Below are 57,671 nucleotides of genomic sequence, written 5' to 3'. Positions count from 1 at the left end.
CCTAAATAAGAAGCGATTTTTTCTACTACTTCAGCTGCTAATTCATCACCTTGTCCTAATGCTTCAAATACATCTTTTGATGTAATACGGCCTTCTTCAGCCAACATCGAACGCAGTATACTTTCCTTCTCTGTTTCTTGCATTTTTTGCATAGCAACACGAACAATCCCTGTTGCGGATGCCACTGTCTCTAAGCAACCAGATTTCCCGCAATTACAAGGAAATGCATTTTCTGTAACGACTGTAATATGGCCAATTTCACCAGCTGCACCGCTTGCACCATGAACGATTTCACCATTGGTAATAACACCGCCACCAACACCAGTTCCAAGCGTCATACAAACAAGATCTTTCGCACCTTCTCCAGCACCCTTCCACATTTCCCCAAATGCTGCTAAGTTGGCATCGTTATCAATAACAACAGGTAAACCTGTTTCAACTTCTAATAAATCTTTTAATGGATAGTTTTTCCACCCTAAGTTAACCGCTTCATAAATCATGCCTGTAGCTACATGGACAGGACCCGGAGCACCCATACCAATACCAATTAATTTACTCTTTAATTCGCCTAATTCTTCTAATTTTTTATCGATTGCTTTGGCTACATCTAGTGTAATATGTTTTCCTTGTTCACTAGTATCTGTTGGGATTTCCCACTTGTGTAAAATTTCACCGTACACATTAATAAATGCTAATTTAATTGTCGTCCCACCCAGGTCAACACCAACTAACCATTTCTCTTCCATTTTTGCTAACCTACCTTTTTCTATTTCTTGCTCATCTCTTTTTGAATTTCTTGCTTTATTAAAAATAAAGCTGTTTGATAATCGTTTCGTTCAATCAGCTGTGATTGATTCAATTCATGTAGCTCTTCCTGCATTAATTGTAAATCAGCCACCCGATCACCTGTATAAATAACCGTTCCAAATTTTTTTAGTAATTGCTGAATATCATAAATGGATCTCATGTTATCACCCTCTATGTCTACTTATTATACAAATATAATAAGAAAACGTTCACATATTTCATTATAATCAACGAGAAAAAGCCTCGTCAATTCTTATTCATCTCTATCAGAGTATTTTACACAATTGTTTCTTTTTCTGTAATAATTTTTTCGACATTCTGATCAAATGGTTCTATCGGAATATCATCTACAATTTGAAAGTCAAAAGCTAAAGACACTCTTGCCCCCTCATATGTAGCAAGGTAACGATCATAATAGCCGCCACCATATCCAATACGTTCTCCTCGTCTCGTATAAGCAATTCCAGGGACAAAGAGAAGATCTATCTCATTCACCTTTACTTCTTTCGTTACAGTAGGAATAGGCTCTCGCAAATTCATATATACCGTTTCTAATTGATCCCAGTTCATGATTTCACGAAAAGTCATTGTTCTTGTCTTTCGATTACATTTTGGTACAACTACTTTTTTTCCTTCTTGCCATGCTTTTTCTATAATAACATATGTATTCACTTCATGGTCCATAGAAAGAGTAATCCCAATTGTTTCTGCCTCTTTCCACTCTCTTTGTTCATATAAAGAATCTGCAATTTGTTCTGATAAAGCCTTACGCTGCTCTTGTGTCATCGAATACATGTGTTTTAACATTCGTTTACGTAGCTGTATCTTCTCCTCATTCATGACTATTTCCCCCTTCTAATCTTAAACCATGCATTACATCCCTATGGGATAGTTTATCATTTTAAATACACACTGCACAGCGAAATAGTGGCACAAAATAAAAAGAAACAGTAGGAAATATTCCTACTGCTTACTTTGTTTCACGGTGTAACGTAGACTTCTTGTCACGCTTGCAATACTTTTTAAGCTCAAGGCGCTCCGCGTTGTTACGTTTATTTTTCTTTGAGATATAGTTACGATCTCCGCATTCTGTACATGCTAGAGTAATATTCACACGCATTCTTATTTCCCTCCAGTCACTAATAACTTAAATCAGACTATACCATAATACCACTTTTAAAACAAAAATTCTACACCTTTTGATATTGTCTAATCTTTTCTATAAGATTTTTCATATTTTCTCTTGCTACTAGTGGGTTTTTCGCATGTGAGTATACAAGAAATTTCGGTTGTTTCACATCAGAAACAATGTACGACCATTCTTTCTCTGCATATTTAAACTGAACTCCTTCTAATATTTCTATTTCCCTTTCTCCCATATCTTGCAGTAACATCCCCATTATTTTCCCTTTTTCATTCCACGAACAAACAACCTCATCACATAACAAATAAAGCGGTGCTGTCTGTTCTACCATCATGGATAATGTACTCCCTTGTTTTGCAATTAACTCGAGTAACTTCCCAATCCGATATAACATATCCCTTTGCCACACTTGTCGCAATTCTTTTTCCATGTGCATATAAAAGAGAAGATAACAATTTCCTAGCTTTAACGATATTGGATACATATCCTCGACTGTTTTCAATAATAAGTCTGACACATCGATTTCGCTAACATTCTCACTCTGATACACCCTACCATGCCCATCATATAATTCGAATACATTTCCTTCTTCACCGCATATAAAGGCCATATTAGAATGACTGGATTTCATTAAAGATTTCACATGTTCTTTCCGCTCCTGCGCATACACCCATGTAATAGAACAACCAAGCCTTTGAAAAAAAGAAAGAAGTAACGGTTGTAACAAACAATCCATTTTATTAATAAGAAGGTGGAACTGTTGCGCCTGTATGTTCTCAACATCTATATATTCTAAAACGGCCGTTACATAATCCTCTAAACAAATTTGTATTATTTGATTTTCTCCTATCTCTTTTTCAGATACATAGCGAAAGTTTTCAGCCATATATAAATTTTCTATTTCCTTCTGCTGCTTATAAGTTAACTGCCTTCCTTCTTTCCCATAGAACCGTATCCTCATATCTTGATCTTTCGTAAAACAAATGAACGCACCACCTATGCATTCTAATTTCCGAATCGTATATTGAAATGGGGATTCATTCATTTCTTGACATTCCACCGTATTCATTCCTACGCTGTGAAGCGCATGCAGAAATAATTTTTTAAAAACTTGTACTTCTGCATTCTTATAGCTTCCTATTAATATAGTCTCACCCTTCCGAAACAATGAACCGTAAGCCATTGCTATTTTCACAATGATTTGCGGTGTTATTTCGATATTTCCTCTACCTACAATTTGACTTCTTTGCAACCACCTTGATGCATGTTCTTCTTTTGTAACACCACCAGATGCAATAATAGAATGATGATCAATTATTTTATGAGGCCATAACTTCCCACCTTGCTTAATTACAGTGCTTTTCCCGATTTGACAACAATCCGCTACAACACTTTTCTGATATAGCGTGACATCGTCTTCGAGTCTCGTTTTTTCACCAACTGTCGTCTCTAATAATTCACAATGTTTCCCAATATACGTATTGGCGAAAATAATACTTTTTTGAAGACGTGTGTAGCTTGATACAGTACTATGTTTCCCAATAATAGAATACGGTTCAACGATCGCTCCCGCTCCGATTGTTACTCCGTCACCGATGAAAGATGGCCCGTGAATCTTTGTACCTTTTTCAATCGTTACTGCTTCTCCCATCCAAACCATCGGTAATACTTCTGTATAAGGAATCGTTACATTCACTTTTTTCGTCAATAAATCAAATTGAGCTTGCCGATACTGCTCAAATGTTCCAATATCCATCCAGTATCCTTCTGCTTTGTATCCAAATAACGCATTTGTATTCTCCAATAACGGAAAGATATGGCGACTAAAATCAGCATATGTTTTGGGAGGTATATAAGAAAAAATACTAGGATCCATAATATAAATCCCTGTGTTTACAACGTTTGAAATGACTTCATTCCAACTCGGTTTCTCCATATAACGTATAATTTCTTGTTCTTTATTCATCACCACTAACCCAAAAGACAGTGGATTTTCTACTTCTTTTACAAACATCGTTAGCATTCTCTTCTTCTGTTGGTGAAATACAATCCCTTCTGTTAATGGAAAATCTGTTAATGCATCACCGCTAATTACTACAAACGGTTCATCTAAAAATGCTTCAGCCTGTTTAATACTTCCTGCTGTACCAAGGGGGGGTGAATCCTCAAAGTAATGTAATTTGACGCCCCATTTACTCCCATCCCCAAAGTACTCTCTAATCGTATTGCTCAAATATTGAACAGTAATTGCGATTTCCCGAATACCATGTCGCCGTAACAATTCAATGTTATATTCTAAAACCGGTTTCTCTAGTAATGGTAACATCGGTTTTGGAACATTACATGTTAACGGTCTTAGGCGCCTTCCTTTTCCACCAGCTAAAATAACCCCCTTCATGCACATTCATCCTCCACTTTTGTAATATGAAATCATCTTTATTTACCATATGTATGTGACTTCTATGTCCGTTAATCTTTCCAATGTCTAAACCACCTTAGAAAACGCTTACTTTTGTTATACAATCGCTATTTTCTTTATTTTTCCATATTTATTACGATACATCTTATCATCATAATTTGAACGAGGCAACGAGCTTTTTTTGTCATGTTTTGACTAAAAAAGCAGATGATTCTTATCATCTGCCCTCATTGATTTCTAGTCATTTAATAAATAATGTTTGCCTTTCACCAAATAGAAAACATTTTCTGCGATATTTGTAATATGATCTGCTATACGCTCAATATATCTAGCAATAAAAGATAATTGTGTAATTTGTGTGATAGCTTCTGGTTGCTCTGGAATTGTAGATATAAATTCACGAATTGCTTTTCCGTATATTTCATCAACGGAATCGTCCATTTCAGCAATTTGTTTCGCGTACGTTAAATTTTCCTTTTGGTAGGCCTCCAAAGAAAGACGTAACATCTCATGAGCAATTGAAAACATTTCTTCTATATGATGTAACTGAACAGATACCTCTTTTTCCCCCAGACGAATTGTTGCTTTCGCAATATTTACCGCATGATCTGCTATACGCTCTAAGTCTGTTGCCGTTTTAATTGAAATAAAAACTTTTCGCAAATCACTTGCTACAGGCTGTTGCTTTGTAATTAACATAAGCGCAAAATCGTTAATTTCCTCTTCTAAATAATCCATTCGGTAATCACTATCAATCACTTCTAACGCCTTTTCTACGTCTCTCTTTTGAAGACTTTCCATAGAAAGTAAAAGAGCACCTCCTGCTAGTTCTCCTAATTTCATTACTTTTTGCTGCAATGTTTTTAAATCATAATGAAATTGCTCGCGTACCATCATTCTTCCCCCTCTATTTATTTCACTATTTGCAAATAGTAAGACTCTCCCCTCAAAATTTGATGAAAGCAAAAAATTAGGCAAGAGGGGAGCTGTCTACGAAAGCTCTCTACTTACTAACATTTCACTTTACATAAGCCAAATCTTTCCTCTTACAGATTAACTTGACACAACAAATGCCCCAACGTAAGAGGGGCATTTTACTCTTATTATCCAAAGCGTCCTGTAATATAGTCTTCTGTTCGTTTATCTGAAGGTGTTGTAAATAATTGATTCGTATCCGTATACTCTACGACTTCTCCACTTAAGAAAAATGCCGTTTTATCCGAGATACGTGCTGCTTGTTGCATATTATGTGTCACAATTACAATACTAAAATTTTTCTTTAACTCTTGTATTAACTCTTCTACTTTCAATGTAGAAATTGGATCTAGAGCAGATGTTGGTTCATCCATTAAAATAACATCCGGCTCAATCGCTAAACAGCGGGCAATACATAAACGCTGTTGTTGGCCGCCAGATAAGCCATATGCATTGTCATGTAATCGATCTTTTAATTCATCCCAAATTGCTGCACCACGTAAACTTTTTTCTACAATAGCATCAAGCGTCTTTTTATCGTGAATACCATGAATTTTCGGACCGTATGCTACATTTTCATAGATGGATTTCGGAAATGGATTTGGCTTTTGGAACACCATTCCAACATGTGTACGTAACTCTTCGACAGGATATGATTTATCAAAAATATTACGCTCTCGATATTCAATCACGCCTGTTGTTCGAACGATTGGGACTAGCTCAACCATACGGTTCAATGTTTTTAAGTACGTGGATTTCCCACAACCACTAGGCCCAATAATTGCAGTTACTTCATTCTCATGAATGCTTAAATTCACATCTTTTAAAGCATGATCCTCTCCATACCATAGATTTAAATTTTTCGTATCGAACACAACTTTTTTTGGGACTGTTTCCACTTTTTCCTCTTTTTTCACCTGTACATTTACTACTGTTGCTACCATTTTGAATTCCCCTTTCATCCATTTCCTACTTTATTTACGATTTCGCAGCCATAAAACAACCATATTCATAATTAGCAACAATCCTAGTAAAACGATCATCCCCGCTGCTGCTACATGTTGAAACTCTTCTTGTGGCCTACTCATCCAATTAAAAATTTGAATTGGTAAAACTGTAAATCTATCAAATATTCCAAGTGGAATATAATTTGCAAAAGCAAGAGCTCCAATTACTAATAACGGCGCTGCTTCTCCAATTGCCCTAGACAAAGCTAAAATACATCCAGTTAAAATTCCTGGGAGAGCAGTTGGTAATACAACTTGATACATCGTTTGCCATTTCGTTGCTCCTACTCCATACGAAGCTTCCAATAAACCATCCGGTACCATACGAATTGCTTCTTGACTGGACACAACAACTGTCGGCAATGAAAGAAGACTCATTGTAAGCGCAGCAGCTACTATGCTTTCTCCCAGTTGAAAAGCATAAACAAAAATTGTTAAACCTAACAATCCAAATACAACAGATGGAACACCCGCTAATGTTTGAATATTTAATGCTATCATTCTTGTAAAAATAGATTGTTTGGCATAATGCTCTAAATATAGTGCTGTACCGACTCCTAAAATAAATGAGACTGGTACAACAATACTCATAAACAATATTGTTCCTGATAATGCGGCAGCAATCCCCGTTTGATTTGGATGGCGCGAAGCAAAATGTATCAAAAAATCGATTGAAAGATAGCCGATACCTTTTTCAAAAATTTGATATAGCAATACAATCAGAATCAGAATAGAAAACAGCATTGCAATAGAAAAAATCCATTTATATACTCGATCTTTCCAAAAGCGAAACGACATGTTTTCTTTTATCCGCTTATGATTTAACATCCGCATTTTATATCGCCTCTTTAAATCGACGCATAATTTGCTGTGAAATGATATTCATCATAAACGTAAATACAAGGAGCGTAGCCCCTACAGCATACATACTGTAGTAAGTAATCGTACCATGCGGTGCATCTCCTAAACTCACTTGAACAATATATGCTGTTAATGTTTGAATCGAATGTGTTGGATCCAAAGATAAATTTGGCGTTGAACCGCCCGCAATGACAACAATCATCGTTTCACCAATCGCACGAGAAGCTGCCAATAAAACCGCAGCTATAATTCCGCTAAACGCGGCAGGTAAGATGACTTGCTTGACTGTTTCAAATCGAGTTGCTCCAAGCGCCAACGAGGCTTCCTTGGCTCCCTTTGCTACAGCCCCCATTGCATCCTCAGCAAGAGAAGCAACCGTCGGAATCATCATAAAACCAATTACAATTCCTGGACTAATCGCATTGAAAAATTGTAAATTTGGAATCATTTTTTGTAAAAGTGGTGTAACAATCGTTAATGCAAAAAAGCCGTATACAATTGTCGGGATACCTGCCAATAGTTCTAACAACGGCTTTAATAACTTTCTAGCAGCCTTTGGAGCATACTCACTTAAGAAAATGGCACACCCTAATCCAACTGGAATCGCCACAACCATAGCAATGATTGTAACAAGAAATGTTCCACATATAAGCGGAAGTATTCCAAATTTCGGTTCTTCAAAAAAAGGTAACCACTCTTTATCAAGAAAAAAATCATGCAATGATACTTTTCGAAAAAACATCATCGTTTCATTTGCAAGCGTCATCACGATTCCTACTGTCGTTATAATAGAAACGCTAGCAATTGCCTTTAGAAATACTGGAACCATTCGATTGATTCGCTGCGTTTTCTTTCTTTTAAGCCGATTCCTTTCAATCAAATGCTGCACAGAAAATGTAATTTGACTTTTGTTATGATGAGCCAAAGATGAAAACCCCTTTCCACCCTGACATTATCTCTCTATTTCTGTTAACATTCGCAGCTGATCATTATATTTTTCTTCTGGTAACCTTACATATCCGACTTCCTCGGCTAACTCTCCTACATGCTTCATCATGAATGCAACATAATCTGCTACACTCTCTTTATTGTGGAGAGACGCATGATTTACATATGCGAACAGAGGTCTTGATAACGGCTTATACATTCCGAATTGAATGGTTTCTTTTGTCGGAAATACACCGTTTACTTTAATGGCCTTTACCTTATCACGATTTGCCATGTAGTAGGCATACCCTACAAATGCAATCGCATTTCTATCATTCATAACACCTTGCATAATAACTTGATCATCTTCTGACAATGAAACTGTTTTTACAAGGCGATTCTTTTGTAAGACTACATTTTGAAAATAATCATACGTACCAGAATCCACGCCTGGTGCATAAAATTGAACGTTTTCCTTCGGCCATTCTGGATGGATATGCGACCACCGTTTTATACTTCCATCTTCACTCCATAATCTCCGTAATTCTTCTACTGTCATATTATCCACCCACTTATTTTGACGATTTACAATCATAGTCAAACCGTCATAAGCAATTTCAAGTGGTGTAAATTGGATGGAGTTCTCTCTCATCATTTTCTCTTCCACTCGTTTCATGGAACGTGAAGCGTTATTCATATCCACTTCTCCTGCTCCAAAACGTTGGAATCCTCCTCCTGTCCCAGAAATACTAATAGAAACTTTCACATGCGGTTCTTTCTTTGTATATTCTTCTGCTACTGCTTCCATAATAGGAAAAACCGTTGAGGATCCATCAACTCTCACTTCTCCTATTTTATTTGCAGCAAATGCAGGAGACATGTACAAAAATATAGAACATATCGATACGATGAAAACCTTGCTCAATCTGTGTATCCCCTTCACACGTGTTCCTCCTAGAAGTAACCTACATAACAGGATTACAGGTATAAGAATAATGCCAAACTATTAATGAGGTTTTAATTGTTTGTAAAAATTTTGTAAAGTTCAACTTTTTGAATGATCATGAAAGCCCCTCCCCTTTTCTGTCCATTCTCTACAATTGACTTCAAACTTTCATATAGATAATTGCATTTTCTGGACTTGTCCATCATTACTAAAATATATGTATCACTTACAAAAAAAGCACACTATCTTTTGAGATAGTGTGCCAAACTGATATCAATTTATTCATCATCTTGTTTCTTTGATTTTTCCCCTTTTTCATCTTGCGGCTCTTCACCTGTTAATGCTTGCTTTTTCAAATCAAAGTAAGCATCCAGAATTTCACGACCAATGTATCCGTTAATTCCTGTTTTATCATCATATACCCACGGAACAACAACGGAGAAGGCAACTTCTGGATTATCAAATGGTGCATACCCTACTAACGTTAAGTTATAAATTATTTTACGCTGACCATTTGCATCTTTTCCAATTTCTTTGTCACCACCGTATGGTATTTGAGCAGTTCCTGTTTTTCCGGCAGCTTGATACTTTGCAGTCGCAAAGTATCTCTTGCCAGTACCACTCGCATCATTAAACACTTGCCTAAACCCTTCTTGAATTCGTTTAATCTGACTCTCAGGCATATCAATACGGTTCAATACTTTCGGTTCCATTGATTGAATGACTTTTCCAACTTCATCAGGTTTCGCTGCTGGTTGACGAATTTCTTTTACAATTTGCGGTTGCATACGATAGCCACCATTTGCAATTGTAGATACATATTGTGCAAGCTGAAGTGGTGTATAGTTATCATACTGGCCAATCGCTAAGTCTAACAAGAAACCAGGTGTATACTGCGAACCTTGAAGTCCAGCTGATTCATTCGGTAAGTCGATACCTGTTTTCACTCCTAGACCAAACTGACTAAAGTAATAACGCATATCATCAAACGCTTGTTTTTTAATATCTAATGTACCTCCACGAATGTAAGGTACTTTTGCAATATTCATCGCTGTTTTAAACATATATACGTTAGAAGACATCTTTAAAGCAGTTAAATCATTAATATAACCCATCGTTTTCCAAGAAGATTTCGTCGGTGTCCCTTTTAATTTGATCGGTTCATCCAATAAAGTTGTTCCAGGTGTAATGGCACCTGTTTGATATCCAGTTAACAAAGTTGCACCTTTGACAGTCGACCCCATTGGATAAGAACTTGTCATTGTACCTAAAGCAAAGTCCTTCACTTCTGTTTTCCCATCTTCATTGACAAGCTGTTTCCCAGCCATTGACAGAATTTCACCGTTTTTCGGATTCATCATTACAACAAACGCTCGATCAAGCAGAGGCTCTGAACCTTTAAATTTCATTAAATATTTTCCAATAATTTCTTCGACACGTTTTTGCAGTTCCATGTCAATTGTTAAATTTAGATCATTTCCTCGTTGCCCTTTCAAGACATTTACTGTTTCTAAAATATTACCATTTTTATCTGTAATATTCTTCACTTCTGCCTTTGAACCGTGAAGTGCATCTTCATATTGTTGTTCAATATAACTTTTTCCAACTCGATCATTACGGTTATAATCCCGAACAAGGAAATAATCTAAGCGTTCTTTTGGTAACCCTTCATCCGAGCTTGTTACACCACCAAGTACACTGCGGAACATATCATCATACGTATATTTACGATCCCAATCCACATTTGTATCGACACCTGGTAATAACGCTAAACGCTCGCTGACTACAGCGTATTCTTTCGGGGTTACTTGCTTTTTAATAATTTGCGGCGTCATAGCATATCCGCCGTCCATCTTACTCTTAATCGCCAGCACTTCTAAATCTTTTTCTGTTAATTGATTTAATTCTTCTTCCGTCACACGATTTCGTTGACGCTCTGCGACTTCTTTATCATCAATTTTTTTTTCTTTTAATTCTTCGCGATCTTTTTTTGTAATTTTTGCTTTCGCTTCTTCTTTATGAAGGAACAGCCAATAATCTTTTTTATCACGTTCTGTTAATTTATCCGGTGATACTTCAATTAAATCTGCAAGCTTTTTCGCTGTTTCTAAACGTTCCTCTGAAGTCGACCCTTTCATTCGCGTAAATGTAATGGTTCGAACTGGATCATTATCTACAACGGAACGGCCATATCGGTCAAATATTTTTCCACGTGGAACCGGATTACTAATTGTTGAGTTTTCTTTTTTCTCAACTTCGTTTTTGTACTCCTCCCCATGAACAATTTGTACATAACCAAGCCTTACAATAACCGCAGAGAACATTAAAAATACACAAAGAAATAACACGTTCAGCCGAAACGGAACGTGGGTCTTTTTCTTTTTTTTCTTACTCATACGAACCCCCTCTACCACCTTTAGCTATATAATATGAAAGGGACACCTGTTACAGGTGCCCTTACAGCTATTTTACGTGTCTTTTTATTCTAGCATAAAACAAAGAAGAAGTTAACCTTCTGGTTCTGTGCGATTTGGTATCGTTTCTGTAGCTATTATGCTTGTTCTATTCATATTCTTCTCACTGTATTTGACATTTCGCACAGCAAAATAAACAAGGAAATGTCCAGCCCCAAGGATGCCTAATAAAACAGGTAAGCTTTTTTCTGGTTGAAAAAACGATACAGCGCATAAAAAACTAATAATAGAGCAAATTCTTCCACCATTTAACCATAATTCTCGCACAACAATATACTCCACTCGCCATTCTTTTGCATTTTTCGCTCTTCCAATTACATCATAAGTCATTGAGCCATAAGGAACGAGTAAGATTGGATAAGCAATTGCAATAGAAGCTGCATAGATAAGTAATTTCGCATATGTAACATGAAAAATAACTAAAAATACCACAGCATATAAAATAATTCCACCAAGCAAAATGGCTTTTTTTCTCCATTCTTTTTTTAACATGCGAGTAACTAAGTAATAAGCTACAAACGAAACAGCCGAATTTACTAAACTATACTTCCCTAACGCAAATTCACTCCCTGTTGCCAAATAGATGTACACAGAAATAACAAAGACAAAAATCCCTTCTCGTAGCCCTTGAAAAAAATGAGCACGTGTGATTCTTCCCCAGTTTTTATCTATCTTTCGTTCCTGTAGAACTTGTACAACTTCATAGCGACCTTCACACTCTCTTTTCGATAAAAAAAAGCTCATAACAACAGCGATTGCAAACAAAGTTAATGAAAGAAAAAAAATCACTGTATAGCCGCTCCACTTTTCCATACGAGAAATGGTATATCCAGCTGTTATTGGCCCAATCATGCCAGCAAACGAAGTTAAAAGACCAAGAAAACCATTGAAAAAATCACGCGTTTCTGGCTCTGTAATTTCAAACGTTAACAAGTTAAAGGCCAACCAATAAAACCCATACCCAATACCAAGGAGCCCACCTATTAATATAATATATTGGGAAGCATGCGTTCCTGTAAGTAAAACTACAATAAAAAAAGTCGCTAATGTTCCAACTCCGATCCGCAATAAAATGGCGCGATCGATTCTTTTCGCTAATTTTCCTGCGAATAAAAAAGTCAGCGGTTGTAACACAACACTTGCTAAATTATATAGCCCTATGTTTACATAATTTTGCGTTTGCTTCCATAAATAAATGTTAACAAATGTATTGGATAATGAAATAGCGAGTGTATACAATCCGCCCATACTAAGTAATAATATTAAATCCCGATTCACCTCAACATCACCAATTACATGTTTCCACTTCATATATAACTCTCCTTTACTTCATGTTCTAGTCTTCCAAAGACTAGGCACAATTATGTAAAAGAAAGCATACAAAAAAGCTAGCGGCATATGCCCCTAGCTCTTTTCATATTCCCTTGTATAAAATGAAACAAGTACTATTATTTAGCTTCTTGGTAACGTTTTTCAGCTGCATTCCAGTCTACAACATTCCAGAACGCACTGATGTAATCAGGACGGCGGTTTTGGTAATGTAAGTAGTAAGCATGCTCCCAAACATCTAAACCGATGATTGGTGTTTTCCCTTCTGTTAAAGGTGAATCTTGGTTTGGAGTACTTGTTACTTCTAGTTCACCGTTGTTTACTACTAACCAAGCCCAACCAGAACCGAATCGAGATGCACCAGCTTTTGCAAATTCTGCTTTGAATGCATCAAAGCTACCGAATTTTGCTTCAATTGCAGTAGCAAGTTCACCTACTGGTTGTCCACCGCCATTTGGAGATAAGATTGTCCAGAAGAAGCTATGGTTTGCATGTCCACCACCATTGTTACGTACTGCAGTACGAATTTCTTCTGGTACTTCGTTTAAATTTGCAACTAATTCTTCAACACTTTTGTCAGCTAATTCTGCGTGACCTTCTAATGCAGCATTTAAGTTTGTTACGTACGTATTGTGGTGTTTCGTATGATGGATGTTCATTGTTTCTTTGTCAAAATGAGGCTCTAATGCATCATACGCATAAGGTAAATTTGGTAATTCATGTTTTGCCATTGTTATATTCCTCCCATTTTATGTATTGCCAAAACAGTTTGGCATACAACTTCATTTTACCCTAATTGCCATAGGGTGAAAACAAATTAAATCACATTGTCTTGCTATCATTAAAGTAGCAAAATCCCCATTTCTTTTCAAACAAAATGCTCACTTATTTCGTAAAAAAAGCCTCCTTCTACAAGGAAGCTTCTTGCCTGCATTTATAAGTATGTAACATGGGTATGGACCCTGTAGGACTCGAACCTACGACCGGACGGTTATGAGCCGTCTGCTCTAACCAACTGAGCTAAGGGTCCAAGATTATATACATGATTATAGGAAAAACGACTATATCATTCTTTATGCTTCTTCCATGAAACTTCTATAAAAACGAGCTTCCTACAAAATAGAAGATGCAAGAAATGTAAGATAAATTTACCATATAAAAAAGAAAAGTGTCAATTATATTTTTCTTTTCATGCATTGTGTTTTCAAAAAACTTATATAATAAACTCGCTACGCATGACATGAGAGCGCGATATTGCTTGTGATTCTCTAGATACGTACGTTACAATGTTTATATATGTCTACTTAATATAAAAAGGAAGTGAATCTATGTCTATCTTTACACAAATTGGAAAGAGTCTATACTCACCGAAAGACATGGCGCTTTTTCGGTTTCAAAAAATCGGAAAAACGATTCTTTATATCTTATTACTCTGTTTCCTTACAACCATCCCGAGAACTTTATTGTATGGCAGCGTTATTCAAGATAGCGTTGGAATCATAAAGCAAGCGCTTGAACAAGACATTCCAGACTTTAAAATAGAAAATGGGGAACTAAAGGCAGATATTAATCAACCCATTGAAAAAGAGGAGGGAAACTCTATCTTTGTATTCGATCCAAATGCTACTGATACAGGAAAGTATACGAACAAAACAGGGTTGTTTGTTCTAAAAGACAAAGTTATTTCTGTTGCAAATGGAATAACACGAACATATTCTTACAATGATTTATTAGGTGCTTCTCTTGAGAAAAAAGACTTGCAAGACTTTCTTTCTTTTTTCAATAGTATGTATCCTATTTTAATGCTTGTTATCGGGTTCTTTACTTATTTATTCCAATTATTTATTACTTTTTTAGGTGTTACACTACTGGCATTTATCGGATCTGCTATGAGCGGTCAGCGCAAATTATCTTATAAACAAGTTTGGACGTTAACTGCTTATAGTTATACAATCCCAACTGTTTTCTTTATGATTATGGACTTACTAAAGATTACAGTTCCCGGATCATTCCCTCTTTACATTGCAGTTATTTTAATCGTCTTATACTTAGCAATAAAAGAAATTCCAACACCAAAAGAAAAATAATGATTACAAAAGAGGCGATCCAAAACACATACGTTTTGGATCGCCTTTATTTGATATAAACTTTTGCTCACTTAGACTTAGTTCATGTCAATTGATAAATTGTTATCCGTTTCCTTTACATAGGCGTAATGTTGCTTGAAGTGATACGTTCTATCCTTTCCATTTGAGATTTCAACTGTATACACCCCATTTAGAACGTCTTTGAAATACATTTTTCTCAACGTCCTCTTTTCTCCAGAATGAAACAACCAATTTGATTTGCTTTCTTACCATACATTCTATATCGCTATTTAGGCATTTTTTTTTAGGACAAGCATATATTCCTAACAAAGGAGTGAGGAATATGAAGAGACTTGGCGTATTTTTATTTGTGCTTGTTCTCGGTTATATATTTTATTACGATATAAAAATTGGTACTTTGCCAATGTTAAGCTCATACAAAAAAACAATTGCTGCTCAAACTGTTAAAAAAGAAGATATAAAGAAAGAGACAAAAAAGAAGACGGATACATCTTATAAAAAAATCGAGGTAAAAACAGGAGATACTGTTCTCTCTATTACAGAAGCTATTAATAAGAAAAAAGTTCCATCCATCGAAAAAGTAATCAACGATTTTAAACGATTAAATAAAGAGAGAACGTCTACAAAAATTCAAATTGGAAAATCGTATAAATTCCCATTATATCAATGAACCGTTACATTATCCTTGTCAATTCTATAAAGGCGCTGATACAATAGTAAAAGTGAAACCAAGCATAGTGGTTTCGATTTCCTTATACTTCATATACTATGTGCGGTATAAGAGACAAAATAAGAAACTTCTTTTATAAGGAGAGCGATCTATTCGTGAATGAAATAACTCATCGTACAAAAACACGTCCGGTTAAAGTCGGTAATTTAACAATTGGTGGTAATAATGAATTAATTATACAAAGTATGACTACAACAAAAACGCATGATGTAGAAGCAACTGTTGCTGAAATTAAGCGTTTAGAAGAAGCAGGCTGTCAAATTGTCCGCGTAGCTGTTCCAGACGAACGAGCTGCAAATGCCATTGCTGATATTAAAAAGCAAATTAATATTCCGCTTGTTGCTGATATTCATTTTGACTATCGTCTTGCTTTAAAGGCAATCGAAGGTGGCATTGATAAAGTGCGTATTAACCCGGGTAATATCGGGCGCCGCCACAAAGTAGAAGCTGTTGTAAATGCTGCCAAAGAGCGCGGTATTCCAATTCGAATTGGTGTAAATGCCGGTTCATTAGAGCGTCATATTCTAGAAAAGTATGGCTACCCTACTGCTGATGGTATGGTCGAGAGCGCATTGCATCATATTAAAATTTTAGAGGACTTAGACTTTCATGATATTATCGTATCGATGAAAGCATCCGATGTAAATTTAGCTATTGAAGCTTATGAGAAAGCAGCTCGTGCTTTCGATTATCCATTGCATTTAGGCATTACAGAGTCCGGTACTCTATTTGCCGGAACAGTTAAAAGTGCCGCTGGTCTTGGAGCTATTTTAAGCAAAGGTATCGGAAATACACTTCGCATCTCGCTAAGTGCTGATCCAGTTGAAGAAGTAAAAGTGGCTCGTGAATTGTTAAAGTCATTTGGTCTTGCTTCAAATGCCGCAACACTTATTTCTTGTCCAACTTGCGGACGTATTGAAATCGACCTAATCAGTATTGCAAATGAAGTGGAAGAGTATATCTCTACATTAAAAGTACCGATTAAAGTAGCTGTGCTTGGCTGTGCAGTAAATGGCCCAGGCGAAGCTCGTGAAGCTGATATCGGGATTGCTGGAGCACGTGGTGAAGGCTTATTATTCCGCAAAGGAAAAGTTGTTCGAAAAGTTCCAGAAGAAACAATGGTAGAAGAACTCAAAAAAGAAATTGATGTCATCGCTGCTGAAATGGCTGAAAACCAAGAAAAAGAAAAACAAGAACAATAATAATAAAGGCCTGCTTACACTATGATGTAAACAGGCCTTTCTGTATCATATGAGAAAAGCCCATCAACTTTTCAGCTGATGAGCTCTTACTTTGCACATTTCGGACAACGTCCATATATTTCAAATTTATGACCTGTGACCTCATATCCTTTAAAATCTTTATTCATAAAATCCATTGGACAAGAAGTAATTTCTTTTGTACCACCACAATCTAAACAAATGAAATGATGATGATGTTCCATAATAGAACATGTAAAGCGAAAATGTTTTTCCCCATTTAATTCTGTCTGCTCTAAAATACCGATTTCAGCAAATACGGTTAAATTACGATAAATTGTATCAAAACTCAATCCCGGATAATTATCCTTCATGTGTTCTAACACGTCTTTTGCTGTTAAGTACCGATTATGTTTCGCAAATAAACGTAACATTTCCTCTCGTTTTCCAGTATGTTTATATCCTTTTTCCTTCATTAAGCGTAAAGCTTCTGTTAAGTTCATAACTATCCCTACTTTATGCCGTTTTTTTCTTCTTCCATAAGATTGCACCAATTAAAATGAGAACCGCTAACATAACAATTGTACCACCTGGAGCTAAATCGAGTTGATAAGAAACTAACATTCCACCAATTACAGCAATTTCTCCAAATAAAACGGAGAAGAAAATCGTTTGCTTAAATCCTTTAGCAATTCGAATACTTGCTGCTACCGGTAAAGTCATTAAAGACGATACAAGAAGAACCCCAACAATTCGCATGGATACAGCAATAACAAGAGCAACTAAAATAATAAAAATAAAGTGGAGCCACTTTGCACGAAGTCCTGTTGACACAGCATATTCTTCATCAAATGATAATAAAAATAGCTCTTTATATAATAAAATAATCGTTGCTACAACCGCGATTGCTACAATGCCAATAATCATTAAATCTGCGCTTGTTACAGCACTTACACTACCAAATAAATAACTAAATAAATCTGTATTAAACCCATTAGCAAGCGAGATGAAAATAACCCCCATCCCCATCCCAGCTGACAGAATAATCGGGATTGCTAACTCTTGATAATGTTTATATACAGAGCGTAATTTTTCAATAAGCAATGCTCCGCCCATTGAAAAAAGCATCCCCATATATAATGGATTTAAAAATCCACCAGTAAATATCGTTTTTTCAAGCAACAAACTTGCAGCGATCCCCGACAATGTCACGTGACTTAATGCATCTGCAATAAGGGACAAACGGCGGATTACAACAAATACTCCTATAAGAGGCGCTATCAATCCTATTAAAATACCAGCGTATAATGAATTTCGTAAAAAATCATATTGTAAAAAATCCTGTATCATTGTACCCTCCCGTGATGCTCATGATCATGTTCTAATCGATGAACATGATACCCATATAAAATGGACATGTCTGCATCCTCTAACTCTCGGAATTTCTCTACCTTCCCATGAAAATGTAAACGCTGATTTAAACATGCAACGTGCGTCACTTTTTCTGTTACAGCTCCTATATCGTGTGTAACAAGAATAAGTGTAATACCTAACCTTTTATTTAAATCTTCTAATATTTCATAGAAACTTTCTACACTCTTTATGTCAACTCCCACAGTAGGCTCATCCAAAATGAGTAATTCTGGACTGCTTACAAGTGCACGAGCGATAAACACACGTTGCTGTTGACCTCCAGAAAGTTCTCCAATGTTACGATTTTGAAACTCACTCATTCCTACATCTGCAATTGCTTTTGCTACCTTTTCTTTATCCTCTTTCGTCAAAAAGCGGAATAAGCCTTTTTTCGACACAAGCCCCATAGAAACCACTTCAAACACAGTTGCTGGAAACCCAGAGTTAAAGCTGTTAGCCTTTTGTGAAACATAACCGATTTGATTCCATGCTTTAAATTTTCTACTATCAATGCCAAATAATCGAATATTTCCTTTCTTTAGCTTCAAAACACCTAATATACACTTTAACAACGTTGATTTACCAGATCCATTCGGTCCAACCAAACCTAAAAAAGCTCCCTTAGGAACTTGCAAATGAATGTCTTCTATCACATTTCGATCTTCATAGCGAAATGTCAAACCTTCTATTTCTAATATATTTTCCATATCATCTCACCTATTTTAATTCAGAATGATTCCGATTTATTTCTATTTGAATTATAGTACAGCTGATTATAGTTGTAAACCAATCTGCCTAAAATATATGATTTACTTTAGACAACCTTATTATTATAACAAAAAAACAGAGAATTTCTCTCTGCTTTTTGAACATACTTTTTTTAATGGATAGCTGATTTAAACTTACCACCATTTGTCTCTTGTGTACTCATAATTGTAACAAAGGCGTTTTCATCAATTTCATGAACAATTGATTTTAATTTTGTTACTTCAAGACGTGTCACAACGGCGTAAATCACTTCTTTTTCTTTATCGGTATAACCACCCTTAGCTATAAGCTTAGTTGTCCCGCGACCAAGACGGTGTAATATCGCATTTGATACTTCTTCATATTGATCAGAAACAATTAACACAGCCTTTGTTTCATCCAATCCTTGAATAACAGTATCAATTGTTTTGAAAGCAATATAGTAGGTCATAACAGAATACATTGCCTGCTCTACACCAAATACAAAGGCTGCCCAAGCAAAAATGAATAAGTTCACAAACATAACAAATTCCCCAACCGAGAATGGTAATTTTTTTGTTAATAAGATTCCCATAATTTCAGTTCCATCTAATGATCCACCATGACGAATAACGAGTCCTACACCAAGACCTAATATAAGGCCACCAAACACAGTTGCTAAAATAGGTTCTGTCGTAAATGGTTTGATAGTATGTAGTGTTGTTTCAATAAATGCTAACGCGACAATCGCAAAAGTTGAAGATAGCATAAATGTCTTTCCAATTTGCTTATAACCGGAGTACATAAATGGTATATTGAGGATAACAACTAAAGTAGAAAAACTTAGCCACCAAATGTTAGGGGTAAGGTAATCTAGTATGAGGGAAACACCAATAATTCCACCATCAATAATTTTATTTGGGATTAAAAATAGTTCAATTGCTACTGCTGCACACGCTGCTCCAAAGACAATCATAATTAAACGATACAAGAGATGGATAACACTTTCTTTTCGATGTTGTTTCTTTTCCATAAGCCCTCCTTATAATCTTTTTCTGGCGTTTCGTTCTTTTATTATAACATATTCTTCTTTTTCTAATAGAAAAAAAGAAGTGTCATACGAATATATACAGGCACTATACACATATATTTCGATAAACGAACACCTGAAGGAGGACTATCTCGTGAACCTCATCAAACAAATTGTGAACAAAAAAATAAATAACATGACACCAAAAGAATTATTGAAATATAGTAAAGAATATGAAATTCCTATTACAACTGAACAAGCAGATCAAATTGTTTTATTGATGAAAGGAAAAAATATTAATATTTATAATACAGATGAAAGGCTCGAACTCTTAAAAAAAATTGCGAAAGTAACCTCTCCTTCTACCGCCCAGCAAGTGAATACACTCTTTCAGAAATTATTAAAATAAGGAGGGGACCCCCTCCTTATTGTCCTTTAATCTTCTCAAGAAGCCCTTCATCAAATGTTCCGTTCTTTAACATTTCAATTTCAAATTTGTATGGTGGCTTTTTATCTTTCTTCTCTTCCCCTACATATGGCGTTTCAAGAATCTTTGGTATGTGCTCTAACTGCGGATGATGAACGATATCATGTAAAGCTTTATAACCAATATGACCAAAACCAATATTTTCATGACGGTCTTTTGCAGCTCCGCGAACATTTTTACTGTCATTAACGTGTAAAACTTGCAAGCGATCAATTCCAACAATTTTATCAAACTCATTTAAAACGCCATCAAAATCATTGGCAATATCATAACCTGCATCATGTGTATGACACGTATCAAAACATACAGATAGCTTTTCATTATATGTTACACCATCAATAATTCTCGCAATTTCCTCAAAGCTACGTCCGCATTCTGTACCTTTTCCAGCCATTGTTTCTAATGCAATATTTACTGTTTGTTCTGGCGTTAATACTTCATTCAAACCTTTTATAATTTGTGCAATCCCTGCATCTGCACCCGCCCCAACATGAGCTCCAGGATGCAGAACAATTTGTTTTGCTACTCCAAGCGCTTCTGTTCTTTCAATTTCCATGCGCAAGAAATCCACACCTAATTGGAATGTTTCAGGCTTTGTTGTATTTCCAATATTAATAATATATGGTGCATGGACAATAATTTCTTTAATTCCATGTTCTTCCATATGTTTACGGCCAGCTTCTATATTTAATTCTTCAATCGGCTTTCTTCTCGTATTTTGCGGTGCACCTGTGTAAATCATAAATGTCGTAGCACCATATGAAACTGCCTCTTCACTTGCAGCTAATAGCATTTTTTTCCCACTCATTGAAACATGAGATCCAATCTTCAACATATTATCACCTCTTCAATATACAATAGCTATAATAATAGCATAATTTGTAGAAATATGTAGCGAATTGCTTACTCAAAAAAATTCTTTGCAAATCCGACAATAAAAAAGATAAGGTTTCCCTTATCTTTTTTTACGACTATATTTTTTCTTTACCTTTTCACGTTCAGCTGCTAATTTTTTCTTATATCCAGGCTTTACTTTTTTCGGTTTTTTCACAACTTTCGTTGCCATAATATCCAACTCATTATTTGGTTTTTTACGGCTTTGACGTCGGTTGCGCTCCCCTAAATCTATCCATTCACCATTTCGCAATTCTACATGTTTAAACGTAATATTACGTTGTTTTTCCAAACTATCTATCGCTTCTTCATCACGCGCATCATATATCGTTACAGCAATACCAGAATACCCAGCGCGTGCTGTACGACCAACACGGTGAACAAAGAAGTCTAAGTCAGACGGAATTTCATAGTTAATAACATGACTAATTCCTTCTATATCAATACCACGTGCCGCTAAGTCTGTCGCAACAATGTATTGAAATTCCAAATCACGAATTTGTTTCATCATTTTTTTGCGGTCACGAGGTGATAGGTCACCATGAATACGTCCTACTTTTAATCCTCGCTCTGTTAATCCATTCGCAACTTCTTCTGCCATTTTTTTCGTATTTGTAAAAACAATTGCTAAGTACGGCTGAAATTGAAGCAACATATTCTTGACTATTTCAATTTTATTACGATGTCTCGATGGAACTAAATAATGTTCAATGTTTCCCGCAGCAACTTGCTTCGGATTAATATGAATATGCTCTGGATTCTCCATATATTTTTTCAGAAATGGTTTCAATTTTTGCGGAATCGTCGCAGAAAAAACGAGCATTTGCAAATTTTTCGGCATGCGCGCTGCAACTTTATCTACATCTTGAATAAATCCCATATCAAGCATTAAATCTGCTTCATCGACAATAATCGTTTCTGCTGTATGAACAAATAAAGCTTGCTCTTCTATTAAATCTTTAATACGACCTGGCGTTCCAACAACGATATGTGGCTGCTTTTTCAATTTTTCAATCGATCGCTGTTTATCTGTTCCCCCAATTAAGCAACGCGCTGTAATCATTTGTTCTTCCGTACAAAACTTCGTTAATTTAATAATTTCTTGATAAATTTGTTGTGCTAACTCACGCGTTGGCGCCGTAATCACAAGCTGCACTTCTTCACGTTTTGGATCAATTTGATTGATTGTCGGTAGTAAGTATGCATGTGTTTTTCCTGATCCTGTTTGGGATTGTCCAATTATACTTACTCCTTTTTTTACAACAGGGAATATTTTCTTTTGAATTTCTGTCGGCTCCGTAAAACGTAATTCACGAACTGCATCTATTAAAAACGGTTGAAAATTATACTGTGTAAATGTTTGTATTGTCACAGATTACACCTTCTTTCTCAAATTTCTACTGCGCGCACAAATCAGTCAAGTCTACATTATAACGAAATCTAATCGTAAAATCCATCTTTAGTTTTTGTTTCCAACTTAAAAACTAACCTTCTTACTTTCGATTGCATACTGTATGTGTATATACCTAATTGAAGAAAGGAGGATTTCTTTTATGTATCCGAAATCCCCTATACAACAAATGCATACAGGGCAACACCCCTATACACCATATCCAATCCCACATTTACCACAAATGATGCAAAAAAAGAAAGGACTGCTCTCTAAACTTTTTAAAAAACATGATCCGACTGAACCTTTTATGCAAATGATTCCTCCCTACCGGCAAATGGAAGGACAGCCAATAATGTACCAGCAATATCCACAAACGATGCAGCCACATTATAATCAGCCTTATATACATCAACCGTTAATCGCGCCACCCATGTATGACCAAAACGACATGCGCGGTGGTGAATCATTTGTTGCAACAAATACCAGTGGTGGAATTGGAAATTTCTTTTCTAATCTAATTTCTAATCCAACTAATATGTTAAATAACATTGAAAAAGTTGCTCAAGTCGCCCAATCTGTCGGGCCAGTTGTAGAGCAATACGGACCCATCGTTCGCAGTATACCGAGTATTGTGAAAATCCTTACTTCAGGGAAAGAGGACAGCGAGAATTCAAAAGAAGAAGTGAAAAAAAATAACGTACCTAAGACACCTTTAAAAAAGAAAAAAAGCAACGAAGTTACTCCAAAATCTACCAACGCTAAAGAATCACAAAAGGCAACCGCTTCTCCTTTACCAGCAAAACCAAAATTATATGTGTAACAATACTTTGTTTTCTGTCCACTCCTCCTTTATAATGAAAAGGACTATGTACAAAAGGATTCCTTGTTTAGAAGGAGAGGATTACTCACATGAAAATTATTAAAATTTCCCCTCGTGGTTATTGTTATGGCGTTGTAGATGCAATGGTTATTGCACGCAACGCTGCACTAGATAAATCATTACCAAGGCCTATCTATATTCTAGGCATGATTGTTCATAATAAGCATGTAACAGATGCATTTGAAGAAGATGGAATTATTACTTTAGATGGCCCAAGTCGCTTAGAAATTTTGGATCAAATCGATTCTGGTACGGTTATTTTCACTGCACATGGTGTTTCCCCAGAAGTAAAACAACGTGCCAAAGAAAAAGGATTAACAACAATTGATGCGACATGCCCAGATGTGACAAAAACACACGACTTAATTGAAGCAAAAAAATCAGAAGGTTACCATGTAATTTATATCGGAAAAAAAGGGCATCCAGAACCAGAAGGAGCAGTTGGCATTGCACCTGATATTGTTCATCTCATTGAAAAAGCAGATGATTTAAAAACATTAGAGATTCCTACAGATAAAATTTTAGTTACAAATCAAACGACAATGAGTCAATGGGATGTTCAGCATCTAATGGAAGATATCAAAAAAAAATTCCCAACAGCTGAATTCCATAAAGAAATCTGCTTAGCAACACAAGTTCGTCAAGAAGCCGTTGCAAAACAAGCTGATGTTGCCGATTTAACAATTGTTGTTGGCGATCCGAAAAGCAATAACTCCAATCGTCTCGCTCAAGTATCGCAAGAAATTGCCGGCACAAAAGCATATCGCGTCGCTGATGTAAGTGAAATTCAACTAGAATGGCTTCAAGGAGTAGAAGCTGTAGCAGTAACTGCTGGTGCTTCTACTCCAACTCCAATTACAAAAGAAGTCATTGCCTTTTTAGAACAATACGATCCAACAAATCCTGCTACGTGGGAAAGAAAACGAAACGTACCGCTTCAAAAAATTTTGCCGCGTGTAAAGGTAAAAAAACAATAAATAAAAAAATCCGTTGCTCACTACTCGCAACGGATTTTTTATCCTTTTAGCTAAAAAGACTCTCGCTTTATTATATAAAGATAAGCGCTAATTTATCCCGCTATTTTAAGGCAGCCCGATTGGTGAGGGCTCATAATCAGTGGGGGATGAAGAAAATCCCCACTGATTAAAGTTTCACTTTATACAAATGTAAATGGATCTGTATGTAGCTGAGATGCATGAATTTGTACAGCGAATTGTTTCGCCTCTACTTTTTGCTGTAGTTGTTTTTGAACACCTTGTTTCATTACCTTCTCTACATTATGTCCTGGGTCAACAACATTTAGCCCTAACATCATAGCATCGTGAGCAACATGATAATACAGATCACCAGTAACATAAACATCTGCGCCTTTAAATTTTGCCTGATTGATAAATTTATTCCCGTCACCACCAAGAACAGCTACTTTACGCACTTTATCATCAAGCCTTCCGACAACTCGTGCCCCTTGTATATCTAACGAACGCTTTACATGCTCAGCAAACTCCCCGAGGGTCATTTCTTTTTGTAAATATCCAATTTTACCAAGCCCTAGCGCTTCTCCTTTGTTATCTAGCGGATATATATCATAAGCAACTTCTTCATACGGATGTGCTGTTAACATCGCTTTAACAACCTTTCGTTCTAACGAAGCCGGGATAATCGTTTCAACTCTTATCTCTTCAACACGCTCTAACTGCCCAGTTCCGCCAATGTAAGGGTTTGTTCCCTCTTGAGGGATAAATGTACCTATACCTTGGCTACCAAACGTACAATGGCTGTAGTTACCGATATAACCCGCACCTGCGTCTCCTAATGCTTTTCGAATAGCATCTACATGTGTTACAGGAACAAATACAACTACTTTTTTCATTTCTTCTGTATATGTTGGAACGAGCACTTCAGTGTTTTGTAGTTCAAGCGCCTCAGCAAGTAAATCATTTACTCCACCTTTTGCAACATCAACATTTGTATGTGCTGCATACACAGCGATATCATGTTTGATACATTTTTCAATAATTTTCCCATACACCTTATCCGTATGAATTGCTTTTAAAGGATGAAAAATAAGAGGATGGTGTGTAATAATGATATTTGCTCCAATTTGAATCGCTTCTTCTACAACCTCTTCTGTTACATCTAGTGCAATTAAGACATGCTCCACTGGTTTATTAAGAGCTCCAATTTGCAGACCAATCTTATCCCCTTCCATCGCTAGATGCTTCGGATACATGCTTTCAAATAAAGAAATTACTTCATGCCCATTTGGAATTTTGCTCATGATAATACATCTCCTACCATTTTCATTTTCTCCATTACTTCATTTCGTTTCGCTTTTGTATCTTCCGATTCTGTCGCACGTTCTAATTGCTTTAAGATATTTTGAAAATTTTTCAATTCACATTCCCATTTTTCAATGAAAACATCACTTTTTTCTTTCATTAAAAATGGTCCGATCAATAATTCAGCTTGCTTACGGTCTGAGTAAGGCGCTAACGGATTTCCTCTTTCCCCCACTAAAATTTCATAAATCTTACCATCCTCTTTTACAATCTTTTCACGAATCAGTTCCCAATCATTTTCAATAAACCATTCACGAATATGATGTGCTGCAATATTCGGTTGTAATATGAGACGCGTTACCCCATTTAATTTTTCTTTTCCGCTTTCTAAAATATCACGAATTAACGCTCCACCCATACCAGCAATTGTAATGACATCCACTTCTCCTGGTGAAATAACAGCTAATCCATTTCCTTTGCGAACATCAATCTTTCCCTGCAAGCCATTCTCAGCTACCGTTGCCTGCGCAGAACGAAACGGTCCATCTACTACTTCCCCTGCCACTGCTTTTGTCGCAATATGATTTACAATTGCATAGCACGGTAAATAAGCATGATCTGATCCGATATCCGCTACCGTAGACCCTGCTGGAATCTCTCGCACTACCTCTTCTAATCTTTTTGAAAGTTTGACTTCATTCATGTATTTCCATTGCTCCTTCTCTTGTCAATCTGTTTCTATGATAATGAATGAACAAGTATTATTGCAAGTAAGCAACAATCATTCAATCCCTTTATCTTTCTTTAATCGTATTTTAGAAAGAAAAGAAAAACAAGCCCCTTACTTTAAAAGTAAGGGGCTTGTTTTTCTTTATTTTTTCTTCGATAACCAATCTGCTACTTTGGAAGCTTGATCTGCTGGAATTAAATTAGGCGGCATATTTCCTTTTCCTTTTACAATCACTTCTTTAATTTCATCTTTAGAAAGTTTCCCGCCAATTTTTTGCAGTTCAGGTCCTACTGCACCTTGTAACTGATCCCCATGGCAGCTCGTACAGTTTTGTTTTACAATGTCTTCAGGCTTTGATGCTGTTTGGGTTTGCTTTCCTCCATTTTTAGCATCCGCTAGCTCTTTAGACTTATGTAACCCTTGAAATGAAAATACGAACATCACGATAATACCTAGTGCTGCAATAAGAGCGAATGGAATCAACGGATTACGTTTCATCTATTTTCTCCCCCCTCTATACCCCCTAATAATTAGATGATTCAGTTATTTCTATTGTACTTGAAAACGCTCTATCAGAAAAGGCGAAATTATCAGTTGTTGAAAATATTCCATAAATTCAGTTTATTAATCTTCTTATTTCTATCCTATATTTTTTTGATAAATATCTATGTTTCTCATCATATTTTTTGTTTTTCTACATATATTTTTGTATAAAATACACAAAATTAATCGAAAAATCGAAAAATGAGCATTTGCAAATCAAAAGACAATTCTGTAAAATATATTACAAGTATTGTAATCGGTACTTACAGCTAAATTTTAACAAAACTTAACAAAATAAAAAAGTTTACTTCACAAAGGTGAAGTAAACTTATATAAGAACTACTCTAAGAAATCTTTTAACCGTTTGCTACGGCTTGGATGTCTTAATTTACGAAGTGCTTTTGCTTCAATTTGACGAATACGCTCTCTTGTTACGCCGAATACTTTTCCGACTTCTTCAAGCGTACGAGTTCGTCCATCATCCAAACCAAAACGAAGACGAAGAACATTTTCTTCACGATCTGTTAGCGTATCTAACACATCTTCTAATTGTTCTTTCAGCAATTCATATGCTGCATGATCCGCAGGTGATGTTGCTTCTTGGTCTTCGATAAAATCGCCTAAGTGTGAGTCATCCTCTTCACCAATCGGTGTTTCAAGAGAAACTGGCTCCTGAGCAATCTTTAAGATTTCGCGTACTTTTTCTGGAGCAAGATCCATTTCTTCACCAATCTCTTCCGGAGTTGGTTCACGACCTAAATCTTGTAATAATTGACGTTGTACACGAATTAATTTATTGATTGTTTCAACCATATGAACCGGAATACGAATGGTTCTTGCTTGGTCTGCAATCGCACGTGTAATCGCTTGACGAATCCACCATGTTGCATACGTACTAAATTTAAATCCTTTGCGGTAGTCGAACTTTTCAACCGCTTTAATTAGACCCATATTCCCTTCTTGAATAAGGTCTAAGAAAAGCATACCGCGGCCAACGTATCTTTTTGCAATACTTACAACAAGACGTAAGTTTGCTTCTGCAAGACGGCGTTTTGCTTCTTCATCGCCTTCTTCAATACGAGTCGCCAATTGAATTTCTTCTTCAGCAGATAATAAATCAACACGACCAATTTCTTTTAAATACATGCGAACAGGGTCATTGATTTTCACACCTGGTGGTACACTTAAATCGTTTAGATCGAATTCTTCTTCCGTTTTTGTGATTTGATGATTATTTGGGCCTTCATCATTATCACCAACTAAATCAATCCCTTGTTCACCTAAATATTCATAATATTCATCCATTTGTTCGGATTCAATTTCAAATCCGTTCATGCGTTCTGCAATCTCTTCGTATGTAAGAACGCCACGTTTTTTTCCGAGCTCAGTGAGTTGTTCTTTCACTTGCTCAAGGGTCATTTCAGTTTCAATTTGTTTAGAACGAGCTGGTTTATCAGCCATTTGTTCCCCTCCTTACGCGAGATACAAACATTCATTATACTAAAATTTTATGCAAAAAGCTATCTTCTTGCTTTTTGATTTTGCAAATACGCTGCGTAAAATTTAGCAGCTTCTAGCGGATCAGCTTTTTCCATTTGCTTTACTGTAAAGATGGTTTCCATCTTTTTCAACTTTTCCTTATGGCGCTTTAACGCTTCCAAGTGTCCTTCCAGTATTTCATCTGTATATTCTGGATTGATAAACTCATCTGTCGAAATATTGGTAACGATATTTTTCAACTTTTCATCAGATAGCCAGTTTAAAAAATTTCCGACTGAAGGTTCATTTCCCTTTTCATAATATGCATATAGTTCATATAAAATCCCTTTATGTTCTTCCGTATGAAAATCTTCTATATGAGGCTCTATACGCACTGCTACTTCGGCACTTTGCAACATATGGTAAATCAGTTCCCTCTCTGCCCTTTCGAAGCCGGATCGTTTCGGCTTCGTTTGAACAATTTGAGATGGCTTCGAAATTTGCTTCGCTTGTTTTTGCTGTATCTTTTGTTCTTTGCGATATTGGTGCAATTGACTTAAAAGTGTTTCCATGGAATATGCAAATTCTTGTGATAACGATTTTAAATAGGACTCTGCCTGCATCGCATCTTGCAATAATGATAATTCTTTTAAAACACTTTTCACATATTCTTCTTTACCAGACTCATCTTGCAAATTTTTTCCTAAACGCAAATAATTTATTTTAAATCCAACAAAACTTATACTTGATTTAACGAGATTTTCAAAAGCCTTTGTTCCATATTGTTGCACATATTCATCAGGATCTAATTTCTCTGGCAATACAGTAACTTTAACTTGACAACCAACTTGAGTTAAGAGTTGCCCCGCTTTCATTGTCGCTTCTTGTCCAGCCTTATCACCATCATAGCAAAGAACAACAGTTTCAACATTACGTCGCAGAAGTTTCGCCTGTTCTTCCGTTAAAGCTGTTCCCATTGTTGCAACAGCTTCTTCAACCCCGCTTTTTACAGCAGCTAGAACATCAGCATAACCTTCAAAAAGGACGACCTGCCCACGCTTTCTAATAAACGGCCTTGCCTGATGGAAATTGTACAGCAACTTGCTCTTATGAAAGATAGGTGTTTCTGGGCTATTTAAATATTTAGGAGTATCATCCCCAAGCGCCCTTCCACTAAATGCTGCCACTTTTCCTTGTAGTGTATGAATCGGAAACATTACTCTACCACGGAATCGGTCGTAATGACTACCATCCTTTTCACTTCTTACAAGGAGGCCCGCTTGCTCCATGGTCATTAGCGAAAAACCTCTTTTTTGTAATATTTTCGCCGCTGCATCCCAATCCGGTGATGCATAACCAATTTCAAACTTCTCAATCATTTCCTTCGTAATACCACGATTTAATAAATAAGAAAGAGCTTCATTCCCCTCTTCTGTATTTACCAACAAATGATGATAATACTTTTTTAAGAGTTCGTGAGCCTGTAACATAATGACATTGTCATCAGATATATTGTCTTGCTGTTCTTTTCCTGATGTATAATCTGCGACTGCTATATGATTTCTTTCTCCAAGTTTCTGTACAGCTTCTGTGAAAGAAAGGCCTTCCATCTTCATGAGAAAGGAAAAAACATTTCCACCTTCCCCACATCCAAAGCAATGGAAAATTTGCTTATCTGATGAAACAGAAAAGGAGGGAGAATTCTCACCATGAAATGGACAAAGTCCAAAATAATTACGCCCTTGCTTTCTTAGCTGAACATACTCACCAATTACTTCTACAATATCAGATGATGTCCGAATCTGTTCAACAACTTCTTCGGGAATTCTGTTCCCCATAACTCCATCTCCGTGTCGTATTTTGTATTCGATACAAATTAAAGGATTCCTTTATAATTCGACAATATTTTTTCTAAACTTGTTAAAAAAGACTGTCGATCCTGCTTTGAAAATGACTTTGGCCCCTTTGTATAGGTCCCTTGTCTGCGTAATTTAGCAGACACATATCTACTATATAAAATTGTATCCATTTGCTCATCTGTCACAAATTTCCCTCGCGGAGATAAGACATATACTCCTTTTTTCACAAGAAGACCAGCAAGTCCCATATCTTGTGTGATCACGAGATCTGTAGCTTTCGCATGCTTATAAATATAAAAATCAACTTCATCTTGCTCAGAATCTACATAGATCCAATTTCCTTGCTGTTTTCTTGAACGATGGGCATAGGATGCGACAAACAAAATTTCGACATGAAATTTCGTTCCGATTTGTACAATTTCATCCTTTACGGGACATGCATCTGCATCAACTAGAATCTTACTGATGTTTTGCATATTTCTGTATTCTACATCCCTTCAGTGAATCCTTCTACAAAGTACGTTTTCTTGTTTAGATTTTTGTCGATTTTACGTAAATGTACATCTTTTTTCGTAAATCCTATCCCTAGTTTATTCTGAAAAATTAAAGTCTAAACGTAAAATATAGGTTTTTTATCACAATTTTTTATTATAATATATTTCTTTCTACTTCGCTACATATCCTTTGAAATTTCTCTAACCATTACATTTCTATAAATATTTCGCTCTGAACCAAATTGGTCTTTGAGCTAAAAAAACACATTCACCTTTGGTAAATGTGCTAAAACATTCTTTGGTTTTGCACCGCATTCACAATAATATTTGCCGTTTCTTCAATCGCTTTGTTAGACACATCAATCACTTGACAATTTATTTTATTGATCACTTTCTCAAAATGGTCAATTTCTTCTTTAATACGGTTAATATTCGCATATGTTGCCCCATCACTTAGTCCTAGTGATTTCAGGCGCTCTTTCCGAATATGATTTAATTTTTCTGGATTAATTTTCAAACCAAAGCACTTTTCCTTTGAAACTTGATACAATTCTTCAGGCGGGTCAACCTCAGGAACAAGTGGTACGTTCGCAACCTTTAATCGCTTATTATGAGCTAAATATTGTGAAAGTGGAGTCTTTGATGTACGAGAAACACCAATTAAAACAATATCAGCTTTCAAAATACCACGCGCATCTCGCCCATCATCATATTTAACCGCAAACTCAATTGCTTCAATCTTTTTAAAATATTCTTCATCCAGTTTTCTAACAATCCCTGGCTCATATCTTGGCACTTGCCTTGTAATTTCTGCAATTTGGTCAATAAGAGGCCCGATAATATCATATGCTTCTACGCCTTCTTTTGCCGCTTCTGTTAACAAATATTGACGCATATCAGGCTTCACGAGTGTAAAACAAATCAGCGCTCGATTACTCTTTGCGATTGATATCACTTCTTTTAATGTTCCTGTATCTTCTACATACGGTACACGTCTAATATCAGGAGCGAAAGGAAATTGTCCCATTGCCGCTCGAACAACTAAATCAGCAGTCTCTCCGACTGAGTCAGATACGACATATACGATTTTATTATCCATTACATTACCTCACTTTAAACAAATTACACTTATTCATTATTTACTAAATTCACAAACGCACGCGTAATATTCGTTTTTGTAATTCGTCCAACAACTTCTAATCCTTGCTTTGTTTCTTTTACAACGGGTATAGCATCAATCTGTCTTTCTATTAATTCCATTGCAACGTCATATAAAGAATCCTCTTTATGACACATCGCAATGTTCGGCATCCTTGTCATAATAATATTAACCGGAAGGGAAGTTAAATCCTGCTTTCCTAAACTTGCTCGCAATAAATCCTTACGGGAAACGACGCCAACTAAAAGCGTAGTTTGATCCACGACAAACAAAGTACCAACGTCCTCTAGAAACATTGTACAAATTGCATCGTATACGGAAACATTTTTATCAATGACAACCGGTCTAGATTGATAATCTTGTACTTTAATTTTTTTAACAGCTTCTGATAATAACTGACCACCAGTTTTTCCTGTATAAAAATAACCGACGCGCGGACGCGCTTCTAAATAACCCGCCATCGTTAAAATTGCCAAATCTGGTCTTAACGTTGCGCGCGTTAAATTTAACTGTGCAGCGATGGACTCTCCTGTAATAGGACCGTGATCTTTTACAATCTGAATGATATGTTCTTGCCGTTTATTCAGTTCTATGATAATCACCACCTTTAATACAAAACAAAAAAGTTATACTATCTCTTAAATATTATATACTAAATATGCTATTTGAAAAAGAAAGCATGTAAAAAGGACCTTCATATGGTCCTCATTATATTTGAAATTTATCAAGTTGTTCAAGAAAACGTCTTGATTTCAAATATATGCCACAATATTCATCATAATATGTATTCAATACGGTACGAATTTGTCGCTTCGTTTCATCTTTTACTGATACATTACCAAGCCGACCTAAGTCAAAGTGATAAAAGAGACGTAATAACTTATGAACCGCCTCACCAACTGGAATGCGATACGGATCTTGTTCTGCGTGACGAAAGCACAGAAAACCGCCTTCTCTTACAGAGAAGGCGACAAAGTCTGTTTCTTGGTGACAAATCGCACATGTATCAAAGTATGGATGCATCCCTAATACCGGAAGCATTTTCGTTTGATAAATAAGAGATAATACTTCAGGATCAACACCATCACACATATAGTGAAGTGTCTGATATAACATTTCAAATAAATACGGATTGTTCTTTTTATCTTCCGTGGCTTTATCTGTCAATTCCACGATAAACGATGCATAAGCAGTTAAAAAAATATCTTCTCGAATTTCTTTCATCGATGAAATCATTTCACCTTGTTGCAAAGTTCCGAGACCAGATCCCATTTGAATTAGGAAATGACCATGCGTCATGAGTTGCGAAATAGATGCTAACCTACTTTTTGGTTTTTTCGCTCCTCTTGCCATTACACTTATTTTTCCAAATTCACGAGAAAATATAGTAACAATCTTGTTCGTTTCTCCGTAATCTGTTGTTCGGATAACAATGCCCTCAACTTTTTGAAACATGTTCGTCACCATCCAAGGATTGAACAAAACGGGTCAAGAAATTGGAGAATCTAGATGTGCTAGCTCCTCTTCATGTTGATCCATCTCATCATTTAGATCTTTTTCCATTTCTTTTAAAAGTAAGTACGTTTCAATACTTCCTGTTTTGGAGAAAACCTTCCAGGTAAAATCCAGCATAAGAATCCACCTTTCTAAGTAAGCATAGCATGTAAACCAATTTCTTTTGTTGTTATTAAAATGACCCATTTTGTCCATTTTCATGTGAGAAAAAATTTTCCTAATTTCTATTAATATTCATCTTCACGGAAACCTAAATCACGAAGTTGGGACATTTTATTACGCCAATCTTTTTGTACTTTTACCCATACTTCTAAAAACACTTTAGAACCAAGAAGGGCTTCAATATCAAAACGAGCTCGCTTCCCAATTTCTTTCAACATTTTTCCTTGCTTTCCAATAATAATTCCTTTTTGAGAAGGACGTTCCACGATGATTGTTGCATTTACATAAACCGCTCCACCTTCACGCTTTTGAATCGCATCAATCGCAACTGCTACTGAATGAGGTACTTCCTCACGTGTTAAATGAAGCACTTTCTCACGGATTAATTCAGCAATAATAAATCGTTCCGGATGATCTGTTACTTGATTTTCTGGATAGTACTGTGGCCCTTCTGGTAAGTATTTTTTAATCGCCCCAATTAACGCTTCCACATTATTACCTTCCAAAGCAGAAATCGGCACAATTTCTGCAAACTCGTACAAGTTACGATATTGATCAATCAATTCTAATAATTTTTCTGGATGAACTTGATCGATTTTATTAATTACTAAAAATACTGGTTGCCTCGTTTCCTTCAATTTTTCAATAATGTATTCTTCACCACGACCAAAGCCTTCCGCCGCATTGACCATAAAGAGTACAATATCAACTTCTTTCAATGTCGTTTGCGCCATTTTCACCATAAAATCGCCTAATTTATGTTTTGGCTTATGTATTCCAGGCGTATCGATAAAAATCACTTGCGCATCATTTTCTGTATATACACCTTGTACTTTATTACGAGTTGTTTGTGGCTTATCACTCATAATAGCAATTTTTTGACCGATAATTCGATTTAAAAATGTAGATTTTCCAACATTTGGTCTCCCTATAATAGAGACAAAACCTGACTTATAACCTTTGTTATTCATGTAAATCCTCCGCTAAAAATGCTACTGGCAACAACTTTCTAACTGTCGTCTTCCCAGTGTCACCATGTAAATTTGATAAATATATTTTATGTTCTGTTTACATAATTCTATCATAACTTGACGGCACACTCCACAAAGAGGTACGAAACGTTTCCTATCCACTACAACGACTATAGCTAAAAGCGCCGTATCTCCACACTTTACATTCCGCGTAATAACATAACTACAGGATGCATTTTCCCATCACATCTATGGTATACTTTTTCCACCCTTATCTGTAACGCTATCCCTACTTGGACTTTGAATAGGATCCATATTCCTTATCCCTTTTATGGCCACCTGAATAAATCATCAACTGATGAAAAACTCAATACCACTCAAGTACAAGAAAATCTTTGGAATGCAACTATACCACATAAGGTAAAAAGATAATAGCACCAATTATGACCGCTATAATAGTAAATAATAAAACGGCACCAGCTGCAACATCTTTTGCAATTTTTGCAAGGGGTTTAAAATCCTCTGTTACTAAATCAACCGTTTTTTCAATCGCTGTATTTACCATCTCCAAACTCATTACAGCCCCTATTACAACAAGTAATATGAGCCATTCTACTCTTGTTACATGGAAATAAAGGCCGCAGCATATAACAATAACTGCGGCCAAACAATGAATTTTCATATTTCGTTCATGACGAAGACAAAAACATATACCAGCTATAGCATACGTAAAACTCTTTATAAGTTTTCCTTTTTTCATCTTCTTAATCCAAATGCCCCTAAAATTTCTTTTTGCTTTCCAAACATCTCTTTTTCATCTTCTTCAGTCATATGATCATAACCAAGCAAGTGTAAAAATCCATGTAACGCTAAAAATCCTAATTCACGGTCAAAAGAATGGCCATATTCTTCAGCCTGTTCTTTTGTTCTCGGAATAGAAATAATAAGATCTCCTAGCATACGAGGCATATCAGCACCTATGATTTCGACCTCACCCTCTCCCATATCTTCAAGAGCAAAAGAAATCACGTCCGTAGGCTGATCTTTTCCGCGATAATCACGATTTATTTCTCGAATCCGTTCATTATCAACGAAAGTAACAGACAGTTCCGTCCCATCTTCCACTCCTTCCATTTGTGCAGCCTTTTCTAACAGCTCACGAATCATATTCACATATTCTTCTTTCACTTCTTCTGTTTCATCAAAAAAATCAATTACTAAACTCATTCTTTCACCTTTTCTTCCAGTGGTTCCGGATATTTAATACGAGAATGGAAAATCCCATTCAATGTTTCACATAAAGTTTTTCCTACTATCTGTAGTTCTTTAAAAGTAAGTTCACAGTCGCTAAATTGTCCATCTTGTAGGCGATCTTTAATAATATTTTTCACTAAATTATTAATCTGCTCCGGCGTTGGATGGTTCATGGAACGCACCGCCGCCTCTACACTATCTGCAATTCCAACAATCGCAGATTCTTTCGATGTCGCCTTTGAACCCGGATAACGGAACATATCTTCTGTATATTTATCTTTATCTTCTTTAATAGCCTTATAATAAAAATACTTTAATAGCGTAGTCCCATGGTGCTGCGCTGCAATATCAATAATTTCTTGCGGAATACGATGTTCTTCTAACATCTTTACCCCATCGGTAACATGGGCAATAATAATATCCCTGCTCGTTTCTGGATCTAATTTATCGTGCGGATTCTCAATCCCCATTTGATTCTCAATAAAGAAATGAGGCTGTACTGTTTTTCCAATATCATGATAATATGCGCCAACACGTGCTAACACACCATTCGCTCCTATGGCCTCACATGCCGCTTCTGAAAGGTTCGCAACCATCACACTATGATGATATGTTCCTGGCGCTTCTAACAAAATTTTGCGAAGAAGCGGATGATTAGGGCTTGAAAGTTCTACAAGCTTCATACTTGATACAATTCCAAGACCGCTTTCTAAATATGGTAAAATCCCCATAGCTAAAATGGAGGAAATAATCCCGGAAGCTGCTGCCATCAATAATTGTGAGCCAATTTCAAACGATGAGAAATTCCCATTCCGCAATAGCAATAAAGCCGCTAACACAATAACATTTAAAATAGACACAAGAATACCTGCTTGCAAAATCATAGAACGACGATTTTTCTCTCTCAAAAAGACACTTACAGATAACGAGCTTAATAAGAAATAAACCCCAACATTATAATTTAACGTGCTCGTTACACCTTCATTAAATAAAATACTTCCACATATAGAGAAAATCATACTCGTTAGAAAGACAAAGCGATCGCCAATCATCAATTTTACTAATATTGATCCCATCGCAACCGGAACAACAAAGGCAATCCCGGCATACTCCAACTTTTGGAACAAACTAATTACTTTCATCAACACAACTGTAATTGCGATGATTGTTGTATATGCCAACATATATGGTTTTTCTTCTCTTTTCAACTTTAAAAACACTTCAAATTGCTTATGCATAAAGAATAAGAGTACACCGATCACAATTGCTAATCCTACAAATGGCTGAAAGGTATTACTTTGTTCGAGAAGCCCAACTAATTTTAGTTGTTCATATATATCTCTAGTAATTGTGTCACCCTCTTTTACAAGCACTTGACCTTGTAATATGTAGACAGGTGCGACCTCATCTTCCGCCTTTTTTTTACGCTCTTTTGTAGCATTCGAATCATAAAAGTAATTCGCTTCTATTGCATACTTTCCAAGCGCATTTAAAGCTTCTTTTAAATCGCTATTAACATTAATATTTTTGATTTCTTCCACAAAGCGATTTCTCGCTGCATCTTCTTCATTCATTTTAATATGTGAACTCATTATATTATTAACAGCTGTTATAACCGGATATTTCGCTGCTTCTAATTGGTCTGGATCAGCATTAATAAATTGTAACAACACTGCATCAGATAAACTTTTCGTTAAATCTATAGGTAACTTCTTCTTCAGTTTCTCCAGCCTGTCTGCGGGCGTAACCTTTTTTTGTTCATCAGGGCCTACCGCTTTTGTTTCCGCATCTACTTCTTTAATTGCATCAAACACCGAGTTCACAATATCAATTTTATTTTGCTTGTACTCACTTTTATACGTATATTGATCATCGACTTTTTGAGCGGCCTCTCTTTTCTTCTTATCTGTTGTTATCTTATCTTCGATGTTGATAGGAGAATGGATTGTTTGATTAGAAATAGAGAGCATTTTAACATCTAGTTGTTCTGGTTTCACATTGTTGATTAGTGCAAAAAACAACACGGCTCCTAATAAAATATAAGAAACCCAGCTTAGCTTTTTCGAATGTTGTATATTTCGAAACCACTTAGAAATTTCTCGAGACTTTGACATGATTTCAATACCTTCTCCTCTCCAGACATACAGTAAAACGAATTTCAGTGGAGCGTTCCTTCTTTCAGCTAAAAGTTAACTCACATAAATAAACTACACACTTTAAGGTGTTCCTCCTTGAATTTCACTACGCACTTATCCTGTATTTATATTTACTACCCTTTCATGATATTAAAAAATACGCAATTCGCCAACCTTTCCATTCCCCATTCATTATTAAGTCATATTCATTTGGTCTTTACAAGCAGCTCTTACAATGAATAAAAAGAAATGATCCCGGCCAATAGGATCATTCCATTTTATCATACGCCTCAATAATTCGTTGTACAAGTGGATGTCTTACAACATCTGTTTGTTCTAGTCTAACAAAGGAAAGTCCCGATACATTAGATAATACTTTTTCTGCAATCGAAAGTCCTGACTTAACCCCTTTTGGTAAGTCAATTTGAGTAGGATCACCTGTAACAACCATTTTCGAACTGAAGCCTAGGCGAGTTAAAAACATTTTGATTTGAGCACCAGTTGTATTTTGTGCCTCATCTAAAATAACAAAGGAATCATCCAGCGTTCTTCCTCTCATATATGCAAGAGGTGCAATCTCAATTGTACCTCTTTCCATCATACGCTGCGTATATTCTTGTCCAAGAATATCATGGAGCGCATCATATAAAGGACGTAAATAAGGGTCTACTTTTTCTTTTAAGTCCCCTGGTAAAAACCCTAAACTTTCTCCAGCTTCTACTGCTGGTCTTGTTAAAATAATCTTTTTCACATAACCGTGTTTTAACGCTCGCACGGCCATTACCACAGCCAAATACGTTTTCCCTGTACCAGCTGGTCCGATTCCAAAAACGATATCATTCTTTTTCATCGCATGAATATACTGCCTTTGCCCCATCGTTTTTACACGTATAGACTTACCTTTTGCTGTTTTAAAAATTTCCTCTTCATATAACTCTTCAAAATGAGCAATTTTTCCTTGGCGACCAAGTTGAATTGCATATAGAACATCCCGTTCAGTAATTGATACACCTTTACGAATAACAGTTAGTAATTGCTGTAAAATATTTTCAACAAGCGCCACTGCTTCATCTGTTCCAGATACACGAACAGATTCTCCTCTAGTTACAATCGATACAGAAAGCTCTTGTTCAATTACTTTCAAATTCGCATCATTCACTCCAAACAGAGCGATTGCTTCATTGTGATTTTCTACTTGTTGATTCATCTCTACTAATTGTTCTGTCATACTCAGTCTCCTTGAATATCGGATTCAGATATAGGTTGTGGCTCTGCGATATTTTCAATCACTGTATAATGTAATGCTACTTTTAGTTGTTCGCCTTCAACCTTTTTATGCAAAATCTTATCACTTACAATCATAGCATGTTCATCCAATTTTTTCTTTAATTCTTTTTCTGCCATTTCTTTCGCAACTTTAAGCGCTTCCCTTTCCGTATATTCACGGTTAGCCTCTTCCTCTTCGCGCACAATTTCTTTTTCATAAGAAATCGGTAATGTAAAACCGAGTAATTTCACATCATGTTTTATATTTTCATTTTGGGACTTTCTATACTTATCATGCTGAAATCCCCATATTTTTATTTTAGCACTTCCTAATCGAAGAAAATGCTCATTATATGAATTTCCTGTATATACTTGAAAAGTGGTTTTCAGCGGAACTGTTACATTAGATTCATACCATGTTTCTCCATAAACAATCCCTTTTGCGGAAACAATTGTGGGATTTTCTTCATTCCCAAATATGCCCGAAACAAGCAACTGTCCTTTTTTTACATAATCATTTTTCATTACAACTGGCTTCCCCACCTCTACAAAGGTTCTCGTAATAATCGCTCCCTTTTTCGCTACCAAGTTTTGCGGTTGTCGCTCCTTCTCCTTTTTCGGCTCATTTTTTTCAACTATTTTAAAATGATATGTTGTTCCTTGCACATCAAGACCAGCCCATGTAATCGCATTAATTTTATCCGTCAAGTGCCGCTGAATTTCTTCCACACTTGGCATTTGGAATTGCAATCTTCCTTTCTTGATACCCATTTTGTCCAATTCTTTCATAAGTATATATTCTGTTTCTGGTTTAGCTCCCGTAACTTCAATTTTCCATACCATATTTGATAAGGCGATCATACCGAAAAAAAAGACAAGAAATCCAATTAAAAACCCACTATTTTTAATCAGTCGCTTATTCCAAAACGGAGCGCCATAGCGCCCTATAAAATATAGTTTGCATTCATGTTTACGATAAATTTCCCTTATTTTTTTTATATCTCGCAACAGCATACAAAAGACTAATGTTTCATCAGCAATTTTCTTTACATCCCAAACAACTAAATTCCTGCGTACACACTCATTAACAAACCGCTCAACTCCTCTTCCTTCAATGCGTACTTTGACATACCCAAGCCATTTCGTAAACCATTGATTTTTCATTGTCTGCCCCCCACTATCTTTCTCAAAAGCAGAGCTTCTCTCTACTTTTTATGGCTCGTACAACATACAGTGAAATATGAATCAGTGAGCGTATCTAATCTCACTGATTACAAATTTCCCCTCTGTTTTACTTCTCTAAAACGTTACATAAAGAAGAGAACTTTCATGATAGGACTTTCTCTTTATTTTTCTTTCTTTTCATTTTCTAAAAATGTTACTTGTTCAATTACACCTTCAAGTAGAAGTTCTTCTGGGAGGATTGTTTTGATGACAAACGACTGTCCTTTAATTAATAATTGACCGTTTTTTAATAACAGCCTTACTTCTTTATCAGAAAAAACTAATAATCCTCGGTGATTTTCTATATAAATATGCACTTGCCCAACAAGAGTAATACGAGGCAGATCCATTAGTACATCCACTGGTAGGTCTATTTGCTTTGTGAGCCAATTTTTCATTTGTTCCAGCTTCTTCATCTCCAAGACCCCCCTCTCATCCCATATGTATGAAAAAAGGGCTTGTAATATCACGTCCAAACAAAAAAAAGCATAAAAAAACGTCTCATTTCTCATGAGACGTTTTTTTATGCTAATAGCTGTGCAACCAGCTTATTCACTTGCGATCCGTCTGCTTTCCCTTTTACTTTTGGCATAACAGCACTCATCACTTTACCCATATCCGCTTTCGATGTTGCACCAACTTCTGAGATAACTTGCTTAATTACATCAGCTAGTTCTTCTTCTGTTAGCTGTTTCGGCAAATATGTGCTTAAAATCTGAATTTCACTTTGCAGTTTATCAACAAGGTCATCTCGACCTGCTTTTTTAAATTCAAGGAGGGAGTCCTTACGCTGTTTTACTTCACGAGTTAAAACTGTTAATTCCTCTTCTTCAGTAAGAGTCTGTTGCAGCTTAATACCTTCATTTTGCAAAGCAGCCTTAACCATACGAATGACGGTTAATTGTTCTTTTTGTTTATTCTTCATCGCTTGTTTCATATCACCGTTTAAACGATCGAGAAGACTCATAACTTACACCCTCTCTTAGAATTTACGCTTTCTTGCCGCTTCAGATTTCTTCTTACGTTTTACACTTGGTTTTTCATAAAACTCGCGTTTTCTTGCTTCAGCAAGTGTACCAGTTTTAGAAACCGATCTTTTAAAACGGCGAAGTGCATCCTCCAAAGACTCGTTTTTACGAACGATTGTTTTTGACATTATCTTTCCCTCCCTCCGAAACATCACACTTACATACTAACTTCAGCATGCAAAAAGAAACACTTCTTCAGCATGTCTTTTACGATTATAATACATTTTGTCACTTTAGGTCAACTATTTAGCGGAATAAAAGAAAAGCAGATCATTTTTTGACCAAAAACTCCATTCAGTCGTTTCTTATTTTCCAATCACTTGATCCCAGCGCACCTTAAAGTAACGAAAACAAAATTATGAACTTTTGTATGTTATTCTCATACATTCCATTATGTTTTCAATCCTTATCATAGCAAGTTTGAAAACATAACCATAAAAAAAGCATGCAAACCTTTTTGTTTGCATGCTTTTTCATTATGCGCTTGCAGATTCTTTTTTCATATCATCTTCGAGAACGCGAACAAATTGCCCTTCATTATATGGATAACCAGCTTTTGTAATTTTCACTTTTACTAGTTTCCCAATTAATTCTTCTGACCCTTCAAATACAACCTTTAAGTAATTATCTGTATATCCTACATATAACCCTTCACGGTCACCTTCTTTGAATGGTTCTTCCGGAATAATTTCCAGAACTTCTCCTTCAAACTGAGAAGCATATTCTTTCGCTAATTGATTTGATAATTCAATTAAACGATGAACACGCTCATTTTTCACTTCTTCAGGAATTTGATCTTCCATGCGTGCCGCAGGTGTTCCAGTACGCTTAGAATATGGGAAAACGTGCAGTTCAGAGAAACGGTTTTCTTTAATAAAGTTATATGTTTCCATGAACTCTTCTTCTGTTTCACCCGGGAAACCAACGATTACATCCGATGTAATCGCAAGGCCTGGCAACGCCTCTTTTAAGCGATTTAAACGCTCTTGGAAAAATTCCATTGTATATTTACGACGCATACGTTTTAATACAGTGTTAGAGCCAGATTGAAGTGGAATGTGTAAATGGCGTACAACTACTTTAGATTTATCTAATACTTCAATAACCTCATCAGAAATTTGACTCGCTTCAATAGAAGAAATACGAAGACGCTTCAATCCCTTTACCTCTGCTTCCATGTCACGAAGTAATCCTGCTAAGTTATAGTCTTTCATGTCTTCACCGTATCCACCTGTATGAATACCAGTTAGAACAATTTCTTTATATCCTGCATCCACTAATTGTTGCGCTTGCTTAATGACTTCTTTTCCATCACGAGAACGCATTAAACCGCGTGCCCAAGGAATAATACAGAACGTACAAAAGTTATTGCAACCTTCCTGGATTTTTAAAGATGCGCGTGTACGATCAGTAAAGTATGGTACATCCAATTCTTCATATACACGTGTTTTCATAATGTTACGTACAGCATTAATTGGTTGCCGCTCTTGACGATACTGTTCAATATAATCTAGCATTTTTTCGCGATCTTGAGTACCAACAACGATATCTACACCTGGGATTGCCATAATTTCTGCAGGAGAAGTTTGTGCATAACAACCCGTTACACAAATAACAGCATCCGGATTATGTCTTACTGCACGACGAATCACTTGACGGCTTTTTTTATCACCTGTATTTGTTACAGTACATGTATTAACAACATATACATCTGCTGTTTTTTCAAAATCTACTCTTTCATAACCACTTTGTTTAAACAATTGCCAAATCGCTTCTGTTTCGTAGTGGTTTACTTTACAACCTAACGTATGGAACGCAACAGTTGCCATTGATATCACCCCATCAATTCAAAATGATAAGAAGCGGCGCTTAACGCATAGAGCGGTGCCGTTTCTGTTCTTAAAATTCTTGGTCCTAAACTACATGGTACAAATTTATATTCACGAAGTGCGGATACTTCTTCCTCACTTAAACCACCTTCTGGACCAAATACAATGAGCAGTTTTTGGCCAGGTTCAATGGTTGTAAGAGCTTTTGCAAAATTTGCTTTTTCACCTTGCTTCGCCTCTTCTTCATAGGCAACAAGACAAACATCATACTCTTTACTCATTTCAAGCAATTGTTTAAATGATACTGGAGCATATACATGCGGAATTTCTGTCCGGTGTGATTGCTCCGCAGCTTCCTTCACAATCTTTTTTAAACGTTCTACTTTTTTATCCGTTTTTTTCGCATCCCATTTCACGATTGAACGCGATGCTTGAAATGGCAAAAATGCAGCTGCCCCAAGCTCAGTTCCTTTTTGAAAAATTAACTCAAGCTTGTCTCCTTTCGGCAGTCCACTAGCAATCGTTACGAGTATGGGTAACTCGCTCGTTGTCTCTATCCATTCTACAATAGTGCTATCGACAAATTCATTGGTAATTTCAGCAATTGTACACGCTGCCGTTTTCCCATTTACACAACAATAGATGTGGTCTCCAGCTGACATACGCATCACTCTGGCAATATGATGTACATCATCGCCAACGATACGAATCGTTGTACCATTTACATTCTTCTCTTCTACAAAATAACGTTGCATCTCATCACCTTAGTAAAGTTTCGTTCCTTTCGTAAGCCCATACTTACGAAAAGAACGAAACATTCTCATTTTAATAGAACAAACGGCAAGTCCCTCACCTTTATAGCGAGAGACTTTTCCGTTCATATATTTATAAAATATATATTACGCATTTTGTGCAATGATTGCTACCCAATCTTCCATTCTTAACACTTCTTTAATTGTAAATCCAGCTTTCTCTAGCGCTTCGGAAATTGTTTTTTCCTTAGCTGCAATAATGCCAGACGTAATAAATAATCCGCCTTGTTTTACAACCCTTGCTGCGTCTTCAGGGAACATAAGGATAATTTCCGCAAGTAAATTTGCTACAATTAAATCGACCGGTCCTTCAATACCTTCTAACAAGCTATTTTGCCCTACCGATACAACATCATCTGTTTTATTTAATCGGACATTCATCTCCGCGCTTTCCACTGCTACTGGATCTAAATCATAAGCTTGAACAGAAGCTGCCCCTAGTTTAGCCGCCGCAATACTTAATACTCCTGAACCAGTCCCAACGTCAATGACTGTATCCCCAGGCTTTACTGTTTTCTCTAACGCACGAATACACATCGTTGTCGTTGGATGCGTTCCTGTCCCAAAGGCCATACCAGGATCTAACTCAATAATCTTTTCATCTGGAGAAGAAGGTGTATACTCTTCCCACGTTGGCACAATTGTAAATGTATCAGAAATTTGAACTGGATGATAATATTTTTTCCAAGCAGTAGCCCAATCTTCCTCATCAACTTCATTAATTGTAATGTTCCCTGTACCAATTTCAATGTCGTAAGACGGAAGTACATCAATAGATGATTTTAAACTTGCAATTGTTTCTTGTAAAGAATCCGTTTGCGGGAAATACGCTTTTATTACTACTCCATCCGCTGGATACTCAGCTGGGTTGAGTGCATAAATTTCACCATACTGCTGCTCACGTTCTTTTGTAAGCTCTGCCGGGTCTTCAATCGCTACACCGCTAGCACCTGCTTCGTGTAAAATATGAGAAACAGCTTCTACTGCTTCTTCTGTTGTATGAATACTAATTTCTGACCATTTCACAATTTACCAACTCCATTTTTCGTTTCCATTATTCTCCTTTGAAAGCTCGTTTAAGCTTCCCAAACAAGCTGTCGTCTTTGTCTTCTTGCCCTGCAAATTCACGCAATAATTCTTTTTGATGCGCTGTTAAATTTGTCGGTACCACGACGCGAACGACTACATATTGGTCTCCTTGACCATAACCACGTACATTTGGAGCACCTTTTCCTTTTAAGCGGAATTCTGTACCTGTTTGTGTTCCTGCTGGAATTTTCAGCTTCACTTTCCCATGAACAGTTGGCACTTCCACTTCAGCACCAAGTGCTGCTTGCGCAAACGTTAATGGCATTTCACAAATAATATGATCTCCATCACGCTCAAAGAATTCGTGCTCTCTTACATGAACAACTACGTACAAGTCTCCCGCTGGCCCTCCGTTTACGCCAGCTTCCCCTTTACCGGCAACACGAATTTGTTGACCATTATCAATACCTGCTGGAATTTTAACGTTAATTTTTTTACGTTTACGTACTTTTCCAGTTCCGTGACATGTTGTACATTTTTCTTTAATCATTTGGCCTGTTCCTGAACAATGTCTACATGTTTGACGATTTACAATACGACCAAATGGTGTGTTTTGTTCTACACTGATTTGACCTGTTCCTGAACAATATTTACATGTTTCTTTTGTAGTTCCTGGTTTAGCCCCACTACCGTGACATGTATCACAAGGGTCTTCTACTGGAATCTCCACATTTAATTCTTTACCAAAAATCGCCTCTTCAAACTCTAGCGTCACTTGATATTGCAAGTCTGCACCTTGACGCGGTGCATTTGGATCACGACGTCTGCTACCTCCGCCAAAGAATGAGCTAAAGATATCTTCAAATCCAAAACCACCACCAAAGTCTCCGCCGCCGAAACCTTGACTTGAACCAGCGTGACCAAACTGATCATACTGCGCACGTTTTTGCTCATCACTTAGCACTTCGTATGCTTCTTGAACTTCTTTAAATTTTTCTACTGCATTTTCTTCTTTACTTACGTCTGGATGATATTTTTTAGCCAAACGACGATACGCTTTTTTAATTTCATCTTTTGAAGCACTTTTACTTACGCCAAGCACCTCATAATAATCTCGTTTACTCATAAAATCGTAACCCCCGAATCGTTCACATAAACGTAATTTTAACATTGAAAGAAAGTGCTTTGCAACAAACTTCCCTCTCTTACAATATGCAACAAGAAAAACGTAAGAGCCTTCTTAAAAGACTTAGGCTCTTATTAAGCCTTATTCGTGAAAAAAGCCAAAGTCAAGGCACGCTTGACTTTGACTTTTTGTCATCTTACTTATGCTATTTTACTTTATTATTTATCTTCTTTTACTTCTTCAAACTCAGCATCAACTACATTGTCATTTTTTGCACCAGCGTTTCCTTGTGCACCTTCTGCTTGCTGAGCACCAGCAGCCGCTTGAGCTTGCTCATATAATTTTACAGTTAATTGTTGTACGATTTCTTGAAGAGCATCTTTTTTCGCACGAATTTCATCAAGATCATTTTTCTCAATCGCTGCTTTTAAAGCATCTTTTGCTTCTGTTGCTTTTGCAACTTCAGCTGCATCTACTTTACCTTCTAAATCTTTTACAACTTTATCTGTTTGGAATACAAGTTGATCTGCTTCGTTACGAAGTTCAACTTCTTCTTTACGTTTTTGGTCAGCATCAGCGTTTGCTTCTGCTTCTTTTACCATACGTTCTACTTCTTCATCAGAAAGACCTGAAGAAGATTGAATTGTAATTGCTTGTTCTTTATTTGTTCCTAAGTCTTTTGCACGTACGTTAACGATACCGTTCGCATCGATGTCGAATGTTACTTCGATTTGTGGAATACCACGTGGTGCTGGTGGGATATCAGTTAACTGGAAGCGACCTAATGTCTTATTATCAGCTGCCATTGGACGTTCACCTTGTAATACGTGAATATCTACCGCAGGTTGGTTGTCAGCTGCAGTTGAGAACACTTGTGATTTGCTTGTTGGAATTGTAGTGTTACGTTCAATTAATTTTGTAAATACTCCGCCCATTGTTTCAATACCTAAAGAAAGTGGAGTTACATCTAATAATAGAACACCTTCTACATCACCAGTAAGCACACCGCCCTGTACAGCAGCACCTAATGCTACTACTTCATCAGGGTTAACGCCTTTATATGGTTCTTTACCAGTTTCACGTTTAATTGCTTCTTGTACAGCTGGAATACGAGTAGAACCACCAACAAGAATAACTTTATCTAAATCACTTGCAGAAAGACCAGCGTCTTTTAAGGCACGACGAGTTGGTTCTAAAGTTCTTTCAACAAGGTTCGCTGAAAGTTCTTCAAATTTCGCTCTTGTTAAGTTTAGTTCTAAGTGTAATGGACCAGCAGCTCCAGCACTAATGAATGGTAATGAAATTTGAGTTTGTGTTACACCAGAAAGATCTTTTTTCGCTTTTTCAGCAGCATCTTTCAAACGTTGAAGTGCCATTTTATCTTGACTTAAATCAATGTTGTTTTCTTTTTTGAATTCAGCAACTAAATAATCGATGATTACTTGGTCAAAGTCGTCACCACCAAGACGGTTGTCACCAGCAGTTGAAATAACTTCGAATGTTCCATCTGCTAACTCAAGGATCGATACGTCGAATGTACCTCCACCTAAATCATATACTAGAATTTTTTGCTCTTCATCTTGTTTTTCTAAACCGTAAGCAAGAGCTGCTGCTGTTGGTTCGTTAATAATACGTTCTACTTCTAAGCCAGCGATACGACCAGCGTCTTTTGTTGCTTGGCGTTCTGCATCGTTAAAGTATGCTGGTACTGTAATAACAGCTTTTGTTACTGGCTCACCTAAGTACGCTTCAGCAGAAGCTTTTAAGTTTTGTAAAATGATTGCAGAAATTTCTTGAGGTGTATATTTTTTACCTTCAATTTCTACTTTGTAGTCTGTACCCATATGACGTTTAATAGACATAATTGTATTTGGGTTTGTAATTGCTTGACGTTTTGCAACCTCCCCAACTTGACGCTCATCATTTTTGAATGCTACAACAGAAGGTGTTGTACGGTTGCCTTCTGGGTTTGGGATAACCTTTGGTTCTCCACCTTCCATAACAGCTACACAAGAGTTTGTTGTACCTAAGTCAATACCGATAATTTTACTCATGGCGAAACCTCCTACATTTATGTAAATTATTGATTTACTTTTACCATTGATGGGCGAATCACACGGTCCTTCAGTTTATAACCTTTTTGAAATTCTTCTACAACCGCGTTAGATTCAAATTCGCTGTCTTCTACTTGCATAACAGCTTGGTGTTCATGAGGATCAAACTGCTTTCCAACAGCTTCAATCATCTCAACACCTTCTTTATTTAACGCTTCTAACAATTGACGATACACCATTTCCATTCCTTGTAATAAGGATTTCGTTTGCTCATCACTTGCTTCCACTTGCATCGCTCTTTCAAAATTATCAAGAGCAGGTAAAATATCTGATACAAGACTTTGCGCTCTATATTTTTCCGCCGCTTGCTTATCAAGCTGAACACGGCGTTTGTAATTTTCAAAATCAGCTTGTAGACGCAACATGCGACCTTCCGTTTCCGTCAATTTCGCTTGCAATTCATCTACTTTTTCTTGTAAAAGAGCCGCCTCACTTTTTTCTTCTACTACAGTTTCTTCAGTTGCTTCTTCTGTTACAGATTCTTCACTGTTTTTTTCTATAGTAGCTTCTTCAGTTTGCGCTTCTTTTGTCTCTTCAACCACTTGTTCGTTACGCTCTTCCACAACTTTCACCTCCTTAAAAGTGTTCAAGTGCTCACACTGAGCATGAGCACCCAAGCATATATTTATGTTACCCACCAGCAATGATTTTCTTTCATTACTCGAGCGAATTTATTATTTTGATTTATACAGCCCATTTAATCCCTCTGTAAAGTGTTTTGTGAATAATTGTAAAAGGGTAATAACTCGGGCATAATGCATTCTCGTCGGACCTAATATTGCAATTGTTCCAAGCTGTTCTTCTCCAACAGAATACGTCGCAGAAATCAAGCTGCAATCTTCCATTGCCATTGAGGAATTTTCGCGACCAATGTTCACTTGAATTCCTACTTGTTTCTTACGTAAAATATCGTAAAATTCAGCTTCGTTATCGATCATTTCTAACAAAGAACGCACCTTTTGAATATCATGGAACTCCGGTTGAGCAAGCATATTAGCTTTTCCCCCAAAGTATATCTTTTCCGATAAAGGCACTTGAAATGTACCGTCTAATATTTTCATTGCACTATCATAGTTATGGACATACTTATGAAGAACTGTCACAACTTCTTTTACAATTTTATTGTGTAATTCTACCATAGGTACACCAAATAGTTTTTCATTTAAAATATTAACCATTTTTTCTAAATCTGATAAATCAACAGATTCCGGAACGGTAATCGTCTTGCTTTGTACATGCCCTGTATCAGTTACAATAATTGCGACTGCTGTCTTTCGGCCCAGCGGAATAATTTGTACATTTTTGAGTTTATTTGTACTCAATTTCGGCCCAAGAACGATTGCTGTATAATTTGTGAGTTCGGACAAAATTTGAGCTGATTGCTGTGCAACCTTTTCTGCTTCAAAAATTCTTTCAGCAAATAAATCCTTAATTTGTACAATTTCCTCAGCGGACAAGCGTTGTGGCGCTAATAGATGATCCACATAAAATCTGTATCCTTTTTCTGAAGGAATACGTCCTGAAGAACTATGTGTTTTTTCAATAAACCCTAGTTCTTCTAAATCGGCCATCTCGTTTCGAATGGTAGCCGAACTAAATGTAATTTCATCTTTTTTAGCTAACGTTCTTGATCCAACAGGCTGTGCTGATCCGATAAAATCATCAATGATTGTTTGTAAAATTAAGAGCTGACGTTCCGTAAGCATCTCATCATCACCTCTGTTAGCACTCTTTATCCCCGAGTGCTAAATCTATTACTAACTTACCAAAATTGACATTCAATTGTCAACGGAAACGTCCCGAATTCGTGAAACTTTTTCCACAGAAATAATTTCGTTAATCCACTAAGAACGATTGAAACACTTCATTTCCTAGTAACTTCCCTGTTCTTGTCAAACAAACATGACCATCCTTCTCCTCAAGTAATCCATGTGCTTTATTGTGGGCCAATTGATTCGCAAAGACGTCCTCCATCTTCACCCCAAATTTCTGCTGGAATGCTTTTTTTAAAACGCCTTTTGTTTTTCGAAGTCCTAAGAACAATTCTTCTTCCATTCTCTCTTTTTCCGTTACTTGATGAACATCTAGATAAGGGAACCCTGTTTCGTCGATTTTAGCAAAATATTGTTTCAACGGACCAACATTTTGAATTCGTTCACCATTTATATAACTATGTGCCCCAGCGCCGAACCCATAGTAAGCTTCATTATTCCAGTATGTGAGATTATGTCTACTTTCATGACCTTCTTTTGCAAAATTACTAATTTCATACTGATGATACCCATGTTTCTCCATTTCATCCATGACCATCTCGTACATTTTTGCTTCATGTTCTTCACCTGGTAGCCGTAATTTTCCTTTATTCATTAAATTGTAAAATACTGTTTTCGGTTCAACAATTAAAGAATACGCCGAGAAATGCTGCACTCCAAGTGTAAAAGCGATATTTAACGTTTCTTTTACATCTTCAATTGTTTGCCCTGGCAATGCATAAATTAAATCAATATTAATATTTGTAAATCCTACTTCCTGCGCTTCACGAATGGCAACAAACGCATCTTCTCTCGTATGCTTACGCCCGATTTTTTTCAATAGTTCATCGCGAAATGTTTGCACACCAAAACTAATTCGGTTCACGCCTCCTTCTAATAGAAGGTTTAACTTTTCTTTTGGCAAATCTCCAGGATTCGCTTCAAACGTTACTTCACAGTTTGGAGCAAACGGTCGTAAACGACGATTTATAATATCGAGCAATTTTTTTGTCTGCTTCATATTTAACGCTGTCGGTGTCCCTCCTCCTACAAATATCGTTTTCATCTGCTTAAAAGGAGCCTTTTGCACCGTATTCACGATTTCCTTTTCTAAATACTCTAAATATTGATCAACAGGCTGACGCTCAATAAATACTTTATTAAAATCACAATAGTGACAAATATGCTGACAAAATGGAATATGGATATATGCAGCTTGCATCAAATTTTACTCCTACCTTTCTAAAAAGAGAACCTCCACGTTTCGGAGGTTCTTTACTTCTCTAACCCATCACGAATTTGTTTCATTCGCATTTTCCCCCAATCATACATCATTTCGACGATTGGTAAAAGCGTCATGCCTAAATCCGTCATAAAATACTCTACACGAGGTGGCACTTCTGGATATACTGTCCGATCCACAATTCCATCTTCCATTAATTCCTTTAATTGATTTGATAGAACTTTATGAGAAATATTCGGAAACAATCGTTGTAACTCACTGAAGCGATGAGGCCCCTCTACCCCCAGGTGCCAAAGAATGACAACCTTCCACTTCCCACTAATAATAGAAAGCGTTAGTTCCTTCTCACAATTAAAATCACCATTTCTTATTTTTTCTTGAATATCTTTACGAATATTTTCAGACATCAGTAGTCTCCTAACTTTTCTTACATAGTTACTTTTTCGTTACCTTGTCACTCAAAAGTGCATTCTTCCATATTACACTTTTATTCCTTACAATAAATAGTGTCATCACTATTGTAAAGGAGAGATATAAAGATGTCTAAAAAAGTATTAATGTTAACTGGCGATGCCGTTGAAGCACTAGAGGCTTACTATCCATATTACCGTTGTCTTGAAGAAGGATTTGATGTAACAATCGCTTCTCCAACAAATACAGAAAAATTACACACTGTTGTTCATGACTTTGAGGATTGGCAAACTTTCACAGAGAAACGCGGCTATCAACTTGAAGCGCATGCGGCTTTCGATGATGTAAACCCTGAAGAATACGATGCTTTAATTATTCCTGGTGGACGCGCTCCAGAACATATCCGTATGCACCCTAGTTTCCCACATCTTGCTAAACATTTCTTTGAAGCAAATAAACCAATTATGATTTTATGTCATGCCGCTGTTGCTTTAACAGTAATTAAAGACGTTTTAAAGAACCGCGAATTAACAGCGTATACAGCTTGTCGTCCAGAAGTTGAAGCATGCGGTGCAACTTACATCCAAACTCGCTTCCATGTTGATAAAAATTTAATTTCTGGTCACGCATGGAACGACCTTCCACAACTTATGGGCGAATTTATTCACCAACTAAAAAAATAAAGGAAACCGCTAAAGCGGCTTCCTTTTTTTATTTATCATCGTCCATTCGTAATACAGCCATGAACGCTTCTTGTGGTACTTCTACCGATCCAACAGACTTCATGCGCTTTTTACCTTCTTTTTGTTTTTCAAGCAATTTACGCTTACGCGAAATGTCACCACCGTAACATTTCGCAAGTACGTTTTTACGCATCGCTTTAATTGTAGAACGCGCTACAATTTTATTTCCGATCGCAGCTTGAATTGGTACTTCGAACTGTTGTCTTGGAATTAATTCTTTTAACTTTTCTACGATTACTTTACCGCGATCATACGCAGAGTCTCGATGTACGATAAATGATAATGCATCGACCTGTTCTCCATTTAATAAGATATCCATCTTCACTAGCTTAGACACTTGATATCCGATTAATTCATAATCAAATGAAGCATATCCTTTCGTATTCGATTTCAGCTGATCAAAGAAATCATATACAATTTCTGAAAGCGGGATCTCATACGTTAATGTAACACGTGTTTCATCTAAATATTGCATATCAATAAACGTACCGCGTTTTCCTTGACAAATTTCCATAACCGCACCTACATAATCGTTCGGCACCATAATAGATGCTTTTACATACGGCTCTTCTACACGATCAATAGACTGTGGATCTGGCATATTAGATGGGTTATCTACAACAATTTCTTCACCATTTGTTAAATACACTTTGTAAATAACACTTGGTGCTGTTGTAATTAAATCAATTTTAAATTCACGTTCAATACGCTCTTGAATAATTTCCATATGAAGAAGTCCTAAGAAACCACAGCGGAAACCGAAGCCAAGCGCTTGTGATGTTTCTGGTTCAAACTCTAAAGCTGAGTCATTTAATTGTAGCTTTTCTAACGCTTCACGAAGATCATTATAACGAGCTGTATCAATTGGATATAGACCACAGAATACCATCGGATTTAATTTGCGGTAACCTGGTAATGGTTCTGCTGCTGGACGTTTCGCATGTGTAATTGTATCACCAACACGCGTATCTCCTACGTTTTTAATAGATGCCGCTAAGAAGCCAACATCACCTACCGTTAACTCATCTCGCTGCGTTGTTTTCGGTGTAAACACACCAACTTCGGTTACTTCAAACTCTTTACCAGTTGCCATCATGCGTACTTTATCGCCTACTTTTACTGTACCATTTACAACGCGGATATATGCGATTACACCGCGATATGGGTCATATAAAGAGTCAAATATCATACATTGTAGCGGCTCTTCTGGGTCACCATCTGGAGCTGGTACTTTCTCAACAATTTGTTCCAAAATTTCTTCAATACCAATTCCTGCTTTTGCAGAAGCAAGCACAGCTTCTGAAGCATCCAATCCAATTACGTCTTCTACTTCTTGACGAACACGTTCCGGATCAGCACTTGGTAAATCAATTTTATTAATAACCGGTAAAATTTCTAAATCGTTATCCAATGCTAAATATACGTTCGCTAATGTTTGCGCTTCAATTCCTTGCGCTGCATCTACAACAAGAATTGCACCTTCACAAGCCGCTAAACTACGAGATACTTCGTACGTAAAGTCGACGTGTCCTGGCGTATCGATTAGATGAAGGATATATTCCTCACCATCTTTCGCCTTATACGTTAATTGAACTGCATTTAATTTAATTGTAATACCGCGCTCACGCTCTAAATCCATAGAGTCAAGCAATTGAGCTTTCATTTCGCGCTGTGTTAACGCATTTGTTTTCTCTAAAATACGGTCTGCTAACGTTGACTTTCCGTGGTCAATGTGAGCAATGATAGAGAAGTTACGAATTTTGGACTGTCTTTTTGCTCTTTCTTCTTTGTTCATCTATGTTCTCAACTCCTAATAGTCTCGCCAATATACACTAGCACTGATTATATCAATAGAGCAGCAAAGATTCAATGAAAACTCGTGCTACTTGCAAGACAAATCATTCTATTTTTATCTTATGCGAGTACACATTAAGAGACAAATCTTTTTCAAACAAAGAGCTCGTCACAACAGTATAGCTTTTTGGACGAGCTGAACAAAAATAATAAGTGTCAATTCCTATTTCTATTTTTCGCTAGAGGCAAAAGGATGAATTTCATCTCGCTATTTTAGGGCAGTAACAGTCCGATTGGCAAGGGCTCATAATCAGTGGAGGGTGAAGAACTCCCGCTAATTAAAATTTCACTTTGTCGGTCCATCGCTATCTCATGTCGAAGTGATGATATATTTTGATTTTGTGCTCACGCCATCATAAAAGGGGGCTTTTTACAACTTTCTAAATTAGAATGCTCCTAACGCATTAAAAATTCCTCTAATTTTTCCAATTGTTATATCTAGTCCAAACTTTACAATGTTACGAGTCAATTCCGCAATTTTCATTCCAACACCTTCTACTATATTAAAACTTCTAATTTTTTCTAACTGTTTTTGTTTTTCATTTGCAGAAAACGTCTCGCTCAAAATCTCTGTTTCCATATTTCCTTGTTTCGTTCCTGTCATATGAGCTATTTGTTCATATGTCGGCTGCCGATATCCTTTCATACTCTTCAATCCATAGTTTGCCATTCCAATTCCAGCAAGCATGATAAACAAACAGAAAATCACACCGCACACACATTGCAACGAAAAGCGACTCAATGTGTATATGCTCCTGTATTATCTTGATCAATTTGATGATGAAGCGCTGCATTTAAACCACTTGCGATTACATTTGCCATATCTTCAATAAATGCATCTACTTCTTTTGGTGTCACCATTAAGTTATGTCCAAGCGGAGCCAATACTTCATAAATTAATTTTCGCTTTTCCTCTTCTTCTAACATACCTACAGCCCCTAAAAACATATTTCGACTTTTTTCATCCGGCATATCTTCCTCTGTTAATTTCTTTTTCTCACCAAATGTAAATCCTGCTGGTAATAAAGAACGAGAAGGCTTATCTCCTTCCTTCATTTCGCGTCCAAAATGTTTTAAAATAAAGTCAATCGTGTCACTCGTAATAGAAACAGCATCTACAACTGTTGGAACACCAATTGCGATTACAGGAATACCAAGCGTTTCTTGACTAAGTTCTTTTCTTTTATTCCCTACTCCAGAACCTGGGTGAATCCCTGTATCTGAAATCTGTATCGTACTATTTACTCGTTCAATAGAACGTGCCGCCAAGGCATCAATTGCAATTACAAAATCCGGCTTTGTTTTTTCGATAATACCGAAAATCACATCGCTCGTTTCAATTCCGGTAATCCCCATGACACCCGGCCGAATCGCACTAACAGGACGATATCCATCCTCCACACTTTCAGGTTGCAATTTAAAAAGATGGCGCGTTACAAGGACATTCTCTACAACAATCGGACCAAGTGCATCTGGTGTTACATTCCAATTCCCTAATCCAACGATTAAACAACTCGCTTCCTTCTTAACCCCAATCTCTTCCAAAAAATAAGCAAATTCTTTTGCGAAAATACGCTCTACTTTTCGTTGCAGTTCTGTATCTTGCTGACGAATCCCCTGCACTTCAAGTGTTAAATAATTTCCAGCCTTTTTACCCATTGCTTCCGAAGCACTCTCATCAATCGTCACTTTCGTAATCGTCATCCCTTCCTCTTCACGCTCTTTTATAATCACCCCTTGAATACCGGTGTTTTCTTGTTGCCGTTCTTGCAACATTTGATGCGCCTCTACCGCAAGGTCAGTTCTAACAGCATATTTACTTAAATCCAATGGTTCTTTCATCGTATCTCCTCCATAATTTATAGTAAATATAGTTAGATTTCCCAAAGTTCTACGGAGCCATTCTTTCCTTTATATGAAATTTCATCGATATCGCTATTGCAATTATCTCCACCGTTTGATAGAATATCACTTGTTCTATGTAAGTATCGAGTCACTCGATCGCACCAGGGAGGTGAAAAGTATGGCAAACATCAAATCTGCTATCAAACGCGCTAAACTTAGCGAAGAGCGTCGTGCACATAACGCTTCTATCAAATCTGACATGCGTACTGCTGTTAAAACTGTAGAAGCTTTAGTTTCTAATAACGATCTTGAAAATGCTAAAGAAGCTTTCAAAACTGCTTCTAAAAAACTTGACAAAGCAGCTCGTAAAGGTCTTATCCACCAAAACGCTGCAGCTCGTCAAAAATCTCGCTTAGCGAAAAAAGTAAACGCGTAAGACGTTTAAAAACGATCCATTTGGGTCGTTTTTTTATATACAAAAAGTTCATGCTAATTGTCGCATGAACTTTTCCGGTCACATATGATTCAGTCTCATTAAGAAAAATTCTAGAACTAACTTCTTATCCATTTTCCCTGTTTTCATACTATAGTCCGCTTCCGCTAACTCGAAAATTACCTTTTTCAATTCTTCAAATGAGAAAAGTTTCGTTTGATTCATCGCCAATTTTACTCGGTACGGATGAACACCAATATGCGAAGCAATTTGATTTTGTCCGTATCCTCGCTGCTGTAGTTCTTTTACTTGATGTAATAAACGGAATTGACTCACTAGCAACGCTAATAATTTAATTGGTTCTTCCTGTTGTGTAAATAAGCCATCTAATATTTTCATTGCTCCTGCTATATCTTTTTTTACGACTTTTTCTGTTAAGGCAAAAACATTTTGCTCAACTGACTTCGGTACAAGTTCACTTACAAGTTTTGTTGTAATGTCTCCGCCCGTTCCAACATACAGTGTTAACTTATCCATTTCCTTTGCTAACATTGTTACATTGCTCCCTACGAGCTCCAAAAGCAAACTTACAGCCGCCTCTTCAACATGCACATGAACTTCTTCAGCACGCTTT

General features: G+C 36.6%; 59 protein-coding genes, 1 tRNA gene and 1 pseudogene (2 of these 61 running past the window's edge). 8 read left to right on the top strand and 53 right to left on the bottom strand.

Annotated features, from left to right (window positions below):
* From glcK to MR059_RS04605, 14 genes are all read right to left on the bottom strand, one after another.
* A protein-coding gene (gene glcK / locus MR059_RS04670; protein ID WP_012095455.1) for a glucokinase crosses the window boundary here: on the bottom strand, positions 1 to 746 show its 5' portion. It extends 238 nt beyond the left edge of the window; 746 of the gene's 984 nt are visible here — the first part of the coding sequence; its start codon is at positions 744 to 746; its stop codon lies beyond the left edge, outside the window.
* Positions 747 to 766: 20 nt separating this feature from the next.
* The gene (locus MR059_RS04665) at positions 767 to 967 is read right to left on the bottom strand and encodes a YqgQ family protein (protein ID WP_012095456.1); all 201 of its coding nucleotides are present in this window, start codon (positions 965 to 967) and stop codon (positions 767 to 769) included.
* A gap of 116 nt (positions 968 to 1,083) precedes the next feature.
* Complete coding sequence (locus MR059_RS04660) at positions 1,084 to 1,647, bottom strand: 5-formyltetrahydrofolate cyclo-ligase (protein WP_012095457.1); 564 nt, start codon at positions 1,645 to 1,647, stop codon at positions 1,084 to 1,086.
* A gap of 130 nt (positions 1,648 to 1,777) precedes the next feature.
* On the bottom strand, positions 1,778 to 1,927 hold the full coding sequence (rpmG, locus tag MR059_RS04655; protein WP_012095458.1) for a 50S ribosomal protein L33: 150 nt from the start codon (positions 1,925 to 1,927) through the stop codon (positions 1,778 to 1,780).
* Positions 1,928 to 1,997: 70 nt separating this feature from the next.
* On the bottom strand, positions 1,998 to 4,349 hold the full coding sequence (locus tag MR059_RS04650; RefSeq protein ID WP_041810023.1) for a sugar phosphate nucleotidyltransferase: 2,352 nt from the start codon (positions 4,347 to 4,349) through the stop codon (positions 1,998 to 2,000).
* A gap of 258 nt (positions 4,350 to 4,607) precedes the next feature.
* Positions 4,608 to 5,264, bottom strand: coding sequence for a phosphate signaling complex protein PhoU (phoU, locus tag MR059_RS04645; RefSeq protein WP_041810025.1), 657 nt, complete (start codon positions 5,262 to 5,264; stop codon positions 4,608 to 4,610).
* Between the two features lie 209 nt (positions 5,265 to 5,473).
* On the bottom strand, positions 5,474 to 6,289 hold the full coding sequence (gene pstB, locus MR059_RS04640; RefSeq protein WP_012095461.1) for a phosphate ABC transporter ATP-binding protein: 816 nt from the start codon (positions 6,287 to 6,289) through the stop codon (positions 5,474 to 5,476).
* A gap of 30 nt (positions 6,290 to 6,319) precedes the next feature.
* Positions 6,320 to 7,186: a phosphate ABC transporter permease PstA gene (gene pstA, locus MR059_RS04635; protein WP_012095462.1), complete on the bottom strand. Its 867-nt coding sequence runs from the start codon at positions 7,184 to 7,186 to the stop codon at positions 6,320 to 6,322.
* Between the two features lies 1 nt (position 7,187).
* A complete protein-coding gene (gene pstC, locus MR059_RS04630) occupies positions 7,188 to 8,138 on the bottom strand; it encodes a phosphate ABC transporter permease subunit PstC (protein ID WP_012095463.1) in 951 nt (316 codons plus the stop codon).
* A gap of 27 nt (positions 8,139 to 8,165) precedes the next feature.
* Positions 8,166 to 9,074 carry a PstS family phosphate ABC transporter substrate-binding protein gene (locus MR059_RS04625; protein ID WP_370684836.1) on the bottom strand — a complete coding sequence of 303 codons (909 nt, stop codon included), beginning with the start codon at positions 9,072 to 9,074 and terminating at the stop codon, positions 8,166 to 8,168.
* Positions 9,075 to 9,364: 290 nt separating this feature from the next.
* Complete coding sequence (locus MR059_RS04620; RefSeq protein ID WP_012095465.1) at positions 9,365 to 11,482, bottom strand: peptidoglycan D,D-transpeptidase FtsI family protein; 2,118 nt, start codon at positions 11,480 to 11,482, stop codon at positions 9,365 to 9,367.
* A gap of 111 nt (positions 11,483 to 11,593) precedes the next feature.
* A complete protein-coding gene (locus MR059_RS04615; protein WP_012095466.1) occupies positions 11,594 to 12,871 on the bottom strand; it encodes an MFS transporter in 1,278 nt (425 codons plus the stop codon).
* A 137-nt stretch (positions 12,872 to 13,008) separates the two neighbouring features.
* A complete protein-coding gene (sodA, locus tag MR059_RS04610; RefSeq protein ID WP_012095467.1) occupies positions 13,009 to 13,620 on the bottom strand; it encodes a superoxide dismutase [Mn] in 612 nt (203 codons plus the stop codon).
* Between the two features lie 225 nt (positions 13,621 to 13,845).
* Positions 13,846 to 13,919, bottom strand: a tRNA-Ile gene (locus tag MR059_RS04605).
* A 298-nt stretch (positions 13,920 to 14,217) separates the two neighbouring features.
* Here MR059_RS04605 and MR059_RS04600 point away from each other — a divergent pair.
* From MR059_RS04600 to ispG, 3 genes are all read left to right on the top strand, one after another.
* Positions 14,218 to 14,976: a DUF1189 domain-containing protein gene (locus tag MR059_RS04600; RefSeq protein ID WP_012095468.1), complete on the top strand. Its 759-nt coding sequence runs from the start codon at positions 14,218 to 14,220 to the stop codon at positions 14,974 to 14,976.
* 343 nt (positions 14,977 to 15,319) lie between these two features.
* The gene (locus MR059_RS04595) at positions 15,320 to 15,667 is read left to right on the top strand and encodes a hypothetical protein (protein ID WP_012095469.1); all 348 of its coding nucleotides are present in this window, start codon (positions 15,320 to 15,322) and stop codon (positions 15,665 to 15,667) included.
* A 98-nt stretch (positions 15,668 to 15,765) separates the two neighbouring features.
* Complete coding sequence (gene ispG, locus MR059_RS04590) at positions 15,766 to 16,929, top strand: flavodoxin-dependent (E)-4-hydroxy-3-methylbut-2-enyl-diphosphate synthase (RefSeq protein ID WP_162533139.1); 1,164 nt, start codon at positions 15,766 to 15,768, stop codon at positions 16,927 to 16,929.
* An 86-nt stretch (positions 16,930 to 17,015) separates the two neighbouring features.
* On the opposite strand, the gene MR059_RS04585 is transcribed toward ispG, so the two are convergent.
* The 4 genes from MR059_RS04585 to MR059_RS04570 form a co-directional block, all read right to left on the bottom strand.
* Positions 17,016 to 17,429, bottom strand: coding sequence for a Fur family transcriptional regulator (locus MR059_RS04585; protein WP_012095471.1), 414 nt, complete (start codon positions 17,427 to 17,429; stop codon positions 17,016 to 17,018).
* A 13-nt stretch (positions 17,430 to 17,442) separates the two neighbouring features.
* Positions 17,443 to 18,276: a metal ABC transporter permease gene (locus tag MR059_RS04580; protein ID WP_012095472.1), complete on the bottom strand. Its 834-nt coding sequence runs from the start codon at positions 18,274 to 18,276 to the stop codon at positions 17,443 to 17,445.
* On the bottom strand, positions 18,273 to 19,046 hold the full coding sequence (locus MR059_RS04575) for a metal ABC transporter ATP-binding protein (protein WP_012095473.1): 774 nt from the start codon (positions 19,044 to 19,046) through the stop codon (positions 18,273 to 18,275). The genes MR059_RS04580 and MR059_RS04575 overlap by 4 nt, the downstream gene beginning before the upstream one ends.
* Positions 19,047 to 19,219: 173 nt before the next feature.
* Positions 19,220 to 20,098, bottom strand: coding sequence for a YitT family protein (locus MR059_RS04570; RefSeq protein ID WP_012095474.1), 879 nt, complete (start codon positions 20,096 to 20,098; stop codon positions 19,220 to 19,222).
* A 151-nt stretch (positions 20,099 to 20,249) separates the two neighbouring features.
* Here MR059_RS04570 and MR059_RS04565 point away from each other — a divergent pair, with 151 nt between their 5' ends.
* Positions 20,250 to 20,504 (top strand): DUF2624 domain-containing protein, encoded by a 255-nt coding sequence (locus tag MR059_RS04565; protein ID WP_041810026.1) that lies wholly within the window; start codon positions 20,250 to 20,252, stop codon positions 20,502 to 20,504.
* A 16-nt stretch (positions 20,505 to 20,520) separates the two neighbouring features.
* On the opposite strand, the gene MR059_RS04560 is transcribed toward MR059_RS04565, so the two are convergent.
* Both MR059_RS04560 and MR059_RS04555 read right to left on the bottom strand, forming a co-directional pair.
* A complete protein-coding gene (locus MR059_RS04560) occupies positions 20,521 to 21,417 on the bottom strand; it encodes a deoxyribonuclease IV (RefSeq protein WP_012095476.1) in 897 nt (298 codons plus the stop codon).
* 120 nt (positions 21,418 to 21,537) lie between these two features.
* Complete coding sequence (locus tag MR059_RS04555) at positions 21,538 to 22,848, bottom strand: DEAD/DEAH box helicase (RefSeq protein ID WP_012095477.1); 1,311 nt, start codon at positions 22,846 to 22,848, stop codon at positions 21,538 to 21,540.
* Between the two features lie 181 nt (positions 22,849 to 23,029).
* On the opposite strand from MR059_RS04555, the gene vrrA reads away from it, so the two are divergent.
* Positions 23,030 to 23,689, top strand: a complete 660-nt coding sequence (vrrA, locus tag MR059_RS04550) for a VrrA/YqfQ family protein (RefSeq protein ID WP_012095478.1) — start codon at positions 23,030 to 23,032, stop codon at positions 23,687 to 23,689.
* Between the two features lie 89 nt (positions 23,690 to 23,778).
* Complete coding sequence (locus tag MR059_RS04545; protein WP_012095479.1) at positions 23,779 to 24,726, top strand: 4-hydroxy-3-methylbut-2-enyl diphosphate reductase; 948 nt, start codon at positions 23,779 to 23,781, stop codon at positions 24,724 to 24,726.
* Positions 24,727 to 24,905: 179 nt separating this feature from the next.
* On the opposite strand, the gene MR059_RS04540 is transcribed toward MR059_RS04545, so the two are convergent.
* The 29 genes and pseudogenes from MR059_RS04540 to MR059_RS04400 all read right to left on the bottom strand — a co-directional run bounded on the left by MR059_RS04540 (position 24,906) and on the right by MR059_RS04400 (position 52,158).
* Positions 24,906 to 26,027: a Nif3-like dinuclear metal center hexameric protein gene (locus MR059_RS04540; RefSeq protein WP_210351776.1), complete on the bottom strand. Its 1,122-nt coding sequence runs from the start codon at positions 26,025 to 26,027 to the stop codon at positions 24,906 to 24,908.
* Entirely contained in the window at positions 26,024 to 26,731 is a 708-nt protein-coding gene (locus MR059_RS04535) for a tRNA (adenine(22)-N(1))-methyltransferase (protein ID WP_012095481.1), read from the bottom strand. The genes MR059_RS04540 and MR059_RS04535 overlap by 4 nt, the downstream gene beginning before the upstream one ends.
* 168 nt (positions 26,732 to 26,899) lie before the next feature.
* On the bottom strand, positions 26,900 to 27,256 hold the full coding sequence (cccA, locus tag MR059_RS04530; protein ID WP_012095482.1) for a cytochrome c550: 357 nt from the start codon (positions 27,254 to 27,256) through the stop codon (positions 26,900 to 26,902).
* A 384-nt stretch (positions 27,257 to 27,640) separates the two neighbouring features.
* A complete protein-coding gene (gene rpoD / locus MR059_RS04525; RefSeq protein ID WP_012095483.1) occupies positions 27,641 to 28,762 on the bottom strand; it encodes an RNA polymerase sigma factor RpoD in 1,122 nt (373 codons plus the stop codon).
* A gap of 59 nt (positions 28,763 to 28,821) precedes the next feature.
* Positions 28,822 to 30,618 (bottom strand): DNA primase, encoded by a 1,797-nt coding sequence (dnaG, locus tag MR059_RS04520; RefSeq protein WP_012095484.1) that lies wholly within the window; start codon positions 30,616 to 30,618, stop codon positions 28,822 to 28,824.
* A gap of 38 nt (positions 30,619 to 30,656) precedes the next feature.
* Positions 30,657 to 31,115 (bottom strand): YaiI/YqxD family protein, encoded by a 459-nt coding sequence (locus MR059_RS04515; RefSeq protein WP_012095485.1) that lies wholly within the window; start codon positions 31,113 to 31,115, stop codon positions 30,657 to 30,659.
* 304 nt (positions 31,116 to 31,419) lie between these two features.
* A complete protein-coding gene (locus MR059_RS04510; RefSeq protein ID WP_012095486.1) occupies positions 31,420 to 32,232 on the bottom strand; it encodes a pyruvate, water dikinase regulatory protein in 813 nt (270 codons plus the stop codon).
* A gap of 29 nt (positions 32,233 to 32,261) precedes the next feature.
* Positions 32,262 to 32,894: a transcriptional regulator CcpN gene (locus tag MR059_RS04505; RefSeq protein ID WP_087095438.1), complete on the bottom strand. Its 633-nt coding sequence runs from the start codon at positions 32,892 to 32,894 to the stop codon at positions 32,262 to 32,264.
* A 106-nt stretch (positions 32,895 to 33,000) separates the two neighbouring features.
* A complete protein-coding gene (recO, locus tag MR059_RS04500) occupies positions 33,001 to 33,747 on the bottom strand; it encodes a DNA repair protein RecO (RefSeq protein WP_012095488.1) in 747 nt (248 codons plus the stop codon).
* Between the two features lie 33 nt (positions 33,748 to 33,780).
* Positions 33,781 to 33,924 carry a YqzL family protein gene (locus MR059_RS04495; RefSeq protein ID WP_012095489.1) on the bottom strand — a complete coding sequence of 48 codons (144 nt, stop codon included), beginning with the start codon at positions 33,922 to 33,924 and terminating at the stop codon, positions 33,781 to 33,783.
* A gap of 110 nt (positions 33,925 to 34,034) precedes the next feature.
* Complete coding sequence (era, locus tag MR059_RS04490) at positions 34,035 to 34,940, bottom strand: GTPase Era (RefSeq protein ID WP_012095490.1); 906 nt, start codon at positions 34,938 to 34,940, stop codon at positions 34,035 to 34,037.
* Positions 34,933 to 35,117, bottom strand: a pseudogene (locus MR059_RS22165) (cytidine/deoxycytidylate deaminase family protein); the annotation flags it as partial. The gene era and the pseudogene MR059_RS22165, both read right to left, overlap by 8 nt.
* A gap of 229 nt (positions 35,118 to 35,346) precedes the next feature.
* On the bottom strand, positions 35,347 to 35,700 hold the full coding sequence (locus tag MR059_RS04480) for a diacylglycerol kinase family protein (protein WP_012095491.1): 354 nt from the start codon (positions 35,698 to 35,700) through the stop codon (positions 35,347 to 35,349).
* Positions 35,697 to 36,167, bottom strand: a complete 471-nt coding sequence (ybeY, locus tag MR059_RS04475; RefSeq protein ID WP_012095492.1) for an rRNA maturation RNase YbeY — start codon at positions 36,165 to 36,167, stop codon at positions 35,697 to 35,699. Before ybeY ends, MR059_RS04480 begins: the two co-directional genes overlap by 4 nt.
* Positions 36,164 to 38,308: an HD family phosphohydrolase gene (locus MR059_RS04470; RefSeq protein ID WP_012095493.1), complete on the bottom strand. Its 2,145-nt coding sequence runs from the start codon at positions 38,306 to 38,308 to the stop codon at positions 36,164 to 36,166. Before MR059_RS04470 ends, ybeY begins: the two co-directional genes overlap by 4 nt.
* A gap of 289 nt (positions 38,309 to 38,597) precedes the next feature.
* A complete protein-coding gene (locus MR059_RS04465) occupies positions 38,598 to 39,557 on the bottom strand; it encodes a PhoH family protein (protein ID WP_012095494.1) in 960 nt (319 codons plus the stop codon).
* A 2-nt stretch (positions 39,558 to 39,559) separates the two neighbouring features.
* Complete coding sequence (gene yqfD, locus MR059_RS04460; protein ID WP_012095495.1) at positions 39,560 to 40,759, bottom strand: sporulation protein YqfD; 1,200 nt, start codon at positions 40,757 to 40,759, stop codon at positions 39,560 to 39,562.
* 182 nt (positions 40,760 to 40,941) lie between these two features.
* Entirely contained in the window at positions 40,942 to 41,235 is a 294-nt protein-coding gene (yqfC, locus tag MR059_RS04455) for a sporulation protein YqfC (protein WP_012095496.1), read from the bottom strand.
* Between the two features lie 107 nt (positions 41,236 to 41,342).
* On the bottom strand, positions 41,343 to 41,786 hold the full coding sequence (locus tag MR059_RS04450) for a GatB/YqeY domain-containing protein (RefSeq protein WP_012095497.1): 444 nt from the start codon (positions 41,784 to 41,786) through the stop codon (positions 41,343 to 41,345).
* A gap of 15 nt (positions 41,787 to 41,801) precedes the next feature.
* Positions 41,802 to 41,975: a 30S ribosomal protein S21 gene (gene rpsU / locus MR059_RS04445; protein ID WP_012095498.1), complete on the bottom strand. Its 174-nt coding sequence runs from the start codon at positions 41,973 to 41,975 to the stop codon at positions 41,802 to 41,804.
* 348 nt (positions 41,976 to 42,323) lie between these two features.
* On the bottom strand, positions 42,324 to 43,676 hold the full coding sequence (gene mtaB, locus MR059_RS04440) for a tRNA (N(6)-L-threonylcarbamoyladenosine(37)-C(2))-methylthiotransferase MtaB (RefSeq protein WP_012095499.1): 1,353 nt from the start codon (positions 43,674 to 43,676) through the stop codon (positions 42,324 to 42,326).
* Positions 43,677 to 43,681: 5 nt separating this feature from the next.
* Positions 43,682 to 44,431, bottom strand: a complete 750-nt coding sequence (locus MR059_RS04435; RefSeq protein ID WP_012095500.1) for a 16S rRNA (uracil(1498)-N(3))-methyltransferase — start codon at positions 44,429 to 44,431, stop codon at positions 43,682 to 43,684.
* A 144-nt stretch (positions 44,432 to 44,575) separates the two neighbouring features.
* Positions 44,576 to 45,514 (bottom strand): 50S ribosomal protein L11 methyltransferase, encoded by a 939-nt coding sequence (prmA, locus tag MR059_RS04430; RefSeq protein ID WP_012095501.1) that lies wholly within the window; start codon positions 45,512 to 45,514, stop codon positions 44,576 to 44,578.
* 28 nt (positions 45,515 to 45,542) lie between these two features.
* Entirely contained in the window at positions 45,543 to 46,643 is a 1,101-nt protein-coding gene (gene dnaJ, locus MR059_RS04425) for a molecular chaperone DnaJ (RefSeq protein ID WP_012095502.1), read from the bottom strand.
* 218 nt (positions 46,644 to 46,861) lie between these two features.
* Complete coding sequence (dnaK, locus tag MR059_RS04420; protein WP_012095503.1) at positions 46,862 to 48,697, bottom strand: chaperone protein DnaK; 1,836 nt, start codon at positions 48,695 to 48,697, stop codon at positions 46,862 to 46,864.
* Between the two features lie 26 nt (positions 48,698 to 48,723).
* Complete coding sequence (gene grpE, locus MR059_RS04415; RefSeq protein WP_012095504.1) at positions 48,724 to 49,320, bottom strand: nucleotide exchange factor GrpE; 597 nt, start codon at positions 49,318 to 49,320, stop codon at positions 48,724 to 48,726.
* Between the two features lie 111 nt (positions 49,321 to 49,431).
* Positions 49,432 to 50,463 (bottom strand): heat-inducible transcriptional repressor HrcA, encoded by a 1,032-nt coding sequence (gene hrcA, locus MR059_RS04410; protein ID WP_012095505.1) that lies wholly within the window; start codon positions 50,461 to 50,463, stop codon positions 49,432 to 49,434.
* 130 nt (positions 50,464 to 50,593) lie between these two features.
* Positions 50,594 to 51,733: a radical SAM family heme chaperone HemW gene (gene hemW, locus MR059_RS04405; RefSeq protein ID WP_087095353.1), complete on the bottom strand. Its 1,140-nt coding sequence runs from the start codon at positions 51,731 to 51,733 to the stop codon at positions 50,594 to 50,596.
* Between the two features lie 50 nt (positions 51,734 to 51,783).
* Positions 51,784 to 52,158, bottom strand: a complete 375-nt coding sequence (locus MR059_RS04400; RefSeq protein ID WP_012095507.1) for a winged helix-turn-helix transcriptional regulator — start codon at positions 52,156 to 52,158, stop codon at positions 51,784 to 51,786.
* Positions 52,159 to 52,290: 132 nt separating this feature from the next.
* Between MR059_RS04400 and MR059_RS04395 the strand changes: the two genes are divergently transcribed.
* Positions 52,291 to 52,845, top strand: coding sequence for a DJ-1/PfpI family protein (locus tag MR059_RS04395; RefSeq protein WP_012095508.1), 555 nt, complete (start codon positions 52,291 to 52,293; stop codon positions 52,843 to 52,845).
* A gap of 28 nt (positions 52,846 to 52,873) precedes the next feature.
* Here MR059_RS04395 and lepA read toward each other — a convergent pair whose 3' ends face one another.
* From lepA to gpr, 3 genes are all read right to left on the bottom strand, one after another.
* Positions 52,874 to 54,700 carry an elongation factor 4 gene (lepA, locus tag MR059_RS04390; RefSeq protein WP_012095509.1) on the bottom strand — a complete coding sequence of 609 codons (1,827 nt, stop codon included), beginning with the start codon at positions 54,698 to 54,700 and terminating at the stop codon, positions 52,874 to 52,876.
* Positions 54,701 to 55,144: 444 nt separating this feature from the next.
* Positions 55,145 to 55,501 carry a DUF3679 domain-containing protein gene (locus MR059_RS04385; protein ID WP_012095511.1) on the bottom strand — a complete coding sequence of 119 codons (357 nt, stop codon included), beginning with the start codon at positions 55,499 to 55,501 and terminating at the stop codon, positions 55,145 to 55,147.
* Positions 55,498 to 56,601: a GPR endopeptidase gene (gene gpr / locus MR059_RS04380; RefSeq protein WP_012095512.1), complete on the bottom strand. Its 1,104-nt coding sequence runs from the start codon at positions 56,599 to 56,601 to the stop codon at positions 55,498 to 55,500. Before gpr ends, MR059_RS04385 begins: the two co-directional genes overlap by 4 nt.
* A gap of 181 nt (positions 56,602 to 56,782) precedes the next feature.
* Here gpr and rpsT point away from each other — a divergent pair, with 181 nt between their 5' ends.
* Positions 56,783 to 57,040: a 30S ribosomal protein S20 gene (rpsT, locus tag MR059_RS04375; RefSeq protein ID WP_012095513.1), complete on the top strand. Its 258-nt coding sequence runs from the start codon at positions 56,783 to 56,785 to the stop codon at positions 57,038 to 57,040.
* 78 nt (positions 57,041 to 57,118) lie between these two features.
* On the opposite strand, the gene holA is transcribed toward rpsT, so the two are convergent.
* Positions 57,119 to 57,671 carry the 3' portion of a DNA polymerase III subunit delta gene (gene holA / locus MR059_RS04370; RefSeq protein ID WP_012095514.1) on the bottom strand. 458 nt of this gene lie beyond the right edge of the window, so 553 of the gene's 1,011 nt are visible here — the last part of the coding sequence; its start codon lies off the right edge, out of view; its stop codon occupies positions 57,119 to 57,121.

This window comes from Bacillus cereus group sp. BfR-BA-01522, assembly GCF_022662635.1.
GTDB classification, from domain to species: domain Bacteria; phylum Bacillota; class Bacilli; order Bacillales; family Bacillaceae_G; genus Bacillus_A; species Bacillus_A cytotoxicus.
This window is presented reverse-complemented; position numbering and strand designations above follow the sequence as displayed.

What these genes read in the sequence shown, in the direction of transcription:
- MR059_RS04665 (WP_012095456.1), bottom strand. Translation starts at nt 967, where the DNA reads ATGAGATCCATTTATGATATTCAGCAATTACTAAAAAAATTTGGAACG.
- MR059_RS04660 (WP_012095457.1), bottom strand. Translation starts at nt 1,647, where the DNA reads ATGAATGAGGAGAAGATACAGCTACGTAAACGAATGTTAAAACACATG.
- rpmG (WP_012095458.1), bottom strand. Translation starts at nt 1,927, where the DNA reads ATGCGTGTGAATATTACTCTAGCATGTACAGAATGCGGAGATCGTAAC.
- MR059_RS04650 (WP_041810023.1), bottom strand. Translation starts at nt 4,349, where the DNA reads ATGAAGGGGGTTATTTTAGCTGGTGGAAAAGGAAGGCGCCTAAGACCG.
- phoU (WP_041810025.1), bottom strand. Translation starts at nt 5,264, where the DNA reads ATGGTACGCGAGCAATTTCATTATGATTTAAAAACATTGCAGCAAAAA.
- pstB (WP_012095461.1), bottom strand. Translation starts at nt 6,289, where the DNA reads ATGGTAGCAACAGTAGTAAATGTACAGGTGAAAAAAGAGGAAAAAGTG.
- pstA (WP_012095462.1), bottom strand. Translation starts at nt 7,186, where the DNA reads ATGCGGATGTTAAATCATAAGCGGATAAAAGAAAACATGTCGTTTCGC.
- MR059_RS04620 (WP_012095465.1), bottom strand. Translation starts at nt 11,482, where the DNA reads ATGAGTAAGAAAAAAAAGAAAAAGACCCACGTTCCGTTTCGGCTGAAC.
- MR059_RS04615 (WP_012095466.1), bottom strand. Translation starts at nt 12,871, where the DNA reads ATGAAGTGGAAACATGTAATTGGTGATGTTGAGGTGAATCGGGATTTA.
- sodA (WP_012095467.1), bottom strand. Translation starts at nt 13,620, where the DNA reads ATGGCAAAACATGAATTACCAAATTTACCTTATGCGTATGATGCATTA.
- MR059_RS04600 (WP_012095468.1), top strand. Translation starts at nt 14,218, where the DNA reads ATGTCTATCTTTACACAAATTGGAAAGAGTCTATACTCACCGAAAGAC.
- MR059_RS04595 (WP_012095469.1), top strand. Translation starts at nt 15,320, where the DNA reads ATGAAGAGACTTGGCGTATTTTTATTTGTGCTTGTTCTCGGTTATATA.
- ispG (WP_162533139.1), top strand. Translation starts at nt 15,766, where the DNA reads ATGTGCGGTATAAGAGACAAAATAAGAAACTTCTTTTATAAGGAGAGC.
- MR059_RS04585 (WP_012095471.1), bottom strand. Translation starts at nt 17,429, where the DNA reads ATGAACTTAACAGAAGCTTTACGCTTAATGAAGGAAAAAGGATATAAA.
- MR059_RS04580 (WP_012095472.1), bottom strand. Translation starts at nt 18,276, where the DNA reads ATGATACAGGATTTTTTACAATATGATTTTTTACGAAATTCATTATAC.
- MR059_RS04575 (WP_012095473.1), bottom strand. Translation starts at nt 19,046, where the DNA reads ATGGAAAATATATTAGAAATAGAAGGTTTGACATTTCGCTATGAAGAT.
- MR059_RS04570 (WP_012095474.1), bottom strand. Translation starts at nt 20,098, where the DNA reads ATGGAAAAGAAACAACATCGAAAAGAAAGTGTTATCCATCTCTTGTAT.
- MR059_RS04560 (WP_012095476.1), bottom strand. Translation starts at nt 21,417, where the DNA reads ATGTTGAAGATTGGATCTCATGTTTCAATGAGTGGGAAAAAAATGCTA.
- vrrA (WP_012095478.1), top strand. Translation starts at nt 23,030, where the DNA reads ATGTATCCGAAATCCCCTATACAACAAATGCATACAGGGCAACACCCC.
- MR059_RS04545 (WP_012095479.1), top strand. Translation starts at nt 23,779, where the DNA reads ATGAAAATTATTAAAATTTCCCCTCGTGGTTATTGTTATGGCGTTGTA.
- MR059_RS04540 (WP_210351776.1), bottom strand. Translation starts at nt 26,027, where the DNA reads ATGAGCAAAATTCCAAATGGGCATGAAGTAATTTCTTTATTTGAAAGC.
- MR059_RS04535 (WP_012095481.1), bottom strand. Translation starts at nt 26,731, where the DNA reads ATGAATGAAGTCAAACTTTCAAAAAGATTAGAAGAGGTAGTGCGAGAG.
- cccA (WP_012095482.1), bottom strand. Translation starts at nt 27,256, where the DNA reads ATGAAACGTAATCCGTTGATTCCATTCGCTCTTATTGCAGCACTAGGT.
- rpoD (WP_012095483.1), bottom strand. Translation starts at nt 28,762, where the DNA reads ATGGCTGATAAACCAGCTCGTTCTAAACAAATTGAAACTGAAATGACC.
- dnaG (WP_012095484.1), bottom strand. Translation starts at nt 30,618, where the DNA reads ATGGGGAACAGAATTCCCGAAGAAGTTGTTGAACAGATTCGGACATCA.
- MR059_RS04515 (WP_012095485.1), bottom strand. Translation starts at nt 31,115, where the DNA reads ATGCAAAACATCAGTAAGATTCTAGTTGATGCAGATGCATGTCCCGTA.
- MR059_RS04510 (WP_012095486.1), bottom strand. Translation starts at nt 32,232, where the DNA reads ATGGATAATAAAATCGTATATGTCGTATCTGACTCAGTCGGAGAGACT.
- recO (WP_012095488.1), bottom strand. Translation starts at nt 33,747, where the DNA reads ATGTTTCAAAAAGTTGAGGGCATTGTTATCCGAACAACAGATTACGGA.
- MR059_RS04495 (WP_012095489.1), bottom strand. Translation starts at nt 33,924, where the DNA reads ATGCTGGATTTTACCTGGAAGGTTTTCTCCAAAACAGGAAGTATTGAA.
- era (WP_012095490.1), bottom strand. Translation starts at nt 34,940, where the DNA reads ATGAATAACAAAGGTTATAAGTCAGGTTTTGTCTCTATTATAGGGAGA.
- MR059_RS04480 (WP_012095491.1), bottom strand. Translation starts at nt 35,700, where the DNA reads ATGAAAAAAGGAAAACTTATAAAGAGTTTTACGTATGCTATAGCTGGT.
- ybeY (WP_012095492.1), bottom strand. Translation starts at nt 36,167, where the DNA reads ATGAGTTTAGTAATTGATTTTTTTGATGAAACAGAAGAAGTGAAAGAA.
- MR059_RS04470 (WP_012095493.1), bottom strand. Translation starts at nt 38,308, where the DNA reads ATGTCAAAGTCTCGAGAAATTTCTAAGTGGTTTCGAAATATACAACAT.
- MR059_RS04465 (WP_012095494.1), bottom strand. Translation starts at nt 39,557, where the DNA reads ATGACAGAACAATTAGTAGAGATGAATCAACAAGTAGAAAATCACAAT.
- yqfD (WP_012095495.1), bottom strand. Translation starts at nt 40,759, where the DNA reads ATGAAAAATCAATGGTTTACGAAATGGCTTGGGTATGTCAAAGTACGC.
- yqfC (WP_012095496.1), bottom strand. Translation starts at nt 41,235, where the DNA reads ATGAAGAAGCTGGAACAAATGAAAAATTGGCTCACAAAGCAAATAGAC.
- MR059_RS04450 (WP_012095497.1), bottom strand. Translation starts at nt 41,786, where the DNA reads ATGAGTCTTCTCGATCGTTTAAACGGTGATATGAAACAAGCGATGAAG.
- rpsU (WP_012095498.1), bottom strand. Translation starts at nt 41,975, where the DNA reads ATGTCAAAAACAATCGTTCGTAAAAACGAGTCTTTGGAGGATGCACTT.
- mtaB (WP_012095499.1), bottom strand. Translation starts at nt 43,676, where the DNA reads ATGGCAACTGTTGCGTTCCATACGTTAGGTTGTAAAGTAAACCACTAC.
- MR059_RS04435 (WP_012095500.1), bottom strand. Translation starts at nt 44,431, where the DNA reads ATGCAACGTTATTTTGTAGAAGAGAAGAATGTAAATGGTACAACGATT.
- dnaJ (WP_012095502.1), bottom strand. Translation starts at nt 46,643, where the DNA reads ATGAGTAAACGAGATTATTATGAGGTGCTTGGCGTAAGTAAAAGTGCT.
- dnaK (WP_012095503.1), bottom strand. Translation starts at nt 48,697, where the DNA reads ATGAGTAAAATTATCGGTATTGACTTAGGTACAACAAACTCTTGTGTA.
- hrcA (WP_012095505.1), bottom strand. Translation starts at nt 50,463, where the DNA reads ATGCTTACGGAACGTCAGCTCTTAATTTTACAAACAATCATTGATGAT.
- MR059_RS04400 (WP_012095507.1), bottom strand. Translation starts at nt 52,158, where the DNA reads ATGTCTGAAAATATTCGTAAAGATATTCAAGAAAAAATAAGAAATGGT.
- MR059_RS04395 (WP_012095508.1), top strand. Translation starts at nt 52,291, where the DNA reads ATGTCTAAAAAAGTATTAATGTTAACTGGCGATGCCGTTGAAGCACTA.
- lepA (WP_012095509.1), bottom strand. Translation starts at nt 54,700, where the DNA reads ATGAACAAAGAAGAAAGAGCAAAAAGACAGTCCAAAATTCGTAACTTC.
- gpr (WP_012095512.1), bottom strand. Translation starts at nt 56,601, where the DNA reads ATGAAAGAACCATTGGATTTAAGTAAATATGCTGTTAGAACTGACCTT.
- rpsT (WP_012095513.1), top strand. Translation starts at nt 56,783, where the DNA reads ATGGCAAACATCAAATCTGCTATCAAACGCGCTAAACTTAGCGAAGAG.